43 protein-coding genes are annotated in these 57671 nt (G+C 74.4%); 14 read left to right on the top strand and 29 right to left on the bottom strand.

Going from position 1 to position 57671, the window contains the following annotated elements:
- The first annotated feature begins 53 nt into the window (after positions 1-53).
- Both IE329_RS30335 and IE329_RS30330 read left to right on the top strand, forming a co-directional pair.
- A complete protein-coding gene (locus tag IE329_RS30335; protein WP_190214204.1) occupies positions 54-1310 on the top strand; it encodes an MFS transporter in 1257 nt (418 codons plus the stop codon).
- Between the two features lie 103 nt (positions 1311-1413).
- On the top strand, positions 1414-2730 hold the full coding sequence (locus tag IE329_RS30330; RefSeq protein ID WP_190214203.1) for a D-arabinono-1,4-lactone oxidase: 1317 nt from the start codon (positions 1414-1416) through the stop codon (positions 2728-2730).
- A gap of 10 nt (positions 2731-2740) precedes the next feature.
- On the opposite strand, the gene IE329_RS30325 is transcribed toward IE329_RS30330, so the two are convergent.
- A complete protein-coding gene (locus IE329_RS30325) occupies positions 2741-3559 on the bottom strand; it encodes a hypothetical protein (protein ID WP_190214202.1) in 819 nt (272 codons plus the stop codon).
- Between the two features lie 514 nt (positions 3560-4073).
- Between IE329_RS30325 and sepH the strand changes: the two genes are divergently transcribed.
- Positions 4074-5150: a septation protein SepH gene (sepH, locus tag IE329_RS30320; RefSeq protein WP_190214201.1), complete on the top strand. Its 1077-nt coding sequence runs from the start codon at positions 4074-4076 to the stop codon at positions 5148-5150.
- A gap of 82 nt (positions 5151-5232) precedes the next feature.
- Here sepH and IE329_RS30315 read toward each other — a convergent pair whose 3' ends face one another.
- A complete protein-coding gene (locus tag IE329_RS30315) occupies positions 5233-6084 on the bottom strand; it encodes a sulfurtransferase (RefSeq protein WP_190214200.1) in 852 nt (283 codons plus the stop codon).
- A gap of 178 nt (positions 6085-6262) precedes the next feature.
- Between IE329_RS30315 and IE329_RS30310 the strand changes: the two genes are divergently transcribed.
- Positions 6263-7081 carry a VOC family protein gene (locus IE329_RS30310; protein ID WP_190214199.1) on the top strand — a complete coding sequence of 273 codons (819 nt, stop codon included), beginning with the start codon at positions 6263-6265 and terminating at the stop codon, positions 7079-7081.
- A 44-nt stretch (positions 7082-7125) separates the two neighbouring features.
- On the opposite strand, the gene IE329_RS30305 is transcribed toward IE329_RS30310, so the two are convergent.
- The 4 genes from IE329_RS30305 to IE329_RS30290 form a co-directional block, all read right to left on the bottom strand.
- Complete coding sequence (locus tag IE329_RS30305; protein ID WP_073924878.1) at positions 7126-7779, bottom strand: thymidine kinase; 654 nt, start codon at positions 7777-7779, stop codon at positions 7126-7128.
- A gap of 45 nt (positions 7780-7824) precedes the next feature.
- Positions 7825-9012 carry an alkaline phosphatase family protein gene (locus IE329_RS30300; RefSeq protein ID WP_190214198.1) on the bottom strand — a complete coding sequence of 396 codons (1188 nt, stop codon included), beginning with the start codon at positions 9010-9012 and terminating at the stop codon, positions 7825-7827.
- A gap of 40 nt (positions 9013-9052) precedes the next feature.
- Entirely contained in the window at positions 9053-9646 is a 594-nt protein-coding gene (locus tag IE329_RS30295; RefSeq protein WP_190214197.1) for a DUF5998 family protein, read from the bottom strand.
- Between the two features lie 94 nt (positions 9647-9740).
- Positions 9741-12545: a bifunctional acetate--CoA ligase family protein/GNAT family N-acetyltransferase gene (locus tag IE329_RS30290; RefSeq protein WP_190214196.1), complete on the bottom strand. Its 2805-nt coding sequence runs from the start codon at positions 12543-12545 to the stop codon at positions 9741-9743.
- A gap of 284 nt (positions 12546-12829) precedes the next feature.
- Between IE329_RS30290 and IE329_RS30285 the strand changes: the two genes are divergently transcribed.
- The gene (locus IE329_RS30285) at positions 12830-13108 is read left to right on the top strand and encodes an HPr family phosphocarrier protein (RefSeq protein WP_190214195.1); all 279 of its coding nucleotides are present in this window, start codon (positions 12830-12832) and stop codon (positions 13106-13108) included.
- Between the two features lie 157 nt (positions 13109-13265).
- Here IE329_RS30285 and IE329_RS30280 read toward each other — a convergent pair whose 3' ends face one another.
- From IE329_RS30280 to IE329_RS30270, 3 genes are all read right to left on the bottom strand, one after another.
- Positions 13266-14477: an RtcB family protein gene (locus IE329_RS30280; RefSeq protein ID WP_190214194.1), complete on the bottom strand. Its 1212-nt coding sequence runs from the start codon at positions 14475-14477 to the stop codon at positions 13266-13268.
- A gap of 362 nt (positions 14478-14839) precedes the next feature.
- On the bottom strand, positions 14840-16207 hold the full coding sequence (locus IE329_RS30275; protein ID WP_373311344.1) for a M16 family metallopeptidase: 1368 nt from the start codon (positions 16205-16207) through the stop codon (positions 14840-14842).
- Between the two features lie 20 nt (positions 16208-16227).
- Positions 16228-17589, bottom strand: a complete 1362-nt coding sequence (locus IE329_RS30270; RefSeq protein ID WP_190214192.1) for a M16 family metallopeptidase — start codon at positions 17587-17589, stop codon at positions 16228-16230.
- Positions 17590-18024: 435 nt separating this feature from the next.
- Between IE329_RS30270 and IE329_RS30265 the strand changes: the two genes are divergently transcribed.
- Positions 18025-20475, top strand: a complete 2451-nt coding sequence (locus tag IE329_RS30265) for a DNA gyrase/topoisomerase IV subunit A (RefSeq protein ID WP_190214191.1) — start codon at positions 18025-18027, stop codon at positions 20473-20475.
- Positions 20476-20616: 141 nt separating this feature from the next.
- Positions 20617-21519 (top strand): sucrase ferredoxin, encoded by a 903-nt coding sequence (locus tag IE329_RS30260; protein ID WP_190214190.1) that lies wholly within the window; start codon positions 20617-20619, stop codon positions 21517-21519.
- A gap of 185 nt (positions 21520-21704) precedes the next feature.
- Here the strand turns inward: IE329_RS30260 and IE329_RS30255 are convergent, their stop codons facing one another.
- The 3 genes from IE329_RS30255 to IE329_RS30245 form a co-directional block, all read right to left on the bottom strand.
- Positions 21705-22766 (bottom strand): ABC transporter substrate-binding protein, encoded by a 1062-nt coding sequence (locus IE329_RS30255; RefSeq protein ID WP_190214189.1) that lies wholly within the window; start codon positions 22764-22766, stop codon positions 21705-21707.
- 72 nt (positions 22767-22838) lie between these two features.
- Positions 22839-23720 (bottom strand): ABC transporter permease, encoded by an 882-nt coding sequence (locus IE329_RS30250; RefSeq protein ID WP_190214188.1) that lies wholly within the window; start codon positions 23718-23720, stop codon positions 22839-22841.
- The gene (locus tag IE329_RS30245) at positions 23710-24585 is read right to left on the bottom strand and encodes an ABC transporter ATP-binding protein (protein ID WP_229927888.1); all 876 of its coding nucleotides are present in this window, start codon (positions 24583-24585) and stop codon (positions 23710-23712) included. Before IE329_RS30245 ends, IE329_RS30250 begins: the two co-directional genes overlap by 11 nt.
- Positions 24586-24909: 324 nt before the next feature.
- On the opposite strand from IE329_RS30245, the gene IE329_RS30240 reads away from it, so the two are divergent.
- On the top strand, positions 24910-26559 hold the full coding sequence (locus IE329_RS30240; RefSeq protein ID WP_190214187.1) for a sensor histidine kinase: 1650 nt from the start codon (positions 24910-24912) through the stop codon (positions 26557-26559).
- Positions 26556-27248 carry a response regulator gene (locus IE329_RS30235; protein WP_190214186.1) on the top strand — a complete coding sequence of 231 codons (693 nt, stop codon included), beginning with the start codon at positions 26556-26558 and terminating at the stop codon, positions 27246-27248. The genes IE329_RS30240 and IE329_RS30235 overlap by 4 nt, the downstream gene beginning before the upstream one ends.
- 66 nt (positions 27249-27314) lie before the next feature.
- Here the strand turns inward: IE329_RS30235 and IE329_RS30230 are convergent, their stop codons facing one another.
- From IE329_RS30230 to IE329_RS30205, 6 genes are all read right to left on the bottom strand, one after another.
- Complete coding sequence (locus tag IE329_RS30230) at positions 27315-28949, bottom strand: solute symporter family protein (protein WP_190214214.1); 1635 nt, start codon at positions 28947-28949, stop codon at positions 27315-27317.
- Positions 28950-28984: 35 nt separating this feature from the next.
- A complete protein-coding gene (locus tag IE329_RS30225) occupies positions 28985-29425 on the bottom strand; it encodes a DUF485 domain-containing protein (RefSeq protein WP_229927887.1) in 441 nt (146 codons plus the stop codon).
- Between the two features lie 378 nt (positions 29426-29803).
- A complete protein-coding gene (locus IE329_RS30220; protein ID WP_190214185.1) occupies positions 29804-30565 on the bottom strand; it encodes a response regulator transcription factor in 762 nt (253 codons plus the stop codon).
- Positions 30562-31728, bottom strand: coding sequence for a sensor histidine kinase (locus tag IE329_RS30215; RefSeq protein ID WP_190214184.1), 1167 nt, complete (start codon positions 31726-31728; stop codon positions 30562-30564). Before IE329_RS30215 ends, IE329_RS30220 begins: the two co-directional genes overlap by 4 nt.
- Positions 31729-31837: 109 nt before the next feature.
- Positions 31838-32323, bottom strand: a complete 486-nt coding sequence (locus tag IE329_RS30210; protein ID WP_190214183.1) for a CcdC protein domain-containing protein — start codon at positions 32321-32323, stop codon at positions 31838-31840.
- A 198-nt stretch (positions 32324-32521) separates the two neighbouring features.
- Positions 32522-34633: a DNA gyrase/topoisomerase IV subunit B gene (locus IE329_RS30205; protein WP_190214182.1), complete on the bottom strand. Its 2112-nt coding sequence runs from the start codon at positions 34631-34633 to the stop codon at positions 32522-32524.
- A 624-nt stretch (positions 34634-35257) separates the two neighbouring features.
- On the opposite strand from IE329_RS30205, the gene IE329_RS30200 reads away from it, so the two are divergent.
- A complete protein-coding gene (locus IE329_RS30200; protein WP_073924858.1) occupies positions 35258-35491 on the top strand; it encodes a DUF7455 domain-containing protein in 234 nt (77 codons plus the stop codon).
- A 294-nt stretch (positions 35492-35785) separates the two neighbouring features.
- Here IE329_RS30200 and IE329_RS30195 read toward each other — a convergent pair whose 3' ends face one another.
- From IE329_RS30195 to IE329_RS30165, 7 genes are all read right to left on the bottom strand, one after another.
- Positions 35786-36700 carry a S1 family peptidase gene (locus tag IE329_RS30195; protein ID WP_229927886.1) on the bottom strand — a complete coding sequence of 305 codons (915 nt, stop codon included), beginning with the start codon at positions 36698-36700 and terminating at the stop codon, positions 35786-35788.
- A gap of 246 nt (positions 36701-36946) precedes the next feature.
- On the bottom strand, positions 36947-38557 hold the full coding sequence (locus tag IE329_RS30190) for an RNA polymerase sigma factor (RefSeq protein WP_190214181.1): 1611 nt from the start codon (positions 38555-38557) through the stop codon (positions 36947-36949).
- A 518-nt stretch (positions 38558-39075) separates the two neighbouring features.
- Positions 39076-40008: a FadR/GntR family transcriptional regulator gene (locus IE329_RS30185; protein WP_308438416.1), complete on the bottom strand. Its 933-nt coding sequence runs from the start codon at positions 40006-40008 to the stop codon at positions 39076-39078.
- A 143-nt stretch (positions 40009-40151) separates the two neighbouring features.
- Positions 40152-40967: a hypothetical protein gene (locus IE329_RS30180; protein ID WP_190214179.1), complete on the bottom strand. Its 816-nt coding sequence runs from the start codon at positions 40965-40967 to the stop codon at positions 40152-40154.
- Positions 40964-42625, bottom strand: coding sequence for an ATP-binding cassette domain-containing protein (locus tag IE329_RS30175; protein ID WP_190214178.1), 1662 nt, complete (start codon positions 42623-42625; stop codon positions 40964-40966). The genes IE329_RS30180 and IE329_RS30175 overlap by 4 nt, the downstream gene beginning before the upstream one ends.
- Before the next feature lie 329 nt (positions 42626-42954).
- A complete protein-coding gene (locus IE329_RS30170; RefSeq protein WP_190214177.1) occupies positions 42955-43698 on the bottom strand; it encodes an NUDIX hydrolase in 744 nt (247 codons plus the stop codon).
- 210 nt (positions 43699-43908) lie between these two features.
- Positions 43909-46011 (bottom strand): amylo-alpha-1,6-glucosidase, encoded by a 2103-nt coding sequence (locus tag IE329_RS30165; protein ID WP_308438415.1) that lies wholly within the window; start codon positions 46009-46011, stop codon positions 43909-43911.
- A 781-nt stretch (positions 46012-46792) separates the two neighbouring features.
- Between IE329_RS30165 and IE329_RS30160 the strand changes: the two genes are divergently transcribed.
- The gene (locus IE329_RS30160) at positions 46793-48106 is read left to right on the top strand and encodes an alpha/beta fold hydrolase (RefSeq protein WP_190214175.1); all 1314 of its coding nucleotides are present in this window, start codon (positions 46793-46795) and stop codon (positions 48104-48106) included.
- A 169-nt stretch (positions 48107-48275) separates the two neighbouring features.
- Here the strand turns inward: IE329_RS30160 and IE329_RS30155 are convergent, their stop codons facing one another.
- Complete coding sequence (locus IE329_RS30155; protein WP_190214174.1) at positions 48276-49754, bottom strand: DUF4192 domain-containing protein; 1479 nt, start codon at positions 49752-49754, stop codon at positions 48276-48278.
- Positions 49755-49983: 229 nt separating this feature from the next.
- Between IE329_RS30155 and IE329_RS30150 the strand changes: the two genes are divergently transcribed.
- Together IE329_RS30150 and IE329_RS30145 are read left to right on the top strand one after the other, a co-directional pair.
- A complete protein-coding gene (locus IE329_RS30150) occupies positions 49984-52302 on the top strand; it encodes a RecQ family ATP-dependent DNA helicase (protein ID WP_229927885.1) in 2319 nt (772 codons plus the stop codon).
- Positions 52303-52742: 440 nt separating this feature from the next.
- Positions 52743-53390, top strand: a complete 648-nt coding sequence (locus IE329_RS30145; RefSeq protein ID WP_190214173.1) for a hypothetical protein — start codon at positions 52743-52745, stop codon at positions 53388-53390.
- Between the two features lie 87 nt (positions 53391-53477).
- Here the strand turns inward: IE329_RS30145 and IE329_RS30140 are convergent, their stop codons facing one another.
- From IE329_RS30140 to IE329_RS30130, 3 genes are all read right to left on the bottom strand, one after another.
- On the bottom strand, positions 53478-53945 hold the full coding sequence (locus IE329_RS30140; RefSeq protein ID WP_308438414.1) for a hypothetical protein: 468 nt from the start codon (positions 53943-53945) through the stop codon (positions 53478-53480).
- Between the two features lie 336 nt (positions 53946-54281).
- Positions 54282-54965: a ribonuclease HII gene (locus tag IE329_RS30135; protein ID WP_190214171.1), complete on the bottom strand. Its 684-nt coding sequence runs from the start codon at positions 54963-54965 to the stop codon at positions 54282-54284.
- 200 nt (positions 54966-55165) lie between these two features.
- Positions 55166-55852 carry a TetR/AcrR family transcriptional regulator gene (locus IE329_RS30130; protein ID WP_190214170.1) on the bottom strand — a complete coding sequence of 229 codons (687 nt, stop codon included), beginning with the start codon at positions 55850-55852 and terminating at the stop codon, positions 55166-55168.
- A gap of 240 nt (positions 55853-56092) precedes the next feature.
- Between IE329_RS30130 and IE329_RS30125 the strand changes: the two genes are divergently transcribed.
- The gene (locus IE329_RS30125) at positions 56093-57607 is read left to right on the top strand and encodes an MFS transporter (RefSeq protein WP_373311343.1); all 1515 of its coding nucleotides are present in this window, start codon (positions 56093-56095) and stop codon (positions 57605-57607) included.
- Positions 57608-57671 lie beyond the last annotated feature (64 nt).

The following is a 57671-nucleotide window of genomic DNA, read 5'->3' as shown; positions in this document are numbered from 1 at the left end:
AAGGTACGTAAGCTGTGTTTGCCAGCCATGTTCCTTACCCCCGCGGAGACCCCGTGCTGTCCAGCTACCGCCAGATCTTCGCCGCCCCCGGCAGTCTGGCCTTCTCCTCGACCGGCTTCGTCGCCCGGTTGCCGATCTCCATGACCGGCATCGGCATCGTCACGATGCTGGCGGAACTGCGTGGCTCCTGGGGGCTGGCCGGCGCCGTCTCGGCGGTGCTGGCCCTGGCGGCGGCGGTGGCCGGCCCGCAGGTCTCCCGGCTGGTGGACCGCTACGGGCAGCGCCGGGTGGCCCTGCCCGCGACCGCGGTCACCCTCGCCGCCGCGACCGGGCTGCTGCTCTCCGCCCGCCTCGGCGCACCGGACTGGACGCTCTTCGTCTGGGCCGCCGCCATGGGCGGCATGCCCAGCACCGGCGCGATGGTCCGCGCCCGCTGGGCCCACCTGTACCGCGACGAGGGCCCCAAGCTGCACACCGCCTACTCCCTGGAGGCGGTGGTGGACGAGATCTGCTTCATCGTCGGCCCGATCCTCTCCATCGGCCTGGCCACCACCGTCTTCCCGGAGGCGGGCGTCCTGCTGGCCGCGGTGTTCCTGGCGGTGGGCATCGCCCTGTTCACCGCGCAGCGCGGCACCGAGCCGCCGCTGCACCCGGAGGCGCACCACGGCGGCGGCTCGGCGATCCGCAACTCGGGGCTCCAGGTGCTGGTGCTGACCTTCGTCGCGACCGGGGCGATCTTCGGCTCGGTGGAGGTGGTCACCGTGGCCTTCGCGAAGGCGCAGGGCCACGTCACCTCCTCCAGCCTGGTGCTCGCCGTCTACGCGCTCGGCTCCTGCCTGGCCGGCGTGGTCTTCGGGACGCTGAAGCTCAAGGGGTCGATGGCACGCCGGTTCATCCTGGGGGTCGCCGTGATGGCGGTCAGCATGGTGCCGCTGGTGATCGTGGGGCAGACGGTGAGCGGCACCCCGGGGATGCTGGCCATCGGCGGCGCGCTGTTCGTCGCCGGCACCTCCATCTCGCCGACCCTGATCACCGCGATGGCCCTGGTCGAGAAGCTGGTGCCGGCCGCCCAGCTCACCGAGGGGATGACCTGGACCACCACCGGGCTCGCCCTGGGCGTCGCGCTCGGCTCCTCCGCGGCCGGCTGGGCGGTGGACGCCGCCGGCGCCCCCGCCGGGTACTGGGTGCCGGTGGCGGCCGCCGCCTTCGGCGCGCTGACGGCGCTGGCGGGCCTCGGCCGGCTGCACGCCGGACTGCCGGCCGAGGGCAGCGGCGAAGGGGCCCCGCAGACCGTAGACCTGGGGCGTTGAACTGACTACGCTCCCTACCCACGGGTAGCGGTCTGGAGTCCGGCTCGCCGCGCGACCCCGGACACCGCCGACACCGTTCGGCCACGGAGCAGGAGGCAGCGCAATGCCCCAGGCCATCACCGCCGGCCGCTGGACCAACTGGGCCGGCAACCAGAGTGCCCGGCCCGCCGAGGTGGCCACGCCCGCCTCGGCGGCCGAACTGGGCGAGCTGGTCCGGCGGGCCGCCGAGGCCGGCCGCACGGTCAAGGCCGTCGGGTCCGGGCACTCCTTCACCGCGATAGCCTCGGCCGGCGACGGCCTGCTGGTCCGCCCGGACGCGCTCACCGCCGTCCGCGAGCTGGACCGCGAGGCCGGCACCGTCACCGTCGAGTCCGGCCTGCCGCTCTCCCGGCTGAACCGGCTGCTGGAGGCCGCGGGCCTGTCGCTGGCCAACATGGGCGACATCGAGGTGCAGACCGTGGCCGGCGCCACCAGCACCGGCACCCACGGCACCGGCCGCGAGTCCGGCTCGCTGGCCGCCCAGATCCGCGCGCTGGAGATCGTCCTCGCCGACGGCAGCGTGCAGCACTGCTCACCGACCGAGAACCCCGAGCTGTTCCAGGGCGCCCGGCTGGGCCTCGGCGCGCTCGGCGTGATCAGCGCGATCACCTTCGGCGTGGAGCCGGCCTTCCTGCTGACCGCGCACGAGCAGCCGATGCGCTTCGACGAGGTGATCGGCCGGCTGGACGACCTGACGGCGGTCAACGAGCACTTCGAGTTCTACTGGTTCCCGCACACCGACCGCTGCTCCACCAAGCGCAACAACCGCAGCCAGGGGCCGGCCGCCCCGCTGCCCCGCTTCAAGGCCTGGCTGGACGACGAGTTCCTCTCCAACACCGTCTGGGAGGGTGCCTGCCGGGTGGGGCGGCGCTTCCCCGGGACGGTCCCGTCGATCGCGGCCCTGGCCAGCCGGGCCTGGTCGGAGCGGACGTACACCGACACCGCCTACAAGGTGTTCACCAGCCCGCGCACCGTGCGCTTCGTCGAGATGGAGTACGCGGTGCCGCGCGAGGCGGCCGCCACCGTGCTGCGTGAGCTGAAGGCGCTGGTCGAGCGCTCGCAGTGGCGGATCAGCTTCCCCGTCGAGGTGCGGTTCGCACCCGCCGACGACCTCTGGCTGTCCACCGCGAGCGGGCGGGACAGCGTCTACATCGCCGTCCACCTCTACCGGGGCACCGCCGAGCAGGGCTACTTCACCGAGGTGGAGAAGCTGATGACCGCCCACCAGGGCCGTCCGCACTGGGGCAAGCTGCACACCCGGGACGCCGAGTACCTGGCCGGGGCCTACCCGCGCTTCGGCGACTTCACGGCACTGCGCGACAAGGTCGACCCGCAGCGGCTGTTCGGCAACGACTACCTGCGGCGGGTGCTCGGCGCCTGACCGCCCGCGCTCACGGGGTGGCCGGAGTCCCGCCGGGAGCCGTCGCGGCTCCGCCCGGGGCCGGGGCCGCGGGCTCGGGGGAGACCTGACCGGACGGGGAGGCCTGGCCCGACGGCGAGGAGCCGGCGTCCGGGGAGGAGCCGGCGGAGGGCCGGCCGGCGGGCCCGGACGGCTGCCCGGCCGAGGGCGAGGAGGACGGCTTCGCCGACGGTGCGGCGGACGGCGTGGAGGAGGCACCCGCGCCGGCGCCGGGGCTCGCGGCGGAGGAGGCGGATCCGGGGGACGGCGGGGAGGACGGCTTCGTCGACGGCGTGCCGTGCACCGAGCCGCCGAAGGACGTCCCCTGGCCGGTCCCGCCCTGGACGGTCGCCGACACCGGCTGGCCGGTCACCAGCTCGAAGGCGACGATCGGCACCATCGCCAGCAGGAAGACCAGCCCCGGCAGCACCAGCGCCGACCGCCAGGACCGCCGCGGGCGCGCCCGCAGGACCTTGGAGCTGTTCCAGTCCGAGGACGGCGCCGGCTCCCCCGCGTCGGCCGGCGGCCCGGCGGCCGGCGAGGGCGGGGCCGCGCCGGCCCCCGTGCCCCGGTCGGCCGCCACCCGCAGCTGGTCGCCGGTGCGGCGGAAGATGTGGTGGAACACGGCCGTGCTGGTGGTGGCCGCGACGCTGACCACCGCCGCGCCGATGACGGTGCCGGCCACCCCGAGTTCGGAGGCGAGCAACGCGCCCACCATGGTGGCGAGCGCGCTCGCGGCGACCTGAGCCATGCTCAGATCGATCCGCTTCCCGCCCTTCTCCGCCGCCCCGGCGGGCTTCTGCTCCGGCATCAACATCCCTCGGTCATTCGACTGCTCTTCGAACAAGTCATTCCATCTTGCCCAAAGAAGGACACAAGGGGCGAATGTCCGGTTCTTCGCGGTCGATATATGTGAAGATGATCACCGTGCGGTTGCCAACGGTCCGCCATTGAGGTGGCCACTCTTGAGATTCCCGTGAATCGCGGGAGACTTGAGCGGCGAGCCGCCCCGCTGGATGCCACGAATGGAGTACTGTTCGTGGAGCCTGAGCCTTCGGTCGACTTGTCGACTGCCCATCAACCGGCAGATCGTCCGACGATCACGGAGCAGGTACGCACGGCGGCGCCCGTCCCGGATCGTCGCGTCACTCCATGTGCGAGGACGGCCGGGACACCCAGGCGCGACGTCGACCGGTGACGTGGCAAAAAGGCAACCGTGCCACAGCGGCGTGCCCGGGCAGAAGCCCGACACGCCGGGGAACTCAGCAAGGTTGTGGCCAGCCGCCAGTGGGCAGGCCACACTCAGTACGGGAGCAGCGACGCAGGTGACGTCGGCAGGCACCACCCGGGAGGTAACCGTGCCCGAACTGCGCGTCGTGGCCGTCAGCAACGACGGCACACGGCTGGTGCTCAAGGCTGCCGACAGCACGGAGTACACCCTCCCCATCGACGAGCGGCTGCGCGCCGCCATCCGCGGGGACCGGCCGCGCCTCGGCCAGATCGAGATCGAGGTCGAGAGCCACCTCCGCCCCCGTGACATCCAGGCGCGGATACGAGCCGGTGCCTCCGCCGAGGAGGTCGCCCAGGCCGCCGGGATCTCCGTCGACCGGGTCCGCCGCTTCGAGGGCCCCGTGCTCGCCGAGCGTGCCTTCATGGCCGAGCGCGCCCGCAAGACCGCCATCCGCCGGCACGGCGAGTCCACCGGGCCCCAGCTCGGCGAGGCCGTCGCCGAACGGCTCGCCCTGCGCGGCGCCGAGAAGGACACCGAGCGCTGGGACTCCTGGCGCCGCGACGACGGCACCTGGGAGGTCATCCTCGGGTACCGCGCGGACGGCGAGGGCCGCACCGCCAGCTGGACGTACGACCCGCCGCGGCGGCTCGTGCAGCCCAACGACGACGAGGCCCGCGCGCTGATCGGCGAGAACGTCGAGCGCGAGGACGAGCAGGTCTTCCCGTTCATCCCGCGGATCGCCAGGCTGCCGCACGACCGGCCGCTGCGCCCGATGATCGACCGCCCCTCCGCGGACCGCATCATGTCGGCCCGTGAGGTGCGGGAGTCGCGGGAGGCCACGGCCGACGCACGGGACTCGCTGACCAGCCTGCTGGACGTGGTGCCCGCCTTCCGCGGCGACCTCGCGGTCGGCAGCCCGGCCCCGGTCGAACCCGCCGTGGCCGAGGTGGTCGAGGAGGCCGAGGAGCCGGCGGCGCCCGCGGCAGGCATCGGCGCGGGCTCCGCGTACGCCGACATCCTGATGCCGCGCGCGGTCGCCCCGCACCGCGAGCGGCTGGTCGGCACCACCGACCGGCAGGCCGAGGCGGACGGCGTCCGCCCCGGGCGGCGTGCCACCGTGCCCAGCTGGGACGAGATCGTCTTCGGCAGCCGGCGCAAGAAGCAGGAGTAGCAACAGCACCGAGCAGTACGGCCGGGGGGCCGCTCCCCCCGGGGAGCGGCCGCCCGCGCGCGTGCCGGGTGGTGACGGACGGTCAGCCCGGCTGGGCGCCGGTGGCGACGGGGCGCTGCGGGTCCCTGGACCACTCGCTCCACGAACCCGGGTAGAGCGTGGCCGACAGCCCCGCCACGTCCATGGCCAGGATCTGGTGGGCCGCCGTCACCCCCGAACCGCAGTAGACGGCCACCTCGCCGGTGCCCGCACCGAGCCCGCCGAACCGGGCCGCCAGCGCGGCGGCCGGCAGGAACCGCCCGTCCGCACCGACGTTCTCCGTGGTCGGCGCCGACACCGCGCCGGGGATGTGCCCGGCCTTGGCGTCGATCGGCTCCACCTCGCCGCGGTAGCGCTCGCCGGCGCGGGCGTCCAGCAGCAGTCCGGTCCGGGCGAAGGCGGCCGCGCCGTCCGCGTCCAGGGTCGGCAGCAGGCCGGGCACCGGCTTGAAGTCGCCCGCCTCCGCCGGCGGCAGTTCGCTGCTGAGCGGCAGGCCGGCGGCCTGCCACGCGGCCAGGCCGCCGTCCAGCACCCGCACGTCCGGGTGCCCGGCCCAGCGCAGCAGCCACCAGGCCCGGGCGGCGGACATCGCCGGCCCGGCGTCGTAGACCACCACCGCGCGTTCGGCGCTGACGCCCGCCCGGCCCAGCGCCGCGCCGAGCACCTCCGGATCGGGCAGCGGGTGCCGGCCGGCCGTACCGGGCGGGGCCGCCAGCTCGGCGTCCAGGTCGACGAAGTGCGCCCCGGGCAGGTGCCCGGCCTCGTACTCGCCGCGGCTGGACGTGCTGCCCAGCTGGAAGCGGATGTCGAGCAGCACCGGCGGCCGGGGGGAGGCGAGGGCTGTCTCCAGGTCGGTGACGGAGATCAGCGGGGAGTCCTGCGGAAAGCTGTCCATGGGCGACATTCTTGCGCAGGGCGGCCGGCCGCAAGCTCTTTGTCCCTTCTTTGCCCGTCTCCCCCGCGCGGCCGGGCGCCGCCGCCGCGCCGGTGGTGCGAGCATCGCCCCCTACGCGTGGACCTGCCGCGCCGACCACCCGCGTCGACCACCCGACGCCCCGTGAGGAGACCTGCCCATGCCCGCGGTGACACTCCGTCTGGCCCAGGGCTCACCCTGCTGGACGAGCCTGCTGACCGACGACCTGGAGGGCGCCCGGGCCTTCTACGGCCGACTGTTCGACTGGGAGTTCTCCCCCGGCCCGGACCGGCTCGGCCGGTACGTCCGGGCCCGGGCCGGCGGCGCCCTGGTGGCCGGCCTCGGGATGTCGCCCGGGGCGCCGGGCCACCCGGTCGGCTGGACCACCTACTTCGCGGTGGACCACGCGGACGAGGTCTCGCAGCGGGTGCGCGAGTGCGGCGGAACGGTCGCGGTCGGACCGGTGCAGGCCGGCCGGGCCGGGCGCCTCGCCATCGCCGCCGACCTGGCGGGCGCGGCCTTCGGGCTCTGGCAGGGCGAGGAGCACCTCGGCTGGGAGGCGGCCGGCGAGCCCGGCACCCCGGGCCGCACCGACCTGCTCACCTGCGAGCCGCCGGTGGCCGCCGCGTTCTACCGCTCGGTGCTCGCGGACGAGGTGCGCGCGGCGCAGGCCCCCGGCAGCGGGGTGCCGGACCCCGGCGAGGGGTACGAACTGCTGGCCGGCGGCCGGACGGTGGCCCGGATCCGGCGCGGCGAAGGTCCGGCCCCGGCCCGCTGGCGGACCTGCTTCACCGTCGCCGACACCGCCAGGACGGCCGCGCTGGCCGTCCGGCACGGCGGCCGGGTGGCCACCCCGCCCGCGCGGGGTGCGGCGGACGGCACCGGCCGGGGCGCCGCCGGGGAGGACGGCGCGGGCGGGCGGGTCGTGCACCTGGCCGACCCGCGCGGCGGGCTGTTCTCCGTGGTCGAGGCCGGCTGACCGGCAGCGACCGCGGGCGGGCTGCCGGCCGGCGCCCGAGGCCGTCAGGCCTGCTGCTCGAAGGGCAGCACGTCCGGGGAGAGCACCGAGGCGCGGGCGGTGGCCGCCGTCAGCCGGCGGCGGTGGTGGCGCCGGCAGAGCACCTCGTAGCCGATCTCGTCCTCGCTGACCGAGATGTCGCCGACGACCACCTGCGCGCCCTCGACCACCATCACGCCGCCGACCGTCCGGGCGTTGTGGGTGGCCCGGGCGCCGCACCAGCAGAGCGCCTCGACCTGGAGCACCTCCACCCGGTCGGCGAGTTCGATCAGGCGCTGCGAGCCGGGGAACAGCCGGGTGCGGAAGTCGGTGGTGATGCCGAAGGTGAAGACGTCGATGCCGAGCTCGTCGACCACCCGGGCCAGCTGGTCGACCTGCCCGGCCGCGTAGAAGTTGGCCTCGTCGCAGATCAGGTAGTCCACCCGGCCGCCGGCCGAGAGCAGCTGCACCACGTGGGCGTGGAAGTCGAAGGCGTCCGTCACCTCCACCGCGTCGGCCCGCAGCCCGAGCCGGCTGGAGATGGTGGAGGCACCGGCCCGGTCGTGCCGGGAGAAGATGATCCCCTGCCGTCCGCGCGCGGCGTGGTTGTGGTCCAGCTGGAGCGCGAGCGTCGACTTGCCGCAGTCCATCGTCCCCGAGAAGAACACCAGTTCAGCCATGGGTGGTGCAGAGGCCCTTCAGTTGAGGTGGGCGGTTCGAGGGGGTCAGCCGCGGACTTCGAGCAGCGGCACGTGCTGCTCGACCGGGGTCATCGACCCGTGCAGCCCGATCATCGTGGACTCGCCCGGCTCGCTGCGGGAGGCGATCACCGCCACGTCGTCCCGGGCCGCCGCGACCACGTCGCCGATCCGCTGGTAGACCCGGTCGTCCACGGTGGGCCCGAACCAGCCCGCCGCGATCGCCTGTTCCCGGGTGGCCACCCACATCCGGTCACCGAGCACCTCGCTCCAGACGGTGTGCACGTCGGCCGCCGCCCCCGGCACCGCGTAGACGTGCCGGGCCCGGCCCTCGCCGCCGAGCAGCGCGACGCCGGCGCTCAGCTCCCAGTCCTCGTCGAAGTCGATCCGGTCCTCGGGCGCGATGTCGATCATGCCGTGGTCGGCGGTGACGTACAGCACCGACCTCGGCGGGAGCTGCTCGGCCAGCCGCCGGGCGAGCCGGTCGACGGTGTTCAGCATCATCCGCCAGTCGTCCGAGTCGACCCCGAACCGGTGGCCGGCGCCGTCCAGCTCGCTCACGTACGTGTAGACCAGCGCCCGGTCGTGCTCGGCCAGCCAGCGCGCCGCCAGGTCCATCCGCTCCTCGCCGGTGGTCCGGCCGAGGAAGGTGCCGCCGGAGAGCGCCACCCTGGTCAGCGGGGTGGTCGAGAACAGCGGCGAGGAGACCTGGCAGGTCGCCACGCCCGCCGCCTGCACCTGCTCGAACACCGTCGGGTACGGCTGCCAGACCCGCGGCTCGGTCGGCGGCTGCCAGCGCAGCTGGTTCATCAGGTACCCGGCGCCCGGCACCGCCACCGTGTACCCCGCCAGGCCGTGCAGGCCCGGCGGCAGGCCGGTACCCACCGAGGCCAGCGAGGTCGCGGTGGTCGCCGGGAAGCCGGCCGTCAACGGGCGGCCGGTGTTCCCCAGCGAGCTGCCGGCCAGCGAACTGAGGAACGGCGCGTACTCGGGGTGGCGCAGCAGGAGTTCCCAGCCCAGCCCGTCGACCAGGAACACGCAGGCCCGGTCGGCCGGCGCGACCGGCAGGGTGGACGTGAAGCCGGCCACGCCGAGGCCGGCCGCGACCGAGGGCAGCAGATCGCTGAGCGACCCGCTGCCGTAGAGCGGCGCGGGGGCGTCGGCCGGGTCCAGGATCTCGAAGGAGTCGTAGCCGTCGGCGGGTGCGAGAGTCATCGTGAAGGTGTCTGTTTCCTGGGCTTTCCGGGAGCCGGGGTCAGGGCCGGCCGCTGCTGATCGTCGCCTCGGACAGCGCCCGGGCGAAGACCAGCGCCTGCGCGACCGTCTCCGGCCCGTCGCCGGCCTCGCTGACCCGCAGTGACAGGTCGTCAGCCGTCGCCGAGCCGGTGTAGCCGTGGTCAGCCTCGCAGTTCGGGTCCGAGCAGCCGGCCGGCTCCAGGTCCAGCCGCTGCACCGCGCCCCAGCCGATGGTCAGGACGACCTCGCGGGGCAGCGTGCCCGGGGTGTAGGTCTCCGGGTTGGAGACCATCCGGCTGAGCACGACCGAACCGATCCGGTCGAGCCGGACGCACTCCGTCGAGGTGGTCGCGTACGGCACCGGGCTGTTGGCGTCGCCGGACTGCTCGTCGGTGTGGCTCACCACGAAACGCGTCTGCGTGAGGACCAGCACGGTGACGTGCCGGCGCACCTCGTTGGCGTCGAAGGTGGTCTCCTGGTGCACCAGGTAGGAGCTGATCGGCTCGGAACCCACCGCGGACTCGACCGCCTCGGACACCAGGGCCGGGTAGTAGCCACTGCGCTCGATCGCCGAGCGCAGGTCCTGAGTGGTGGTGGTACCGGTCTTGGCCATAGCTCCATCCTGGCATGGTCCGCCGACGAAGCGGGCGGCACGACGCCGGGATCCCGGCGTACGGGCACCCCGGATGGGGCGCAACCAAGGAAGGTTACAGGCTGCTCATGGCGCGCGGGCCCAGATCACTGCGCACGGGCAGCGGCGCGATCCGCACCCGGGCCCCCAGGATCGCCAGTCCGTGCGGGGCCACGACCACCGGTTCGAGATCCACCGCGGCGACCTCCGGCAGGTCGTCCACCAGGCACGACACCCGCAGCAGCAGCTCCTCCAGGGCCGCGGTGTCCACCGGGTCCGAGCCCCGCCAGCCGAACAGCAGCGGAGCCGCCCGGACCTCCCGGATGAGACTCGCCACATCCTGGTCGGTGGCCGGCACCAGCCGGTGGGCGACGTCGCCCAGCAGCTCCGCCGGGGCCCCGGCCAGGCCGAAGGACAGGATGGTGCCCACCGCCGGGTCGACGGTGGCGCCGATCACGGTGTCCACCCCGCGCGGCGCGAGCCGCTGCACCACCAGCTGCGCCTGGGCGGCGCCGCCCAGCAGCGCGTCCAGCTCCCGGTGCGCCCGGCGCAGCCCGGGCTCCCCGGTGAGGTCCAGCCGGACGCTGCCGAGGTCGGGGCGGTGGCGCAGGTGCGGGGCGGTCGCCTTCAGCGCGACCGGGTAGCCGAGGACGGCGGCGGCCCGTACCGCGCTCTCCTCGTCCGGCGCCGGCAGCGTCGGGTGGACGTCGATGCCGTAGGCGGCGAGCAGCGCGTTCCCCTCGGCCTCCGCCAGGGTGATCCGGGCGCCGCCGGGCTGGAGCCGGGCCGCGGCGGCGGCCCGGGTGCCGAGGGCCGCCTCGACCAGCGTGCGGGCCGCGCCCTCGTCGATCCGGTCGAGTTCGGGGACCCGCGCGGTCTCCTCCGCCTCGGCCGTCCGGCGGCGCCAGTCGGCGTACCGGACGGCGTGCGCCAGCGCGTGCACGGCCCGCTCGGGCGCCGGGTAGGCCGGGATGCCGCCGTCCCGGAGCCGGCCGGTCAGATCGGTCAGGGCCAGGTGGGCGAGCAGCAGCGGCTTGCCCAACTCCTTTGCCCTGGATGCGGCTTCGAGGAGGGCCTCGGCGATCTCCGGATCGTCCGACCCGGGGTCGTCCGCGTGCAGCCGGCCGCCGGTGAAGGCGTGCGCGGCGGTGCCGATCGGCGGGATCGCCACCGCGATCACCGCGTCCACCGCCGGGTCGGCGAGCGCGGTGTCCAGCGCGATCCGGAAGTTCTCGCCGGTGGCGGCGGTGGTCAGGTCCACCGGCGTGCGCGGGCGCAGCCCGGCGCTGAGGCAGGCGTCGTGGGTGAGCAGGCCCATCGAGTCGGAGTTGCCGACCACGGCCACCCGGTCGCCGGGCGGCAGGGGCTGGCGGGCGAGCAGCTCGCCGGCGTCGAACAGCTCGGTGATGGTGTCCACCCGCAGCACCCCGGCCTGCTGGAACAGCGCGTCCACGGTGGCGTCGCGCAGGCCGCTGGCGGCCGGCTGGACGGCGTGGCCGGGCGGGAGGCTGCCGGTGTGCCGGGCGCCCTTGACCACCACCACGGGCTTGACGGTGGCCAGCCGGCGGGCGATCCGGGTGAACTTGCGGGGGTTGCCGAAGGACTCCAGGTAGAGCAGCACCACGTCGGTGGCCCGGTCCTCCTCCCAGTACTGGAGCAGGTCGTTGCCGGAGACGTCGGACCGGTTGCCGACCGAGGCGAAGGAGGAGACGCCCAGGCCGCGGCGGTGGGCGGCCTCCAGCAGGGCCACGCCGATCGCGCCGGACTGGCAGAAGATCCCGAAGCCGCCGCGCTCCGGCAGGACGGGCGCCAGTGAGGCGTTCAGCGGCTGGTCCGGGTCGGTGTTCACCAGGCCGAAGGCGTTCGGGCCGATCACCCGCATGCCCGCCGCCCGGGCCTGGCGGACCAGCGCCCGCTGGTGGTCGCGGCCGTCCGGGCCGGTCTCGGCGTACCCCGCGGTGACCACCACCAGGCCCTGCACCCCGTGCGCGCCGCAGTCCGCGACGACGGCCGGCACCGCGGCGGCCGGCACGGTGATCACCGCGAGGTCCACCGGCCCGGGGATCTCCAGCACCGAGCGGTGGACCGGCACCCCGTCCAGCTCGCCGCCCGGCGGGACGTTGCGGTTCACCGCGTACACCGGCCCGTGGAAACCCGCGAGGTCGCGCAGGACCGCCCGGCCGACCGTCTGCGGGTTGCGCGAGACCCCGACCACGGCGACCGAGCGCGGGGTGAGCAGCCGCTGCACCGACCGGGCCTCCGCCCGGTGCTCGCGGGCGCGCATCACGGCCAGCGAGGCGGCGGTGGGCTCCAGGTCGAACTCCAGGTGCACGACGCCGTCGGCGATGCTGCGGCGCTGGGTGTAGCCGGCGTCGGTGAAGACCTTGACCATCTTGCGGTTCTCCGGGAGCACCTCGGCGACGAACCGCCGGATGCCGCGCTCCTGCGCGACCGCGCCGATGTGCTCCAGCAGGGCGGAGGCGACGCCCCGGCCCTGGTGGGCGTCCTGCACCAGGAAGGCGACCTCGGCGTCGGTGCCGTCCTCGGAGGGGCGGCCGTTCTCGTCGATGCGGTCGTAGCGGACGGTCGCGATGAAGCGGTCGCGCACCACCACGGCCAGGCCCACCCGGTTGACGTAGTCGTGGTGGGTGAAGCGCCGGACGTCCTTGTCGGACAGCCGCGGGTAGGGCGCGAAGAAGCGGAAGTACTTCGACTGGTCGGACACCTGCTCGTAGAACTCGACCAGGCGCGCCGCGTCGGCGGTGGTGATCGGCCGGATCCGGGCGGTGCCGCCGTCCCGCAGCAGGACGTCGGCCTCCCAGTGCCGGGGGTAGCCCTGCTCGTCGGTCGGCTTCGCCTGCGGTGCCCGAGAGTCGTCCACGTTCGTCAGGTTATCGGGCGGCGGGCCGGATGGCGCCGGGCACGCGCCCACGGCACTGTGGAGGGGCGCCCACCGCCGCGGACGGTGACCGCCGAGGCCCTTCGGGCCGGGGCCGCGCACGTGGCCGGACCACCTCCGGGAGACCGGCCGGAAGGGCTCCGTGCCCGGTCAGACGCGTTCCGTGGTCGCGATCGGCGGCGAAGCAGTCCGGCACTCATGCGACACTGGTCTAGACAACATGGCCGTCTACGTAACATGGCCAGCAACACCGAAAGGCACGTCTCATGGCTGAGCGCCGCGTCACCATCGGTTGGGCCGAGGGCCTGCACGCCCGTCCCGCCTCCATCTTCGTCCGCGCCGTCACGGCCACGGGCGTGCCGATGACCATCGCCAAGCCCGACGGCAAGCCCGTCAACGCCGCGTCGATGCTCGGCCTGCTCGGCCTCGGCGCCGAGGGCGGCGAAGAGGTCGTCCTCGCCTCCGAGGCCGAAGGCGCCGACAGCGCCCTCGACCGCGTCGCCAAGCTCGTCCACGAAGGCCTCGACGAGCTGCCCGCGGCCTGAGCCGTCGCCTGCGCCGGAGGGGTGCGCCACAGCGGGACGGCGCACCCCTCCGGCGTACCGGCGCCCCCGGACGCCCGCCCGGCGCGGCGAACCCGTGCGGCCGGCGCGCGAAGGCGGGGCCCCGGCGCCGCCGCCGGAGCCCCGCCCTCCCCGGCGGTCAGCCCTTGACGCAGATGACCTGCTTCAGGTGGGCGACCACCTCGACCAGGTCCCTCTGCTGGGCGATGACCTTCTCGATCGGCTTGTAGGCACCCGGGATCTCGTCGACGACGCCGCTGTCCTTGCGGCACTCGACGCCCTTGGTCTGCTCGGCCAGGTCCTTCGTGGTGAACCGCTTCTTGGCCGCCGTCCGGCTCATCTTCCGGCCCGCTCCGTGCGAAGCCGAGTTGAAGGCCGCCTCGTTGCCCAGTCCGCGGACGATGTACGAACCGGTCCCCATCGAGCCGGGGATGATCCCGAAGTCGCCGGAGCCGGCCCGGATCGCGCCCTTGCGGGTGACGAGCAGGTCGACGCCGTCGTAGCGCTCCTCGGCCACGTAGTTGTGGTGGCAGCTGATCACCTGGTCGAAGCCGACCCTCGCCCGCGCGAACTCGCGGCGCACCACGTCCTGGAAGAGCGCCATCATCACCGCACGGTTCTTCTTGGCGTACTCCTGGGCCCAGAACAGGTCCTGCCGGTAGGCCTCCATCTGCGGGGTCTGCGCGATGAAGACCGCGAGGTCGCGGTCGACCAGCCCCTGGTTGTGCGGGAGCGAGCGGGCCACGCCCATGTGGTGCTCGGCCAGCTCCTTGCCGATGTTGCGCGATCCGGAGTGCAGCATCAGCCACACCGAACCGGACATGTCCACACATACTTCTATGAAGTGATTCCCGGCGCCCAGGGATCCCATCTGCTGCATCGCCCGCTCGCGCCGCCACTTCACCTCCGGCGCGACGGTGTCGAACCGCTCCCAGAAGTCGTCCCAGCCGGCCGCGCCGAGGCCGTGCAGCTTCTGCGGGTCCACCGGGTCGCTGTGGAGCCCACGGCCGACCGGGATGGCCTGCTCGATCTTGGACCGCAGCCGGGACAGGTCGTCCGGCAGGTCCTTCGCGGTGAGCGAGGTCTTCACCGCGCTCATCCCGCAGCCGATGTCGACGCCGACCGCCGCCGGGCACACGGCGCCGTTCATGGCGATCACCGAGCCGACCGTCGCGCCCTTGCCCAGGTGGACGTCCGGCATCACGGCGAGCCCGTGCAGCCACGGCAGCGTACTGATGTTGCGCAACTGCTGGATGGCCTGGCCCTCGACGGTGGCCGGGTCGGTCCACATCCGGATCGGGACGCGGGCTCCGGCGATCTCGTACGGGGCTGGTACTGCGGTCTGCGACATGACTGAACGACCTCCGGGGTCGACTGGATTCCATGCTAGTTCGGGGGGTGCCGCGCGAAGCTTCCGGCGTGGCTCGGGTACGTCCTGGACGCGGCGCTCAGGAGCTGCGGCGTCGGCGCGAGGCGGGACGGGGCAGTCTCGGGGAGCGCTGCGCGCCGGTGGGGCGCAGGGTGGGCTCGACCCGCATGGTGACCGCCTCCTTCCGTCGTCCTGGCACCTGCGCAGCACGTTCGGCTGCGGGATGTATCTACCCACGGGGGCGGTGGGCACGGCAAGGGAATTACCCGGCGCGGACGCGAAGGGGCCCGGCGGAGCGGGTGCTCCGCCGGGCCCCTGTCCCGTGCGCGCGGGAGGCCGGCCGGTCAGGAGGTGACGACGGTGACCTCGCCGATGCCGAGCTTCTTGACCGGGTCGGCGATCACGGCGGCGTCGCCGACCAGCACGGTGACCAGGCGGTCCGGCGGGAAGGCGGCGACCACGGCCTCGGTGGCGGCGGCCGTGCCGAGCTCGGCGAGCCGCCGGTAGACCTCGGACTGGTAGTCGTCCGGCAGGTACTGCTCGACCTGGTCCGCGAGGGTCCCGGCGACGGACCCGGCGGTCTCGTACTTGAGCGGGGCGACGCCCACCAGGAACTGGACGGCCTCCTCGCGCTCCGCGTCGGTGAGGCCCTCGGCGGCGAGCGTGCGCAGGATGGTCCAGGTGTCGGCCAGCGCCGGGGCGGTCGAGGCGGTGTCGACCGAGCCGCTGATGGCGAGCATCGCGCGGCCGGAGCCGTCGGCGGCGGAGCGCAGCGGCTGGGCGAAGGCCCGGACGCCGTAGGTGTAGCCCTTCTCCTCGCGCAGGACGCGGTCCAGGCGGGAGGTGAGGGTGCCGCCGAGGCAGTAGGTGCCGAGGATCTGGGCGGCCCAGGCGTCGTCGTGGCGGTCCGGTCCGATCCGGCCGATGAGCAGCTGGGTCTGGACGGAGCCGGGGCGGTCGACGATGATCACGCGGCCGGTGTCGTCGGCGGTGACGGGGGCGTGCACGCTCGCCGCGGCCGGGGTGCCGGTCCAGGTGCCGAGGGTGGTTTCGAGCAGCGCGGGCAGGTCGGTGCCGGTGAGGTCGCCGACGACCACGACGGTGGTGGTGGCGGGGCGGATGTGGGCGTCGTAGAACGCCTTCACGGCCGCCCGGTCGATGGCCTTGACGGTGTCGGCGGTGCCGCCGCGCGGGCGGGAGAGCCGGTCGGCGGCGTCGAAGAGGTCGGCGTAGAGGGCCTTGGCGGCGCGGCGCGCGGGGTTGGCCTGCTCGTGGACGATCTCGTCGAGGCGGTTGGCGACCAGCCGCTCGATCTCGTTCCCGGGCAGCGCGGGGGCGCGCAGGGCGTCCGCGAGCAGGGTGAGGCCGCGCTGCAGGCGGGAGGCCGGGACCTCCAGGGAGACCCGGATGTTCGGGTGGTCGGCGTGCGCGTCCAGGGTGGCGCCGGTGCGCTCCAGCTCGGCCGCGAACTCCTCGGCGGTGAGGGTGTCGGTGCCCTCGTTGAGGGCGCGGGCGAGGATGCCGGAGACGCCGTCCAGGCCCTCGGGTTCGGCCGCGAGCGGGGCGTCGAGGAGGACGTCGACGGCGACCAGCTGCTGGCCGGGGCGGTCGCAGTGCAGGACGGTGATGCCGTTGGCCAGGGTGGTGCGGTCCGGCCGGGGGAACGCCCACGGGCTGGGGGTGCCGGGCTCGGGCTGGGGGTGGAACGTCATGGCGGGGGTGGGGTCGGTGCTCATGCGGCCGTCTCCTCCTCGGTGTCGTCGGCGGCAGCGGTGTCGTCGGTGCCGTCGGTGGGCTCGTAGACGAGGACGGCGCGGTTGTCGGGGCGCAGGCGGGCCCCGGCGATCGCCTTGACCTCCTCGGCGGTGATGTCGAGGACCTTGGGGAGGGCGTCGTTCAGCAGCTTGGGGTCGCCGAACAGGACGGCGTAGCGGCAGAGTTCGTCGGCGCGGCCGGCCACGGTGGTCAGGCGGTCGAGCCATTCGCGCTCGATCTGGGCCTGGGCGCGCTCCAGTTCCTCGGCGGTGGGGCCCTCGGCGGCGAAGCGGGCGAGCTCCTCGTCCACGGCGCTCTCGATCTGGGCGATGGTCGCCTCGCCGGAGGTCTTCACGTCGAGCCAGCCGAGCGAGGGCGCGCCGGCCAGGCGCAGCAGGCCGAAGCCCGCGACGACGGCGGTGCGGTCGCGGCGGACGAGCCGGTTGTAGAGGCGGCTGGACTCGCCGCTGCCCAGGATGGTGAGGGCGAGGTCGGCGGCGTCGGCCTCGCGGGTGCCGTCGTGCGGGAGGCGGTAGGCGGCCATCAGGGCGCGGGAGGGGACGTCCTCCTCGACCAGTTCGCGGGTCTCGGCGCCGATGGTGTCGGGGAGGCTGCCGTCGCGCGGCGGCTGCTTGCCGTCGTGGGCGGGGATGGTGCCGAAGTACTTCTCGATCCAGGCGACGGTCTGCTCGGGGTCGATGTCGCCGACGACGGACAGGACGGCGTTGTTGGGCGCGTAGTAGGTGCGGAAGAACGCGCGGGCGTCCTCCAGCGTGGCGGCGTCCAGGTCGGCCATCGAGCCGATGGGGGTGTGGTGGTAGGGGTGGCCGTCGGGGAAGGACAGCGCGGTGAGCTTCTCGAACGCGGTGCCGTAGGGCACGTTGTCGTACCGCTGGCGGCGCTCGTTCTTGACGACGTCTCGCTGGTTCTCCATCGAGGTGTCGTCGAGCGCGGAGAGCAGCGAGCCCATCCGGTCGGCCTCCAGCCAGAGGGCGAGTTCGAGCTGGTGGGCCGGCATGGTCTCGAAGTAGTTGGTGCGTTCGAAACTGGTGGTGCCGTTGAGAGAGCCGCCGGCGCCCTGGACGAGCTCGAAGTGCCCGTTGTTGGAGACGTTGGCGGAGCCCTGGAACATCAGGTGCTCGAAGAGGTGGGCGAGACCCGTACGGCCCTTGACCTCGTGGCGGGAGCCGACGTCGTACCAGAGGCAGACGGCGGCCACCGGGGTGAGGTGGTCCTCGGAGAGCACCACGCGCAGGCCGTTGGCCAGGCGGTGTTCGGTGATGGCGATGGCAGCGCCACTGCCTCCGGTGGAGGCGGCTGCGGGGGCCGGGTTGGCCATGCGCTCGGGTCCTTCCCGTCGTCGAGGGTCGGGGGTTCGTTGAGTGATCCCCATTGTGGTGCAACGCGTGGAGGCCGTGGATGTGTCCGCGCGGACGGGGCGTTCGCCACGGGCGGAAGCGCCGTCGGGCGGGCGGGCCGGCCGCGGCCGGGGCGGCGGGAGATGCGCGCCGGTGGGTGGGGGGCGGCCCTTGGCGGGGTCTGTCGGCCGTAGGGTTCACAATGGGGGCGCTGAACGACTGGCCGACAGCCGCCCGGAGCACCGAAGGGTCCGCGGGCGCGGAGCGGTCCCCCGCAGTACGGACGCAGTCCGCCGAACGCCGGAGTACGGACGCCGTCCGTCGAGAACACAGAGCAGTCCAAGAGCACAGCGCCGCCCGGGCCCCTGGTCCGGGGCGGCAGACGAAGCCGACAGACGCAAGGGAGCCCCGCCGCGATGGCCCGCCGCAGTTCGCCTACCCCGCCGCCCGGAGATTTCGAGGAGCGGATCCTCGACGTCGATGTCGTGGACGAGATGCAGGGCTCCTTCCTGGAGTACGCCTACTCGGTGATCTACTCGCGTGCGCTGCCGGACGCGCGGGACGGTCTGAAGCCGGTGCACCGGCGGATCCTCTACCAGGCCAACGAGATGGGCCTGCGTCCGGACCGCGCGCACGTGAAGTGCGCCCGTGTGGTGGGCGAGGTGATGGGCCGGCTGCACCCGCACGGCGACGCGTCCATCTACGACTCGGTCGTGCGGATGGCGCAGCCGTTCTCGATGCGGCTGCCGCTGATCGACGGGCACGGGAACTTCGGTTCGCTGGGCAACGACGACCCGCCGGCCGCGATGCGGTACACCGAGTCGCGGCTGACGGCGGCCTCGATGGCGCTGGTGGAGTCGATCCACGAGGACACCGTCGACTTCGGGCCGAACTACGACGGCAGCGAGCAGGAGCCGTCGGTGCTGCCGGCGGCGTTCCCGAACCTGCTGGTGAACGGCACCTCGGGGATCGCGGTCGGGATGGCGACGAACATGCCGCCGCACAACCTGGCCGAGGTGGTGGCGGCGGCCCGGCATCTGATCAAGCATCCGACGGCGGACCTCGACACCCTGATGCGGTTCGTGCCGGGCCCGGACCTGCCGACGGGCGGGCGGATCGTCGGCCTGTCGGGGATCCGGGACGCGTACGAGAGCGGCCGCGGCACCTTCAAGATCCGGGCCACCACCACGGTGGAGAACGTCACGGCGCGCCGCAAGGGCATCGTGGTGACGGAGCTGCCGTACACGGTGGGGCCGGAGAAGGTGATCGCGAAGATCAAGGACCTGGTCAACGCGAAGAAGCTGCAGGGCATCGCGGACGTCAAGGACCTGACCGACCGCGAGCACGGGCTGCGGCTGGTGATCGAGGTGAAGAACGGCTTCGTGCCGGAGGCGCTGCTGGAGCAGCTCTACAAGCTGACGCCGATGGAGGAGACCTTCGGCATCAACAACGTGGCCCTGGTGGACGGTCAGCCGTTGACGCTGGGTCTGAAGGAGCTGCTGGAGGTCTACGTCGACCACCGCTTCGAGGTGGTCCGGCGGCGCAGCGACCTCCGGCGGCGCAAGCGCCAGGAGCGGCTGCACCTGGTCGAGGGCCTGCTGGTGGCCCTGCTGGACATCGACGAGGTCATCGCGATCATCCGGTCGAGCGACAACGCGACGCAGGCCAAGGAGCGGCTGATCGAGCGCTTCTCGCTGTCGGAGACGCAGACCTCGTACATCCTGGACACCCCGCTGCGGCGGCTGACCCGGTTCGACCGGGTGGAGCTGGAGACGGAGCAGGAGAAGCTGAACGCGGAGATCGCGGAGCTGACCGGGATCCTGGAGTCGGACAGCAAGCTGCGCAGCGTGGTGTCGGCGGAGCTGGGCGCGGTGTCGAAGCAGTTCGGGACCGAGCGGCGGACGGTGCTGCTGGAGGCCGGCTCGGTGCCGGCGGCGGCCCTGTCGGTGCCGCTGGAGGTGGCGGACGACCCGTGCCGGGTGCTGCTGTCGTCGACCGGGCTGCTGGCCCGGACCGCGGACGGGGAGCCGCTGGAGCCCGCGGAGTCGCGGGGCCGGCACGACGTGATCGTCTCGGCGGTGCCGGCCACGGCGCGGGCCGACGTCGGGGTGGTGACCTCGGCGGGCCGGGTGCTGCGCCTGCCGGTGATCGACCTGCCCGGGCTGCCGCCGACGCCTTCGCCGACGCTGGCGGGCGGGGCGCAGGTGTCGGAGTTCCTGCGGCTGGAGGCCGGCGAGCGGGCGATCGCGCTGACCACGCTGGACGAGTCCTCGCCGGGCCTGGCGCTGGGCACGGTGCAGGGTGTGGTGAAGCGGGTGGTGCCGGAGTGGCCGGCCAACAAGGACGAGTTCGAGGTGATCGCCCTCAAGGACGGTGACGAGCTGGTCGGCGCGGTGGAGCTGCGGACCGGCGAGGAGGACCTGGTCTTCATCACCTCGGACGCCCAGCTGCTGCGCTACCCGGCGGGGCAGGTCCGCCCGCAGGGCCGGCCGGCCGGCGGCATGGCCGGCGTGAAGCTGACGGACGGGGCTCGGGTGCTGTCGTTCACCGCGGTCGATCCGGCGGTGGACGCGGTGGTGGTCTCGGTCGCGGGCGCGTCGGGGACGCTCACCGGCGAGGCGCAGAGCAGCTGGAAGGTCACGCCGTTCGAGCAGTACCCGCGCAAGGGCCGGGCCACCGGCGGTGTGCGCTGCCAGCGGTTCCTGCGCGGCGAGGACGCGCTGGCGTTCGCCTGGGCCGGTGCGGCGCCGGCCCGGGCCGCGACGGAGAAGGGTGCGCCGGTGGAGCTGCCGGAGCGCGACCCGCGCCGGGACGGTTCGGGTGTGCCGGTGACCACGCCGATCGCGGCGGTGGCCGGGCCGGCGTAGCGGTTCGCGGGACGGACGGGAGGGGGTGCCGGTCGGCGCCCCCTCCCGGCGTTCGCGGGGCCCGTGCGGCCGGTCCGGCGGGGGCGCGGGCCGGGGGTGCCTGCCGGGTCGGCGCCCCCGGGCAAAGGTAGGCTCAGCTGAGTGAGCACCTGTGCGACGGCGTCGCTGGAACTGTCGGAGCCGCTGTCCGCCACGGCGGCGACCGCGACCACCTGGCTGCTGGTGGAACAGACCGGGCCCTGGGGTGCCAAGGCGCTGACCGAGAGCCACCTCGGCGCTCCGCTCGGGCGGGCGCTGGACGCGGCCTGCGAGGGGACGGGTGTGCGGGTGGCGCTGATCCGGCGGCCGGGGCGGCACGCGGACAGCCTGCCGGACGCCCGGCGGGAGGTGATCGTCGCGCACACGGTGCCGGGCCGCTCCTGGGTGCGGCGGGCCTCGGTGGCGGATCCGGCCGAGCTGCTGGCGCTGGACTTCGGCGGGCTCGGGGCCGGCGACCACCAGGGTTTCGGCGCCGAGCACGTGGGCGGGCCGCTGGCCCTGGTGTGCACCAACGGCCGGCGGGACCGCTGCTGCGCGCTGCTCGGGCGGCCGCTGGCGGCGGACCTGGCGGCGGCCGGGCACAGCGAGGTCTGGGAGGTCACGCATCTGGGCGGGCACCGCTTCTCCCCCACCATGCTGGTGCTGCCGTACGGCTACGCGTACGGGCGGCTGACGCCGGAGAGCGCCAAGGAGGTGCTGGCGGCGACGGCCGCGGGGCACATGGTGCCGGAGTGGTCGCGGGGCTGTTCGGGCTGGGACCGCCCGGGCCAGGCGGCCGAGCACGCGGTGCGGGAGCTGACCGGGGAGACCCGGGTGGACGTGCTGACGGCGGCCCAGCGGCCGGACGGCGAGGGCCGCTGGCTGGTCACGGTCCGGCACGCGGACGGCCGGGGCTGGGAGGCCGAGGTGACCCAGGGGGCCAGTGAGCCGCCGCGTCCGGAGAGCTGCGGCAAGGCCGCGGCGAGGCCGGCCCGGATGGACGTGACGGCGCTGCGGCAGCTCTGACGGCCGGCTGCCGGGCCGCTACCGGTGCCGGTGCCGAGGCGGCACCCGTGGCACGGCGGCGGCCCCGCACCCGCTGTCCGGGAGGTGCGGGGCCGCGCCCCGGCGGCGCGACGAGGGGGGGCGGCCTGGCGGCCGCGTCGCGCCCCGGGTGCCGGCGGGCCCCGGTGCGGGGCCCGCCGGGCGGGTCAGCCGGCCGCGGCCTTGCTGACGAACTCGGTGGTGTAGGTCTTGGCGAGGTCGATCGAGGACTCCTTGCCCTGGACGTCCGGGTGGAAGGCGGCGAGCACCGCGAGCACCGTCTTCGGACCGTCCGCGGGCATCACCCCGTCCGTGGTGAACATCGGCAGGGTGGCCTTGATCGCGGCCGCGTACTGGTCCGCGCCGCCCTGGCCGTAGTCGGCCGGCATCTTGGCGGCGATCTCCTCGGGCGAGTGGTTGGACATCCACTTCAGCGTCTTCACGAACGCGTTGGCGAGCTTCTGGGTGGTGTCCTTGTTCTTCTCGACCCAGTCGGTGTTCATGTAGAGCGAGGACGAGGGGTAGAGGCCGCCGAGCGCGGCCCGGGAGCCCTCGGGGGTGCGCATGTCGTACAGCACCTTGCCGAGGTCCTTGGCGAGGATGTTGGCCACGGTCGGGTCGGTGGTCATGCCGGCGTCGATGCTGCCCTGCTGGAGGGCGGCGATGAAGGTCTGGCCGGCGCCGACCGCGATCGGGCTGAACTCGCTGACCGGGACACCGTTCTTGACGGCCAGGTACTTGGTGAGGAAGTCGGTGGAGGAGCCGAGGCTGGTGACGCCGAGCTTCTTGCCCTTGAAGTCGGCGCCGGACTTCACGGCGTCCGCCTGCTTGCTGGAGACCACCTCGACCTCGCCGGGCGCCTGCGAGAACTGGACCACCGATTCGACGGACTTGCCCTTGGCCTGGAGGTCGATGGTGTGGTCGTAGAAGCCGACCGCGCCCTGGACGTCCCCGGCCAGCAGGGCGGTGGTGGCGTTGACGCCGGCGGGCTCGCTCATCAGCTCGACGTTGACGCCGGCCTCGGCGAAGTACCCGAGGCGCTGGGTGAGCATGGCGGGCAGGTAGATGACCTTGTCCAGGCCGCCGACCATGATCTTGACCTTGGGCCCGTCGACGGACTGGCCGGCCGGTGCGGCGCCGCTGTGCGAGGTGGAGGCGGCGTCGTTGGCACAGGCGGTGAGGGAGGCGAGCAGCGCGGCGGCGACGACGGCTACGGCGGTTCTGCGCATGAGGTGGGGGCCTCTTTCTGCTTCTGCGGGCGGGGCGGACGAGACGCGGGGGGGGTGGGGGCGGGGGCTGGGTCAGCGGCCGTCGCCGGCGTCGGCCGGCTTCCAGCGGAACAGCCGTTTCTCGGCGAAGGTCAGCACGCCCTCGGTGAGCAGGGCGACCACCGCCAGGATCGTCATGGCGGCGTACACACCGGCGGCGTTGAAGGTGCCCTGGGCGGCGGCGACCAGCAGGCCGAGACCCTTGGTGGCGCCGATGTACTCGCCGACGATGGCGCCGATCAGCGCGAAGCCGAAGCTGACGTGCAGGCTGGTGAAGATCCAGGTGGTGGCGGCGGGGATGACCACCTGGAGGGTGACCCTGCGGTTGTCGGCGCCCAGGATCCGGGCGTTCGCGACCAGGTTGCGGTCCACCTCGCGGGCGCCCTGGAAGGCGTTGAAGAAGACCGGGAAGAAGACCAGGACGACGGCCGAGGCCACCTTGGAGGCCGGGCCGAGGCCGAACCAGATCAGGAAGATCGGCGCGAGGACGATCCGGGGGATCGCGTTGAGCACCTTGATGTACGGACCGAGGACGTCCGCCAGGAACCGGATCCGGCCGAGCGCGATGCCCAGCAGCACCCCGCCGACGACACCGATGACCCAGCCGGTCAGGGCCTCGTACAGGGTGTAGGCGATCTGCTCGCCGAGCGAGCCCTGGGCGGTGCCGTGGGTGATCCACTGCCAGATCTGGCTCCAGATCCGGGACGGCTGGGAGAAGTTGAACGGGTCGACGACCTCGGTCCGGGCGCAGACCTCCCAGAGCCCCAGGAAGAGCGCCAGCACCAGCACCCGGGCCCCGAGGACGGTGAACCTCCGGTGGCGGGCGGCCCGTTCGCGGGCCTCGGTGCGGGTGGCCGGCGGCGCGGGGGCGGGGGCGGCGGGCGCCGCGGTGTCCAACGTACTGTCAAGCGGCATTGCCCGCTCCTCTCTCCCTGGTGATGCGGACCTCTTCGCCGAGGGACGCCCAGATTTCGCGGTAGATCTCGATGAACCGGGGCTCCAGCCGGACCGCCTCGACCGTGCGGGGCCGCGGCAGGTCGACGGTGAAGACCTCCTTGACGGTGGCGGGGCCGGCCGTCATGACGACCACCCGGTCGGCCAGCGCGATCGCCTCGTCCAGGTCGTGGGTGACGAAGACGACCGAGGAGCCGGTGCCCGCCCACAGGTCGAGCAGCTGGTCCGACATCAGCGCCCGGGTCTGCACGTCCAGCGCCGAGAACGGCTCGTCCATCAGCAGGATCTTCGGGTCGTTGACGAAGGTCTGGGCGAGCGCCACGCGCTTGCGCATGCCGCCGGACAGCTGGTGCGGGTAGCGGTCCTCGAAGGCGGCCAGGCCCACCCGGGCCAGCCAGTCGCGGGCCCGCTCGCGGGCCTCGGCGACGGGCACCCCGCGGAAGCGCGGGCCGGCCATCACGTTCGACAGGACGGTGCGCCAGGGGAAGACCGCGTCCTGCTGGAACACGAACCCGACCTGGTCGCTGATCCCGGCGACCGGCCGGCCCTGCACCCGCACCTCGCCCTCGGTCGGCTCCTCCAGGCCGCTGACCAGTGTCAACGTGGTGGACTTGCCGCAGCCGGTGGGGCCGACCACGGCCACGAACTCACCCTGGGCGACCGTGAGGTCCAGGTCGCGGACGGCGGTGTGCAGGGCCCCCGAGGGCGTCCTGAACCGCTTGGTCGCGTTGGTCAGCTCGATCGCCGGGACGGCGGCGGACGACGCCGCGGGCCGCTCCGGGGTGCTGGTACCCCCTCCGGTGACCGGCTTGCCTTGCTCGCTCATGAGACCTCCGAGGTCCGGCTCCGTCGCCGGGGTTCTGTGCTGTGCTCCGGAGGTTAGGAGTGGCGTACGCCACGGCGGGAGCCTTGTCGGCGTACTGCGGCTTCCGCGCGTTGAGGGGTGTTCTGCTCGTTTTGCTTCCGCTACAACTGCGGGGGCGCGGGCTGACAGAAACACGGCCGAAACGTAGGGTGTGCCGACCCGCCGCCACGACCGCACCGGCCGGGACCGGCGGACCGGCACCGTTACCTGTACCGCCGGGCCGGCATCACCATCCGCACCACCCATCGGCACCGCCATCGAACCGGCACCGGAGAGGAGCACCCGTTGAAGCGCCCGCACTGGCCCCGCCGGGTCTTCGCCCAGCTGCTGCTGAGCCAGACCGTGGTGACCGTCGGCGTCACCGCCGTCACCGCCGGGCTGTTCCTCGCCCCGGTCAGTTCGGAGCTCGATCGCGACGCGATGCAGCGGGCCCTGTCCATCGCCCAGTCCACCGCCGCCGACGAGAACATCGCACTGGCCGCCCAGGACCGGGACTCCGCCGCCGCCCAGCGCGACGCCGAGCAGATCCGGCTGGCCACCGGCGCCAGCTTCGTGGTGATCACCGATCTGGACGGCATCCGGCTCTCGCACACCGACCCCGCGCGGATCGGCCAGCGGGTCAGCACCGACCCCGAGCCCGCGCTGAGCGGGCGCAGCGTCACCGCGATCCAGCAGGGCACGCTGGGCCGCACCGCGCGCGGCAAGGTGCCGCTGCGGCTGGCCGACGGCCGGATCGTCGGCGAGGTGTCGGTGGGGATCAGCGACGACTCGATCCGCCGCCGGATGCTGGGCATGGTGCCGGGCATCCTGCTCTGCGCCGGTGCCGGCCTCGCCGCCGGCCTGGCCGCCACCCTGCTGCTGGCCCGCCGGCTCAAGCGGCGGACCCACAACATCGCGCTGGCCGACATCTCGGCGCTGCTGGTCGAACGCGAGGCGATGCTGCACGGCATCCGCGAGGGCATGGTGGCGCTCGACCGGCGCGGCCGGATCCGGCTGGCCAACGACGAGGCCTTCCGGCTGCTGGCGCTGCCCGCCGACTGCGTCGGGCGGCCGGTCGACGAGGTGCTGCCGCCCGGCCGGCTCGCCGACGTGCTGGCCGGCCGGACCGAGGGCGCCGACCTGCCGGCCGTGCTGGGCGACCGGGTGCTGGTGGTGAACCGCACCACCACGGAGCAGGACGGCGCGGTGGTGACCCTGCGGGACCGTACCGAGCTGGAGTCCCTGGTCCGCGAGCTGGACACCACCCGCACCCTCACCGAGGCCCTGCGGGCCCAGGACCACGAGCACGCCAACCGGATGCACACCCTGCTCGGCCTGCTGGAGCTCGGCCTGCACGAGCAGGCGGTGGCGTTCATCTCGGAGCAGTCCGGTTCGCACGCCGCGGTCGCCGCGAAGATCGCCGAGCAGGTGCAGGACCCGCACGTGGCCGCCCTGCTGGCCGGCAAGGCCGCGGTGGCCGCCGAGCGCGGCGTGCGGCTGGCGGTCACCGCCGGCAGCCATCTGCCGGACGCCGCCCTGGACCCGCGGGCGCTGGTTACCGTGCTGGGCAACCTGATCGACAACGCCGTCGACTCGCTCGGCGCGCCGGGCTCGCCGGCCGGCGGGACGGTCGAGATCACCGCGCTCGCCGCGGGCTCGACCCTGCTGCTGGGGGTCGAGGACAACGGGCCCGGCGTGCCCGCCGAGCTGCGGACCCGGATCTTCGACGAGGGCTGGACCAGCAAGGAGGCCCCCGCGCACCGCCCGCGCGGCCTCGGCCTCGCGATGGTGCGCCGCCTGGTCGAACGGGCCGGCGGGCGGATCGCGGTCGACCGCGGCCCGCTCGGCGGCGCCCGCTTCACCGTCGAACTGCCCGAGGCCCTGCACCCCGAGGCCCTGCACCCCGCGGCCCTCGCGGAGGCAGCCGTGGAACCAGCCCTGGAGGGAGCGCCGTGATCGACGTCCTGGTGGTGGACGACGACTTCCGGGTCGCCGACGTGCACGCCGCCTACGCGGCCAAGGTGCCCGGGTTCCGGGTGGTCGGCACGGCGCACAGCGCCGGCGAGGCGCTGGCCGCGCTGGAGCGCCGGCCGGTGGACCTGCTGCTGCTCGACCACCACCTGCCCGACCGCACCGGTCTCGAACTGGTCCTCAGCATGCGCGAGCGGCAGATCGGCTGCGACGTCATGATGGTCACCGCCGCCCGCGACGTCTCGACCGTGCACGCCGCCATGCAGCACGGCGCCCTGCAGTACCTGGTCAAGCCGTTCACCTTCGCCGGGCTGCGCGAGAAGCTCGTCGCCTACGCCGACCTGCGGCACGCGCTGGCCGGGCCGGCCGCCCGGGAGGCCTGCCAGGACGAGGTCGACCGGATGTTCGCCACCCTGCGCAGCGCCGCCTCCCCGATGGCGACGCTGCCGAAGGGGCACTCGGCGCCGACCACCGACCTGGTGCTCGGCGAGCTGCGCCGGGCCGGGCGCCCGCTCTCCGCCCAGGAGGTCGCGGACGCCACCGGCCTGAGCCGCTCCACCGCCCAGCGCTACCTCAAGCAGCTGGAGCGCGACAGCCGGCTGCGGCTGAGCCTGCGCTACGGCGACACCGGCCGGCCCGAGCACCGGTACGTGCTGCCCGCCGAACGCCGCTGAGGCCGGGGCCGACCGCACCGGGTGCGGCGGGTGCACCGGGTGCTCCGGAGGGCGGCCCCGGCCCGGTCAGGCCGCCCCGGTGCCGGTCAGGGCCCTGACCTCCAGCTCCGCGTACCGGTCCGGGTCCGGCAGCTCCCTGGAGGTGAGCGTGCCGAGCCAGCCGGCCAGGAAGCCCAGCGGGATGGAGACCAGACCGGGGTTCTCCAGCGGGAACCAGTGGAAGTCCAGACCGGGGAAGACCGCCGTCCGGCTGCCCGAGACCACCGGGGAGAAGATCACCAGCAGCACTGCGGGGACGAGCCCCCCGTACACCGACCAGATGGCTCCCCGGGTGGTGAACCGCCGCCAGAACAGGCTGAACAGCAGCACCGGCAGGTTGGCCGAGGCCGCGACGGCGAAGGCCAGGCCGACCAGGAAGGCCACGTTCAGCTGCTGGGCGAACAGGCTCAGCGCGATCGCCAGCGCCCCGATCACCACCGCCGCCATCCGGGCCACCAGCACCTCCTGGTGCTCGGTCACCTGGCCGCCGGCGTCCGCCCGGCGCCAGACCCGGGCGTACAGGTCGTGCGCGAAGGCCGCCGAGGAGGCCAGGGTCAGCCCCGCGACCACGGCCAGGATGGTGGCGAAGGCGATGGCGGAGATCAGCGCGAAGAGGATGATCCCCAAGGTGCTGCCCTCACCGCCGCCGAGGTTGAGCGCCAGCAGCGGGACGGCGGTGTTGCCCGCCGGGTTCGCCGCCCGCACGGCCGGCGAGCCGATCAGGGCGGTGGCGCCCAGGCCCAGCACGATCGCCATCAGGTAGAAGGCGCCGACCAGTCCGATCGCCCACATCGTGGAGCGCCGGGCGGCCCGGGCGGTGGGCACGGTGTAGAAGCGCGACAGGATGTGCGGCAGCCCCGCGGTGCCGAGCACCAGGGCCAGCCCCAGGCTGAAGAAGTCCAGCCGGCTGGTCAGGCCCGTCCCGTACTTGAGGCCGGGCTCCAGGTACCGCTGCCCGGCGCCGCTGCGCTCGGCGGCGGTCCGCATCAGGCCGGCCAGGTCACCGTGGAAGCGGACCAGCACCAGCACGGTGAGCAGCACGGACCCGGCGATCAGCAGGAAGGCCTTGACGATCTGGATCCAGGTGGTGGCCCGCATCCCGCCGACCGTCACGTAGACGATCATCAGCGCGCCGACCCCGACGATCGTCCAGGTCTTCGCCTGTCCGCTGTCCGTGCCCAGCAGCAGCGCCACCAGGCTGCCCGCGCCGACCATCTGCGCGACCAGGTACAGCAGGGTGACCACGATGCTGGCGCTGCCGGCCGCCGCCCGCACCTGGCGGTGGCGCATCCGCAGCGCCAGCACGTCCGCCAGGGTGTAGCGGCCGGCGTTGCGGACCAGTTCGGCGACCAGCATCAGCACCACCAGCCAGGCCACCAGGAAGCCGATGCTGTACAGCACGCCGTCGTACCCGTAGAGCGCGATCAGCCCGGCGACGCCGAGGAAGGAGGCGGCCGAGAGGTAGTCGCCGGAGAGCGCGAAGCCGTTCTGCAGCGGGCTGAAGTCCCGGCCGCCAGCGAAGAAGTCCTCGGCGGCCTGGCCGCGCCGGCCGGCCCAGAGCGTGATCGCCAGGGTGACCAGCACGACCACCGCGAACAGGGCGACGGCGAGGCCGTGGTGCTCCCCCGTGGAAGCGGCCGACGGCGGGGCGGCCGCTCCCACGGCGGAGCCGGCGGTGGCGAGGGCGGTGGCGGCGCTCACCGGAGCTGGTCCTGGGTGTTCCAGCGGAGTTCGAGGGCGGCCCGGTCGCGCCGGGTGCGGGCGTTCCGGGCGTACAGCCAGGTCAGCAGGAAGGTGGAGGCGAACTGGAGCAGGCCGAGCACCCAGGCCACGTTGAGCGGCCCGGCCACCGGGCTGCGCATCAGGGCGGGAGCGGCCGCCTGGGCGCCCACGTAGAGCAGGTACCAGCCCAGGAAGGCGCCCACGGCGGGGAAGACGAAGGCCCGGTAGCTCCGCCGGATCTCCTGGAACGCCGCGCTCTCCTGGACGGCGCGGTAGACCTCGGCCCGGTCGACGGGAGCGGCCGGTGCCTCGGGCGCGGGAGGGACCGGGACGGTCCTGAGCGCCTGGGCGGCCGGGGCCGGCGGGGCGGCGGGCACGGCGGGTGCGGGCACCGCGGACACGGGTGCCGCGGGCACGGCCGGCGGCACCGTCACCGGCTGCCCGGGCGGTGGCGCCACCGGCCGGGCGGGCTGGGCAGGTGGGGCGGTCTGGGCGGGCTGCCGCGTCGTCCGGCGGGACTTCGGAACAGCACGGGCCGGCCCGGCGGGCCGTGCGGCCCACCAGTCGAACCGCTCCCCCTGGTCGGGACTGCTCGTGTGCTGTTGTGGCACTGCTGCTCCTGGGCCCGGCGCACCTCTGACCGGACCATGATGGTCGCGCTCTCGCGCCGGGCCATGCCCGTTTGCAGATACGTTCACTCAATGAGGTGAGGATTCAGCCCGGAAGGCCTAGACCGGTCAGCCGGCGGATGACACTCCCTCACCACCGGTTTCCCGGCGCACGGTTCGGCCGGCTCAGGCCGGCGGCCGGGCGATCCCGTGCCGGAAGGCGTAGGTGACGGCCTGGGCCCGGTCGCGGACGGCGGTCTTGGCGAAGAGGTTGTTGATGTGGGTCTTCACCGTGGCCGGGCTGACGAACAGCCGTCCGGCGATCTCGCTGTTGGACAGCCCCTCCGCGATCAGGGCCAGCACCTCGGCCTCCCGGGTGGTCAGCCCGTCCGGCAGGGCGGCGGGGAGCGCGTGCGGCCGCCGCTCCGGCGCCCGCTCCGGTGCGAGCTCCTCGGCCGTGCTCGCCGACAGCCTTTCCAGCAGCCGCCGTTGGATCTGCGGCGAGAGCCCGGCCGCGCCCGACCGCACGTCGGCGACGGCCCGCGCGATCTCCTCGCCGCCGGCGTCCTTGGTGAGGTAGCCGCGGGCCCCGGCCTGCAGCGCGGGGAAGAGCGACTCGTCGTCCGCGTAGGTGGTCAGGATCACCACTTCGGTGCCGGGGTGCTCGGCGCGGATCCGCCGGGTGGCCTCGACGCCGTCGCAGCGCGGCATCCGAAGGTCCATCAGGACGACGTCGGGCTCGTGCCTCGCGACCAGCCGGACGGCCTCCTCGCCGTCGGCGGCGGCTCCCACCACCTCGATGCCCGGCAGCAGCCCCAGCAGCATCACGATCCCCTCGCGCACCACCGTCTGGTCGTCCGCCACCAGCACCCGGGTCGGCCGCCCGGCCGGCCCGCTGCCGTCGGCCGTCCCGTCCCCGCCACCGCGGCCGAAGGCGTCGTCCGTCATCCCGGCATCCGCAGCAGCACGCGCCATCCTCCCTCGTCGGGGCCCGCCAGCAGGGTGCCGCCGAGCAGTTCGGCGCGTTCGCGCATCCCCAGCAGACCGTACCCGCTGCCGCTCTCCGCCAGCCCGGCGACCGGCTCGGCGCGCGCCGTCCTGGACGCCGTGTTGCGGACCTCCAGCTCCACCACGTCCTCCAGGTAGCGCAGTTCGAGGGTGCACCGGGCACCGGGCGCGTGCTTGCGGGCGTTGGTGAGCGCCTCCTGCGCCGTACGGCGCACCGCCAGGCCGGCCTCCGCGGCGAGCGGCCGGGGCGTGCCCGTGACGGTGAGGCCGGCGCGTTCCCCCTCGGCCAGCCCCACCAGGTACTCGCCGACCGGCGTGAACTCCCCGCGCAGCGCGGAGAGCGCCTGCCGGGTCTCGGCCAGCCCGTCCTGGGCCATCCGCCGGGCGGCCACCACCCGCTCCCGCACCCGGGCCCGGTCGGCACCGCCGTCCAGCATCAACCGGGCCGCCTCCAGGTGCACGAGCTGCGCGGAGAGGCTGTGCGCCAGCACGTCGTGGATCTCCCGGGCGATCCTGGCCCGCTCGGCGAGCGCGGCGCTCTCCGCCTCGGCCGCCCGGGCCGCGCGCTCCTGCCTGAGCAGCCGGACCGCGGCGCCCCGGGCCTCGCCGTCCAGTCGCAGCAGGTAGCCGAACAGCGCCAGGCCGCCGACCGTGGCCGCGACGGCCGCCCAGCCGTCCCCGCTGGCCAGGGCGTAGGAGCCGAGGCTCAGCGCCGTCACCGGCAGGGCAGCGGCCAGCGGCAGCCGGATCAGAGCGGTCAGCCCGAGACCGCACCAGAGGAAGTTCGCCAGCAGGTGGGCGTGCCCGAGGTCGGCCGCCCAGGCCGTGGCCAGGAGGGTCGCCACCAGGGCCAGCGAGGACCGCAGCCACTGCTCGCGGCCGGCCCGCAGGAAGGCGGCGGCCTGGGCGAGCGCCGCGACCAGGCCGAGGGCGGCGGCGGCCACCCCCCACCCGTGCTGGTCGCCCGGGGCGAAGGTGCCCCAGACCAGCACCCCGGCCAGGACCGCCCGGCCGATCAGCGAGAGCGCCCTGCGGGCGGGCGTCGACGGCTCCCCGGCCGGCCCTTCGCGGGCCGGCCAGCGGGTCCAGGTCTCCGGGCGCAACGGCCGGCCTTCCTGTTCGGGTGCCGGACCGGTCCTCCCGGTTCGCGGCTCGGGCGAGGCCCCGGCGGGCGCGGGGCCGGGGCGGGACGCGGGCCCGCGTGATGTGCCGTCAGCCCGGCGTCGGGACGCCCTGGACGGGCTCCAGGTCACGCGCCCTCCAGTTCACCACGGCGCCCCTGACCAGCAGCAGGACGGCGAGGCTGAGCAGCAGCGCGTTGGTGCTCTGGTGGATGTGCAGGGCGGCCGCGAGGCCGAACAGGCCCAGCCGGGCGGCGATCATGCCGCCCCAGGCGGCCGCGGTGGCCTTGGTGCCGCGCACCCAGACGCCGCCGTCGGGCTCCCGGCTGATCCGGACCGTCCAGCCCCAGACCGTGCCCATCGCCGCCACCAGCAGCAGCGAGCCAGCCAGCAGGGCGATCGCCCCGGCCCGGTGGGCCGGGTCCAGCAGGTCCGGGTCACGCACGGCGATCACCGCCAGGACCGCGGGCACCACCCAGAAGCGGCGCTCGGTGTCGATCCGCTGCGGGCGCAGCTGGCGGCGGACCACCAGGGCCAGCACCGCGATGATCACGAGGATGTTGACGAGGCCGCTCATCGGTCGCTCCGTAGCCGCTCGGGGGAGGTCTGCTGACCTCTCCGACGCTACGGAGCGGGCGGCCCGGGGGGATCGGAGCCGGGGTTGAAACGCGGCGCGGGGCTCTCCACCCGGGGGTGGAGAGCCCCGCGCCGTGCGGGTGCCGCTAAGGTCCGGCCGGCGGGGCCGGTGACCGGGACACCCGGCGGAGCCGCCGGCTCAGGCGTCGATGCGGGAGCGGTCCAGGGTGGCCGCGGAGTCCACGATGAACTCCTTGCGCGGGGCGACGTCGTTGCCCATCAGCAGGTCGAAGATCCGCTCCGCCTGCTCCAGGTCGCCGAGGTTGATCCGGCGCAGGGTGCGGTGGCGCGGGTCCATGGTGGTCTCGGCCAGCTGGTCGGCGTCCATCTCACCGAGGCCCTTGTACCGCTGGACCGGGTCCTTCCAGCGCTGCCCCTTGCGCTGGAACTCCAGCAGGGTGCTGCGCAGTTCGGCGTCGGAGTAGGTGTAGTGGTACTTCTCCTGCCCGCGCTTGGGGTTGGTGAGCTCGATCCGGTGCAGCGGCGGGACGGCCGCGAAGACCCGGCCCTGCTCGACCATCGGCCGCATGTAGCGCTGAAAGAGCGTCAGCAGCAGGCAGCGGATGTGCGAACCGTCGACGTCGGCGTCGGCCATGAAGATGACCCGGCCGTAGCGGGCCTGGTCGATCTCGAAGGTGCGCCCCGAGCCCGCTCCTATGACCTGGATGATGGCGGCGCACTCGGCGTTCTTGAGCATGTCCGAGACCGAGGCCTTCTGGACGTTCAGGATCTTGCCGCGGATCGGCAGCAGGGCCTGGAACTCGGAGTTGCGGGCCAGCTTCGCGGTGCCGAGGGCGGAGTCGCCCTCGACGATGAAGAGTTCGCTGCGCTCGACGTCGTCGCTGCGGCAGTCGGCCAGCTTCGCGGGGAGCGAGGAGGTCTCCAGCGCGGTCTTGCGGCGCTGGGCCTCCTTGTGCTGCCGGGCCGCCACCCGGGTGCGGGCGGCCGCGACGACCTTCTCCAGGACGGCGCGGGCCTGGAGCTTCTCGTCCTTCTTGGCGGAGGTCAGGAAGTTCTTGAGCTCCTTGGCCACCACCGCCGCGACGATCCGGTTGGCCGCCGAGGTGCCGAGCACCTCCTTGGTCTGCCCCTCGAACTGCGGCTCGGCCAGCCGGACCGTCACCACCGCGGTGAGTCCCTCGGTGGCGTCGTCCTTGGTGACGTCGTCCTCCGCCACCCGCAGCAGCTTCGCCGAACGCAGCGCCTCGTTGACCGTCTTGGCCAGCGAGCGCTCGAAGCCGGTGACGTGGGTGCCGCCCTTGGGGGTGGCGATGATGTTCACGAAGGAGCGCAGGGTGGTGTCGTAGCCGGCGCCCCAGCGCAGCGCGATGTCCACCCCGAGCGTCCGGGTGACCTCGGTGGGGGTCATGTGGCCGAGCTCGTCCAGGACGGGGACGGTCTCCTTGAAGGTGCCCTCGCCGTGCAGCCGCAGGACGTCGCAGACCGGCTTGTCGGGGGCGAGGAACTCGCAGAACTCGCTGATGCCGCCGTCGTAGCGGAAGGTCGACTCCTCGACCTTCTCGCTCTCCGTCAAACGCTCGTCACGCACCACGATGGTGAGGCCCGGGACGAGGAAGGCGGTCTGCCGGGCCCGGCTGTGCAGGCCTTCGAGGGAGAGCTTCGCCTCCCGGAGGAAGATCTGCCGGTCCGCCCAGTAGCGGATCCGGGTGCCGGTGCGGCCCTTGGGGACCTTGCGGGCCTTGGTCAGGCCGTTGGCGGGCTCGAACGGCGCGTCCGGGCTGAGCTCGGTGAAGATGCCGGGGGTGCCCCGGCGGAAGCTGATCGCGTGGGTGTGCCCGCCGCGGTCCACCTCGACGTCCAGCCGGGCCGACAGGGCGTTGACCACCGAGGCGCCGACGCCGTGCAGGCCGCCGGAGGCCGCGTAGGAGCCGCCGCCGAACTTGCCGCCGGCGTGCAGCTTGGTCATCACGACCTCGACCCCGGACAGGCCGGTCTTGGGCTCCACGTCGACGGGGATGCCGCGACCGTTGTCGCGGACCTCCACCGAGGAGTCGTCGTGCAGGACGACCTCGATCCGGTCGCAGTGGCCGCCGAGGGCCTCGTCGACCGAGTTGTCGATGATCTCCCACAGGCAGTGCATCAGACCGCGGCTGTCCGTCGACCCGATGTACATGCCGGGGCGCTTGCGGACGGCCTCCAGGCCCTCCAGGACGAGCAGATGCCGAGCGGTGTAGTTGGACCCGTCGTCCCCTGACAGCAGGGCGGCCGACGCGTTCTTCCCGGCGCTCATGCCCGTGCCCCGATGCCCTCGGCAGGCCCCTGCCGCACCGCACACCTGTTGCTGGTTCGCTCGCTCCGCTCGCTCACGCGGTGCTCTCCTCGGTGAAGTTCTGTCTCGTCGGTCACATCCGGGCCCGGCCAGTGCATCACACCGGACCGACAGCCGTTCCACTCCGTGTGCGCTCCCCTTCGCTCGGTACGCACACGCCCCGCTCGGGGCCTCTGCACGCCGGGCCCGGTCCGCGCAGCCTGTACGCGCTGCGCGAACACGACTTCCGGTGAATACGGAGCAGCGGAGTGCCATCTCCTCCCGGAATCAGCGGTCCTGGCGGACCGTGGGGACGAGCGCAGGCTCTGGAACTGCCGAGATGCAGGCTACCGGTGGCCGGGACGGGGCTTATGCTCCAACCCAGCAGAGGATTATGCTACGCGGACCTCGACCCCCGGTCCGATCGGGCGTTCGACCCGCGGGCGGATCCTGGGAACCGGTACGCATGAACCACCGGCCCCCGGGGCACGTCCTCATCAACACAAGCAGAATCCTCAAAGAAGAAAAGCCACGAGCGGGAACGTTTTCGGCCTGGTTGGATGTTGACCCTGGTACGACAGCTCGTCGAGCTAGAGAAGAGGCGACGTGACTACTGTTCTGACACCTGCGAGCCCGCTGACCGCGGCAGACCGCTGCGACCGCTGCGGCGCCCAGGCATACCTGCGCGTCGTACTCGCGAGCGGCGGAGAGCTGCTCTTCTGCGCCCACCACGGGCGGAAGTTCGAGCCTGAGCTCAAGAAGATCGCCGTCGAGATACAGGACGAGAGCGGTCGTCTCACGACCACGGCAACCGCCACGGCTTCCGACGACGAGCGCTGACCCCGGCGCTCCACCGACGAACCCGCATCGGACCGCACCGGCCGACCAGCCGGAGGAGCCGGACGACAGACCCCAGCCAGGGGCCGGTCGTCCGGCTTTCGCGTTCCCCGATTCCACGGATCGGCGACCCCGAGTGATCCGGCGACTACGTTCTGACGCCACGTTCTGACACTCCGTCGGGCGCGGGTCACTCCGCGTTCCGACCGGGACCGGCGCCGTGCGCCGCCCGCGGCGGGCCGGCCCCCCGCGACGTCGCGCCCCGGTCGCGCGCGACCACCCGGTGCGACCGTGCGGTCACAGCCGGCCGCGCACCGCGTCCGCCACCGCACCGATCCGGGTGTAGACGCCCGGATGGGCCGCCTCGGCACAGCCGGTGCCCCAGGACACCAGGCCCGCCAGCCGCCCGGCGACCACCAGCGGACCGCCGCTGTCGCCCTGGCAGGCGTCCCGGCCCCCTTCGGGCTCCCCCGCGCACACCATGCCGCGGGCGTCGAAGTGCCCGTCCGGCCCGCCCGGATAGGCATGGGCACAGGTCTCGTCCGCGACGATCGGCACCTCCACGCCACGGAGCGTGGACGAGTAGTGACCGTCCCCGACCGTGTCGCCCCACCCGTAGACCTGAGCCCGGGTGCCGACGGCGTACGGATCGGTCTCGCCCTGGCCCACCAGGTCGATCACCGGCCGGTCGGTCTGCGGTGCGGCGAGGGTGAGCACCGCGACGTCGTTCATGTTGGCGACGAAGGAGTAGTCGGGGTGGAGCCAGACGTTCTCCACCTCCACCTCCCGGCCCGCCGAGCCCCGCAGGTCGTCCCGCCCGACCAGGACCCGTAGCCCCGGGCGGTCGACCCGGCGGCCCTTGATCTCGTCGTAGAAGCAGTGCGCGGCCGTCACCACCTTGGTCGGGGTGACCAGGGCGCCGCCGCAGAACTGGCCCGAGCGGCCGGCGCCGAACTGCTGCCGGCTGGAGAGCGCCACCACCCAGGGGTGCTCCCCGGTCACCGTCGCCGTCCCGCCGACGATCCGGCGGTGCGGTTCGGCCGAGGCGGGCTGACCAGCGGCGACCAGCGGCGCCGGCAGGGCGACCAGCAGTGCCAGCAGGGCCGACCGCCGACGCCGGCGCGGGCGCGCGCCCGCCGGGTCGGCCGGCACCGTGCCCTCCGGTGCGGTGGTGTCCGGCTGGGCGTCCCGCGTGTCCGGGTTGGGCAGCACCGTGTCTCCAGGTTGAATCGGCGGCAGGCAACCGGCACAGCGTAGTCGACCGGGCACGTTGAGCTACCGCCACGCGGACGCAAGGCACCCGGACGAGCGACAGTGGGTGGCGCGGGGCTGACGCCAAGGAGCCCGGGCCGACGCGAACAGGTCCGGGCCGACGCGAAGAGGCCCGGAGCGGAGTGCTCCGGGCCTCTCGGCGGCGGCTGGTGCGGGACCGGTCGGCGGTCCCGTCCGGGCCGGCTGCTAGTCCAGGTAGTCGCGCAGCACCTGGGAGCGCGACGGGTGGCGCAGCTTCGACATGGTCTTGGACTCGATCTGGCGGATCCGCTCACGGGTGACCCCGTAGACCTTGCCGATCTCGTCCAGCGTCTTCGGCTGGCCGTCGGTGAGGCCGAAGCGCATCGAGACCACGCCGGCCTCACGCTCGGAGAGGGTGTCGAGCACCGAGTGCAGCTGCTCCTGGAGCAGGGTGAACGAGACCGCGTCGGCCGGGACGACCGCCTCGGAGTCCTCGATCAGGTCACCGAACTCGCTGTCGCCGTCCTCGCCGAGCGGGGTGTGCAGCGAAATGGGCTCGCGGCCGTACTTCTGGACCTCGATGACCTTCTCGGGGGTCATGTCGAGTTCCTTGGCCAGCTCCTCCGGGGTGGGCTCGCGGCCCAGGTCCTGGAGCATCTGGCGCTGGACGCGGGCCAGCTTGTTGATGACCTCGACCATGTGCACCGGGATGCGGATGGTGCGGGCCTGGTCGGCCATCGCGCGGGTGATCGCCTGCCGGATCCACCAGGTGGCGTACGTGGAGAACTTGTAGCCCTTGGTGTAGTCGAACTTCTCGACCGCGCGGATCAGACCGAGGTTGCCCTCCTGGATCAGGTCCAGGAACAGCATGCCGCGGCCGGTGTAGCGCTTGGCCAGCGAGACCACCAGGCGGAGGTTGGCCTCCAGCAGGTGGTTCTTGGCGCGGCGGCCGTCCTCGGCGATGATCTCCAGCTCGCGCTTGAGCTTGGGGGCCAGCTTGTCGGCGGCGCTCAGCTTGTCCTCGGCGAAGAGGCCGGCCTCGATCCGCTTGGCGAGCTCGACCTCCTGCTCGGCGTTGAGCAGCGGGACCTTGCCGATCTGCTTGAGGTAGTCCTTGACCGGGTCGGCGGTGGCGCCGGCGACGGCGACCTGCTGGGCCGGCGCGTCGTCCTCGTCGTCGTCGGAGAGCACGAAGCCCTGCGACTCCTCCTCGGGCTCCGCCTCCTCGCCCTTGGCGCCGGGCGCCGCGTCCTCGACCAGCTCCTCCTCGCCGAGCAGCTCCTCGTCGCCCTTGCCGCCCTTGGCGGCGGTCTTCTTGGCGGCGGTCTTCTTGGCGGGCGCGGCGGCCTTCTTCGCCACGGCCTTCTTGACCGGCGCGGCGGCCTTCTTGGCCACGGCGGCCTTCGGCTCGTCGGCGGCGGCGGCCACGAGCGGGCCGTCCGTCTGCGGGGCCGCGACGGCGACCGGGACGGGCGGGGCCACGGGGGCGCCGGGCGCGATGCGCACCGGGGGCTTGGTGGGGGCGGACGGGGTCCGGGTGGTGACCGCCTTGGTCGCGGTGCGCTTGGTGGTGCTCTTGGCCGCGACACTCTTGCGCTTGGCGGCGGCCGGCTCGGCCGCGCTGACCATGAGGTCCACGCCCTCCTCAATCAGCACCTGATTGAGGCTGCGCATGACGTTCTTCCACTTGGTGACCGGGATCTGGTCCGCCTCGAAAGCCTGACGCACGTCGTCACCGGCGATCTGCCCCTGGGCCTTGCCCCGCTCGATGAGCGCCAGCAGAGCCGCGGACTCGGCGATCTCGGGGGGGAGCGAACGGGATGTGCTGGCCGACACGAACAACCTCTCGGACGATGAGTGGACTCGAACCCGTACCGGGCCGCCCGAGCGGGCGGGGAAGGATCACGCGTGACAGCACGCGGCGTCGATTCCGACCGACTCGGGCTTGAGGACTGGGTTTGCAGGACGGCAGCAGCGCCGCAGACCAACACAGCATTCTGACATGGTGGTGGTATTCCGGAGCTGCTTCCGCTCCGTACACATCGCTGCCACCCGTCAAGTGTTACGCATGCCGTTGGTGGCGCGGGTCACACCCTCCGGGTTCCGGGGTCCGATGCCCGTCCCGGCCGCCTCCCACCTGCGGTTCCTCTCTTTCGATCCCGTCCGGCGGGATCGCTCCCGGGCGCCCTCCCGGGGCTGCGCGCGGCGGGCCCGGCCCGCTGTGCCGGGCGGTCGGCCCCGGTGACGGACAGGGCCCGCCAGCCGCTCCTGCGAGGCGGCCGGCGGGCCGGGGGGCCGCGTCCTGATGTCGTTCCTCGGGGTCGCCGGCCGGACCTCGGCCGGACGGACGGCGCTCAGTGCTCCCGCGGCGCGGGGACCGAGGGCTCGATCTCGGGGTGGACGGTGAGCAGGGCCCGGGTCGCGGCCTCACCGGCGGTGCCGTCGCCGGTACCGAGCGCGTCCACCAGGCGGATGTGCAGGCTGACCGAGGACTCCGACGGGCGCTCGCACGAGGTGGCCGGCCCGCCGGAGACCTGCAGGGCGCAGGAGACGATCCCGGAGAGGTGCTCCAGCATCCGGTTCCCGGCCATCTGCAGGACCAGCGCGTGCAGCTCGGCGTCGGCGCGGGTGAAGGTGACCTGGTCCGCCTGGGCGGTGGCGTGGGCCATGATCTCGGTCAGCTCGACCAGCCGCTGCTGGACGTCCTCCCGGCCGTGGCCGGCGGCCAGCCGGGCCGCCAGCGGCTCGATCGCCCAGCGCAGCTCGAACAGCTCGCGGCGCTGCTCGTCGCGCTGCGGGCCGAAGGCGCGCCACTCGATGATGTCGGGGTCGAGCAGGTTCCAGTCGGCGACCGGGCGGACCCTGGTCCCGACGTTGGGCCGGGCGCTCACCAGTCCCTTCGCCTCCAGCACGCGCAGCGACTCGCGCACGACGGTGCGGGAGACCTCGAAGCGCTGGCCGATCTCCTCGGGGACGAGGGGGCGGTCGGCGCCGAGGTCGCCGGAGACGATCATCTGGCCGAGCTGCTGGACGAGCTGGCCGTGCAGGCCGCGGCCACGGCTGCTGGTGGTCTTGCGGCCGACCCGGACGAGGTCGGAGTCGACGCCCTCCCAGCGGGGCACGGGCGGGGTCGGCCGGTCGGCATAGGAGAAGCGGTCCAGCTCACCGGGGCCGGAGGCGGCGCCGTCGGCGGGGCGGGCGGCGGTCATGGTGGGGTGCGCAAGGGTACTCACAGGTCCTTTGTCGGCGATCGGCGGGCCCAGCTTGAGAATTCTCGTGAAAAGCACACGAAAGGGTGATCGCCCGTGACTGGATAATTGACTTCTTATCAGGAGGAACCGCCCATTACGGTCGGCGGCTGACTGATTGTCATGCCAATGATTCACGGGTGTTCGAGCACCGTCGGCCCGGTGGCTGCGGGGCGTCACCCTCAGAGCGCGCGGCGCCGCAGCTGCGCCACCAGGCACACGAGCACCAGCAGCACCGCCGGCGAGGCCAGCACCGCGAGCAGGGCCGGATCGGCGAGATCGAGCGGGCCTCCGACGGCCGGGCCGGAGCCGGCCCGCACCCAGTCGAAGCCGTACTGCAGGGGCAGCACCTCGTCCGCGGCGTCCGCACGGGCCGTCCCGGTCTGCCGCAGGAAGAGCGCCAGGCCCGCCTCCAGCAGTACGGGCAGGGCGCAGAGCAGCAGGATCCCGGCGGACGCGCTCCGGGTGAGCGAGGCCGTCAGCACCCCGGCGCCGCCGGCCGCCACCGCGAGGACGGCGAACACCGCGAGGGCCACCGGCAGCCGGCCGCCCCCCGTGAGGGCACCCCGGGCGAAGACCTGGGAGGCGTCCACGGCGGGCCCCAGCGCCAGCCGGGTCACCACCGCGTCGACCAGCACCGTCACCACGGCGAGCAGCGCCGACAGCGCGCCGACCACGACCACCTTGCCGAACAGCAGCCGGACCCGCCGCAGGTACCCGACCTGGGAGGCGGCCAGCCCGGGATGGCGCACCTCGTGCCCGTAGGAGAGGGCGCCCAGCACCCCGGCACCGATGGCGGCGATGGGGAGCGGCAGCAACGGGACGGCGGCGGTCACCGACCGGACGGCGGCGGCGACCGTCAGCGGGCCGGACGACACCTGGCGGGCCAGCAGGGCGGCCACCGCGGCATCGCACAGCAGGACGGTGGCGAGGACGATCCAGGTCGAGCGCAGGCCGCTCAGCCGGCGTGCCTCATAGGCCAGTACGCGCACGGTCACTCGCTCCGGTGGTCGGGCCCGACGACGGGCGCGGGGGTGGCGGGGTCGCTCGGCCGGGCGTGGGCGCCGGCTCCGGAGAGGGCACTCGCACCGGAGGCCGTCCCGGTGGAAACCGTTCCGGTGGCAGCCGCACCGACGGCGGCCGTGCCCGCGGTTCCGGCGGCGGACGCGGTCGTGGTCGCGGTCGCCGACGTGGTCGCCGACGCGGTCGCGGTCGCGAGGTTGGTGCCGACCGCGCCGGCGAAGGCCGCGCGAAGGGCGTACCCGGGCTCGGGGGCCTGCCGCCCCTGGGGGACCTGCTGGGCGGGCGACAGCGGTGCCGACAGGGACGGCGCCAGGGACGGCGGCAGCGGGGACGGCGGGAGGGAGGAGGGGACGGAGCCCGGCGGAGCCTGCATCACCGGCAGGGCCTGGGTGGGCGACAGGGGCTCCAGCGGTGCGAGGTGTTGAGTTTCGGTCAGGAGCACGTCCGGTACGCGGGATTGAGTACCCAGCGGAGCCTGCGGGGCCTGCACGGCCTGCGCGACCGGTACGACCGGCGCGGCGGGTGCGGCGGGTGCCGTCAGCACGGCCTGCCGGGCCCGGGCCGGCTCCGGCGACTGTGCAGCATGCGGGATCGGCGCCGCGGGCGGGCTCGCGACGGGCTGCGGGCCCGGGGTGCCGTGCGGGCCGGGGGCGGCCTGCGGGCCCGGGACGGTCGGGGCGGGCTGCGACCCGTCGGAGGCGGTGCGGGCCTTGTGGAGCTGCACCTGGCCCGAGCGGCCCGAGGAGGCAGGCAGCACGGCCCGCGGCGCCGGCTGCTCGACCACCCGTTCGGCCAGCTCGTGCAACAGGATTCCGTGCCGGTAGGCGAGTTCGCCGATCTCCGTCCGGCCGATCCCGGACACCGCCAGGCCCACCGCGCCGTCCCGGCGGACCAGGGCCCCCTGGCCGAGCAGCAGATCCGCGAGCCGGGCCATCTGCGGGCCCCGGACGGACACCTCGGGGCGCAGCCGGGTGCGGCGGAAGTCGGCGACCGGCTGGTCCGCGACCAGCCTGCCCTGCTCCAGGGTGGCCACGCGGTCGGCCAGTTGCGCGGCCTCCTGCGGGGTGCGGGTGGTCACCAGGACGGTGCCGCCGGCGACGGCGAACGAGCGCAGGAAGGAGTGGAACCACTCGATGTTGCGGGGCGAAAGACCCTCGGTCGGCGCGTCGAGCACCAACGTGCCCGGGGCCCCGAGGAGCGCGCCGGCGAGGATCAGCCGGCGGTTCATGCCCGGCGAGAAGACGCGCAGCCGGTGGCCGGCGACGGCGGCGAGGCGGGTCTGTTCCAGCAGTTCGTCCGCGCGGCCGGTCGGCACGCCCGCGGCGGCCGCCAGCATCCGCAGATGGCCCCGGGCGGTCCGGCCCGGGTGGCCGGCCATCCCCCCGACGGTCGGCAGGACGACCCCGACCTCGCGCTCCGGCCGGCGCAGGCCGCGGTAGGTGCGGCCGCCGAAGAGGGTGACGCCCTGGCCGCGTTCGAGATCGAGCATCAGTCGCAACGCGGTGCTCTTGCCGGACTCCTCGGGCCCGAGCAGGGCGGTGACCAGGCCCGGGCGGACGTCGAGGGTGAGGTCGAGCAGAGCCGGTGGCCGGCCGCGGCGGTAGACCTTGGTCAGTCCGGTGATCTGGATCATCGCTGGCTGCTCCCATTTACCCTCGGCCGGCCGGGTCCACGGCACGGACCTCCCCGGACGTCCCCGCGCCAGCACACTAGGTGCCACAGGTGGAGAATTCGGGCATTACGGAAGCGGCGCCGGGCACAAGTCCGCACACCTCACCCGATCAGGGGAAAATCCGACCTCGGGCCTCCCCCGGACGCAACGGGTCCGACCGCCCGGGCAGGCTTCGGCGGCCGCCGACGGGCGGGCCCGGCGGAGGAGTTCGGGTCAGGCTGCGGGTAAGGACGGCGAATCAGGACTCCGGGCCAGGACTCCGGGCCAGGACTGCGGGTCAGGACTGCGGGTCAGGACTCCGGTCGCAGCATTGGCGGGTTGAGGTCGGTGGCGCCGCCGGCGGTGAACAGCTGCGCGGGGCGGCCGCCCTGACGGGTCGTCGTGCCGCCGGAGGGCAGCAGGAAGCCCGGTGTGCCGGTGACCTTGCGGTGGAAGTTGCGCGGGTCCAGGGAGACGCCCCAGACGGCCTCGTAGACCCGGCGCAGCTCGCCGACGGTGAACTCCGCCGAACAGAAGGCCGTCGCCAGCGAGGAGTACTCGATCTTGGACCGGGCGCGCTCGACCCCGTCGGCCAGGATCAGCCCGTGGTCGAAGGCCAGCGGTACGCCGTCCGCGGGGTTGCCGCCGAGCAGCTCCGCCACCGGTGCCCAGCGCGCGCTGCTGGCGTCCCCGCCCGGGCGGGGGGTCGGCAGGTCCGGTGCGAGGACCAGGTAGGCGACGCTGACCACCCGCATCCGGGGGTCGCGCTGGGGGTGTCCGTACGTCGCGAGCTGCTCCAGGTGGGCCCCGACCGAGCCGTGCTCGGGGGCGGAGTGGGCCCGCAGGCCGGTCTCCTCGGCCAGCTCCCGGGAGGCCGCCTCGGCGAGGCCTTCGTCGAGGCGCACAAAGCCGCCGGGCAGCGCCCAGTACCCCTGGAAGGGCGGCTCGCCCCGTCGCACCAGCAGGGCACAGAGCGCGTGGTCCCGCACCGTCAGCACCACCAGGTCGACCGTGACAGCGAACGGGGGGAAGGCCGACGGGTCATAACGCGACATGGCGACGATCATAGTCGTCTCTCTGACGATAAGCACAGGCCCTCGCGTCCGTGACGTCGGCGACTCCGGGGCACGGACGTCCGGGCGCCCCGGCCCGGGCGCCCGGGCCGGGCCGGGCCCGGTGCCTGTCCGGGTCCGGTGCCTGTCCGGGTCCGGGGCCGGGTCCGGGTCCGGGGCCGGGTCCGGGTCCGGGTCCGGGGCCGTCCGGACTCAGCGGGCGCCGAGCTGGAGGTCGGCCGACGCCTCCTCCACGACCGCGACGCCGATCCGGCTCACCCGGACCGAGAACGGCTCCCCCGCGACCCGCAGGCCGGTGAGCTGGAGCTCGCCCAGAGGCGCCGTGCTGGCCGGCCTGACCAGCACCCGGCCGGCCGGGACGTCGGGGCGGACGCCGGCCAGGGTGAGCACGGCATGGACCGCCCCGGCCGCGGAGACCGCCGCCGGGCGGCAGGCCGCCGGATGCGGCACCGGCGGGCAGCCGGGGATCCGCTGCTCGCCCGCGTACATCTCCGGGAGCCTTCCCTCCAGGAAGGCGGAGGCGCCGAGCAGGCCTTCGAGCAGCGCGCCGGCCTCCCGTTCGAAGCCGGCCTCGGCCATCCCCCCGACGGCGAGCGCCGTTTCGTGGACCCGTACCGCCCCGCTCCGGTGCCCCAGCGGGTTGAAGCGTGCCGACTTGGCGCTGAGCGTGCGCAGCCCCCAGCCGCAGTCCAGCTCGGGTGCGGCGAGGCGCTGGGCCACCATCCGGGTCTGCTCGCGGTCGAGCAGGCCCTCGTGCCGGCCGCCGTCCGAGGAGAGCCCGAGGTCCAGCAGGTGGACCAGGGAGGACGCCACCGCGGGCACCGGGCGGCCGCCGACGGCCAGTGCGGCGGCCGGGCGGCCGCCGGAGAGGTCGTCGATCCAGAACTTCTCGCGGAACCGTGACCGCAGGGCGGCCGCCCAGTCCCGCCACTCCTCGGCCCCGGGCCGGCCGAACGCCTCCAGCAGCTCCGCACCGTGCAGGGCGGCCCGCACGGCCTGGGCCTGCACCTCGCTCCGGGCCGGCGGCGGGTTCGCCGAGCGGTCCTCCACCGGGCGGCTGAGGTCCGTGACGAAGCCGTCGACGAGACCGGCCCGCAGCGTGCCGAGCGCCCGCTCGGCCGCCGGGAGCAGCTCGGCCACCTCCTGCCGGGGCAGGCCCCAGCGCCAGGCCTCGGCCAGCAGCGTGACGAACAGCAGGGTGGCCTCGGTCGCCGTGCAGGAGGGCGGGAGTTCGGGGCCGGCGTGCCGCAGGGCGCCGGGCAGCAGGCCCTCGGGGCGCTGGCCGGGCCCCCCGGCGGGCTGCTGGCGGCGGGCCAGCGCCCGGAGGGTGCCGGCCGCGAGACGGGTACCGAGCGGCAGGGTCAGCCGGGCCGCCCAGAGCGCGTCGGCAGGTGCGAGGCCGAACCGCCAGGGCGCGCCGGAGGCGGCGTACAGGTCGGTGGGGCGGTCGGGGTCGGCGAGCAGCAGCCGGCCCAGCGCGTCCAGGGACCGCGGGACGAGCAGCTCGACGCGGGGGTCGTCGCAGCGCACCTCGGCCTCGGACCACGGCAGTGGCACGCCCGTCCCCCGGCCGCCCGGCGGCCGCGGGCCCGGGCCGGAGGCCTCCAGCTCGGTGCGGAGCTCGACGGACCACCTCGCCCCCGGCTGGATCTCCAGGTCCCAGCGCAGGACGCCGGCCCCGGCCAGCACGGCGTGCGGGGAGGGCTTGGCCGTCACGGTCGCGCTGTGCGTCTGGCCGGCCCAGCGGAGCCCGGCGGACTGGACCTGGCTGGGGAGGTCCGGCGAGCGCAGGCCGGCGGCGATCTCGGTCATCGGGCCCAGGTCGGTGCCCATCGCCAGCTCCAGCGGGAGCCGGGCCGGACGGCTGCCGGAGTTGCGGACCGTGACGGTCTCGACCCCGTCGGCGTGCCGCAGCCGCTCGACGGTCAGGGCCGGGTCTGGGTCCGGGTCGCCGGGGAGGCGCACCGCGCCGAGGAAGCGGGCCTCGGCGGCCGAGGTGAGGGTGCCCTGGAGCGGCAGCGGCTCGATGCCGCCGAGCCGCAGTTCCAGGCGGGCCAGGACACGGACGCCGGAGCGGTAGAAGCCGTGCAGGCCGTGGCCGCGCAGTTGGCCGTCCGGGCCGGAGGCCGCCATCGCGGGTGCGTTGACGCAGACCACCGCGTGGTGGGCGGCGGGGGGCTGCGGGCGTGCCGGGCCCGGGGCCTGCCGGGGCGCCTGGTCGGGCCGGCCGGCGGGTCTCGGTGCGCCGGCCACGCTCTCGGCCGGCGCGGCCTGGGGTGGCCTCGTGGCGGTCACCGGACTCTCCTCCCCTCGGCGGTCCGCCGGCTGTGACCGGGCGGCCGCGAGCGTGTTCGATCGCGAACTGGTGCTTCCGGCGCCGACGGGCTGGTGCTCCGCCGGGCGGCCGGACTGTTTCCGTCGGACTGCTGGACGGCCTTGCTGCATGGCATGGCTGGGTGGCACCGGCGTGGGCCGGCCCGTGCTCCGGCGCCGCGGTGGGCCGGCCCTGCTCCGTACCGGCACCTCGCTGTGCCGGACCGCTCCGTGGTGCGGGCGGCCGGTACCTGGCGGCGCTCCCGCCTCGCCGCCCTGTGCTGCCTTGCCGAACCGATTTGCCGGGCCGGCCGGCCGGGGCCGTCGGTCCGCCCCGGTCGGGCCGGTGACTCGCCGTCGAGTCTCCCGGCCGTGTCCGGACGTTTCCCGCTGCCCGCCCCTGCTGCCCGGTGTTGCCTCGTCGGACCGGCCGTACCCCGCCCCGGTGCCGACATTCCCCAGGATGAACGCCGTGGACCCTCAACAGGTCACGCCATCGGTGCGCCGCGGTGGTCGTCCGGTGCGCTCCGGTGGTGCTGTCCGGTCGCGGAACCGTGGCCCGTCGGGTGGGGCCACGCGTCCGCGGGACGGACGGGACCAGGTGGCCCCGGCCCTGCCCCGGCTGCCCCGAGCCGATGTGGTGCGGCCGCGGAACCGGTGCCCGGCCGCCGCCAGGATACGGTGCGGGGGTCCTGCCCTCCGCACCGGCAACTCCGTGGGCGGTGGGCATGACAGCTGTGACCAGCACATACCGAGGAGTTGTATGTCCACCGCCAGCCGGCTGCCCGGGATCGTCACGACCGACCACGTCTTCCACCTGCCGCTCGACCACGCCGTCCCCCAGGGCGAGCGGATCGAGGTGTATGCCCGGGAGGTGGTCGCGGCCGGCCGCGAGTCCGACGACCTGCCCTGGCTGCTCTTCCTCCAGGGCGGCCCCGGTGGCAAGGCCGCGCGGCCGCTCGGCCGTGACGGCTGGCTGGTCCGGGCCCTCGACGACTTCCGGGTGCTGCTGCTGGACCAGCGGGGGACCGGCCGCTCCACGCCGGCCACCCGGCAGACCCTGGCCCGCCGGGGCGGGCCGCAGGCGCAGGCCGACTACCTGGCGTCCTTCCGGGCGGACTCGATCGTCCGGGACGCCGAGCTGATCCGCCGTCTGCTGCTGGGCGAGGACCGGCGCTGGAGCCTGCTGGGGCAGAGCTTCGGCGGCTTCTGCGCCCTCACCTACCTCTCGCTCGCCCCGGAGGGCCTGCGTGAGGTCTTCATCACCGGCGGCCTGGCCGGCCTGCGCAGTTCCGCCGACGACGTGTACCGCTCGGCCTACCCCCGGGTGGCCGGGAAGAACGAGGCGCACTACGCCCGCTACCCCGGGGACGTCGCGGCCGTCCGGCGGATCGCCGCCCACCTGGCCGACTCCCCCGCCCTCCTGCCGGACGGCGCGCTGCTCACCGTCGAGGCCTTCCAGGCCCTGGGCATGATCCTCGGCACGGGAACGGGCTCGCACGCCCTGCACTACCTGCTGGAGGAGGCCTGGGTGGAGGGGCCGGCCGGCCCCGAACTCTCGGACACCTTCCTGGCCGAGGCGCAGGCCAAGCTCTCCTTCGCGCAGAACCCGCTCTACGCGGCGCTGCACGAGTCGATCTACGGCCAGCGCTCGGTGGACACGGCGGGGACGGCCTGGGCGGCCGAGCGGGTCCGCAAGGAGTTCCCCGGCTTCGACGCCCGGGCGGCGCTGGACTCCGGGGCGCCGGTGCTCCTCACCGGCGAGATGATCTATCCCTGGATGTTCGAGACGGACCCCGCCCTGCGCCCGCTCGCGGAGACGGCCCAGCTGCTCGCCGAGCGCACCGACTGGCCCGACCTCTACAGCCCGGAGCGGCTGGCCGCCAACGAGGTGCCGGTGGCCGCCGCCGTCTACCACGACGACATGTACGTGGACACCGCCGACTCCCTGGCGACCGCGCGCGCGGTCCGCGGCCTGCAGCCGTGGATCACCAACGAGTGGGAGCACGACGGCCTGCGGGTGAGCGGCGGCAAGGTGCTGGACCGCCTGATCGGGATGACGCGCGGCGAGGTCTGACCGCCCGGCCCGCCGGGCCCGGCTCCGGGTGCCTCCGGGCCCCGGAGCCGCCCCGGCGCGGTCCGGCGGCCGGTGGGCCGGTCGCGGCCGCCGACGGGCAGGCCACGGACCCGTCCGCGATCCGCGATCCGTCCGCGCCCTCCGCGGGGCCACCCCGGCCGGGCGCACGTCACGACCTCGCCGCAGTGCCACGGGCCCCGCACCGGTGCCCGGCGCCGCCCCACGCCCGGAGGCCGCTCCCGGGGCCGGGCAGGGCCTCGGTGGCCCTGCGCCGCCGCCGGACCGCCGCCCTGGTGCGGGCCGACAGCCGCCGACCCGGGAGCAGGGGAACGGGGAGCAGCGGGCCCGGGAGCAGCGGGCCCGGCGCTTCCGGCCGCCCGGCCCGCACCGACCGGCCCGGCACCGGCCCCGGCTCCCGGCCTTCGTCGGGCCCGGGTGGGGCCCCCTCCTCGTCGTACGGCGTCTGCGGTGCCGTGAGCGGCCCCGGCAGCGTTCGGCGCCCCGTCCGCGGGCGCCGCTCCCCCGCGCCGGAGCCGCTCCGGGGCGTCCGGTTCACGGCTGCGGCCCTCCGGGCCCGTTCGGCCCGTACGCCCTCCAGGAGCAGCTCCGGGGCGAGGCCGCCGTTGAGGGACTCGTGGAGCAACTGGGCCAGCAGGTAGTCCGGGTCGAGCCGGAGCACCAGGCCCAGCACCACCCGGGCGGTCGCGAGGTCGCCGGCCAGCCAGGACGTCCAGGCGAGCAGCGTCAGCGGAGCCGCCGCGTAGCCGTCGAAGGGGATCACGCAGCGCCGGGCCAGGAACCGCCAGAGCCGCTGGGCCGCCCCGAGCTCGGCGGATTCTGCGTACTCGGCGGCGCGGTCGCGCAGGAGCTTGTCCTGGAGACCGAGCAGCAGCAGGGCCGTCCGCCGCTCGTCGACCTCCCGGGCGCCCGCCAGGAACTCCGCCATCACCTCGTCGAGGAGCTCCCCGGCGCGCTCGCGGGCCGCCTCGCCGCCGGTGAGCGGCCGGTGGCGCAGCGCCTGCTCGATCGCCAGCCGCTGGGGCCCCGCGGCGGGCTCGCCCAGCGGTGCCAGACCGGCCGCGATCGCCTTGCGGCTGCCGCGCGGGGCGAGGCCGGCGAAGGTGGCCGCGGCGACCACCGGGCCGGGGCCGCGGGCCTGCTGGACGGGATTGCCCGAGGGTTCGCAGCAGCCCTCCCGCCGGCACAGGAAGGACCACCAGCGGCCGCCGGAGACGCACAGCGACTCCTTGACGCCCACGCCCTTCGCCTCGAAGGCCGTCCGCAGGGCCTCCGCCAGGGGTCCGAGCGTCCCGAGGACGGGCCGGGCCTCGCCCTCCTCGGGATCGCGGCACAGGTAGAGCAGCACCTGCTCGGGCCGGTGGTCGCGCTGTTCGGAGAGCCGGACGAGCAGCGCCGCCGTCTCCGCCGCCGCCCGCGGCCAGTCCGCCGGCGCTTCCGGGATGTCGACCCGGATCACCCCGCCCTGTTGCAGGTCGGCGCCCTGCAGGCCGACGGCGACGATGCTGTCGTCGGGGAAGAACCCCAACAGGTAGGGGAGCAGTTCGGCCATGTCGGCGGGGCCGCGCATCCTGACGGGCAGGTGGCCGGGGATCGGGTCCGGGTGCGGTGTGCCGTGTTCTTCGTTCATGGACGGAAGAATGGCGCGCGGATTGTCAGCCGCCCGGATTTCGTCATTGCCTGTGGATAAACCCCGCCTGTGGATATCCAGCCACCCGTCCGGAGCACATGAAAATCACTCGCACGAGCGGGATTTGACGTCAGGTCAGTTTAGCCGGAAGGCCGGTGCGGTGAAAGCCGGGACGGTCCGTGGACCAGGCCGTTCGCGGTTTGTCGGCCCCGCACTGTTACATGGACGCATGGATCAGCCCGAGACCCACTCCAGCCAGCAGGCCGACACCTCCGCCGCCCTCCCCGGCGGCACCGACGCGGGCCACGACGGCCCCGGCGACGCGGGCGCCACCGGCTCCCCCGCACCCGGCGGGCCGGCCGGGGCCCGGTCCGGCGCCACGCCGGCCGAGCGGGCCGAGGTCCGGGGCCGGGCCGAGCAGGTCCTGCGCGAGCTGGCCGGGCCGGCCGCGACGCTGCGGGAGGACCAGTGGCTGGCGATCGAGGCGCTGGTGGTCGACCACCGGCGCGCGCTGGTCGTCCAGCGCACCGGCTGGGGCAAGTCCGCGGTCTACTTCATCGCCACCGCGCTGCTGCGCGGCCGTGGTGCGGGCCCCACGGTGATCGTCTCGCCGCTGCTCGCCCTGATGCGCAACCAGGTGGACTCGGCCGCCCGGGCCGGCATCAAGGCCCGCACCATCAACTCGGCCAACACCGAGGAGTGGGACGAGATCCAGGCCGAGGTGGCGGCCGGGGCGGTGGACATCCTGCTGGTCAGCCCCGAGCGGCTGAACAACCCCGACTTCCGCGACCAGGTACTGCCGAAACTGGCCGCCTCCACCGGCCTGCTGGTGGTCGACGAGGCGCACTGCATCTCCGACTGGGGGCACGACTTCCGCCCGGACTACCGCCGGCTGCGCACCATGCTCGCCGACCTCTCGCCGGGCGTGCCGGTGCTGGCCACCACCGCGACGGCCAACGCCCGGGTCACCGCCGACGTCGCGGAGCAGCTCGGTACCGGCACCACGGACGAGCTCGCGCTGGTGCTGCGCGGCCCGCTCGACCGGGAGAGCCTCTCGCTCGGGGTGCTGTCCCTGCCCGACCCCGCGCACCGACTCGCCTGGCTGGCCGACCACCTCGACCGGCTGCCCGGCTCCGGCATCGTCTACACCCTCACGGTGGCCGCCGCCGACGAGGTGACCGCCTTCTTGCGCGAGCGCGGCTTCGCGGTGGCCTCGTACTCGGGACGTACCGAGGACGCCGAGCGCCGCAGCGCCGAGGCGGACCTGCTGGCCAACCGGGTCAAGGCACTGGTCGCGACCTCGGCACTGGGCATGGGCTTCGACAAGCCCGACCTCGGTTTCGTGGTGCACCTGGGGTCGCCCGGATCCCCGATCGCGTACTACCAGCAGGTCGGCCGCGCGGGCCGCGGAGTGGACCGCGCGGAGGTGCTGCTGCTCCCCGGGCGTGAGGACGAGGCGATCTGGCGGTACTTCGCCTCGTTGGCCTTCCCTCCGGAGGAGCAGGTCCGCCGCACCATCGACGCCCTGGCCGAGGCCGGGCGGCCGCTGTCCACCGCCGCCCTGGAGCCGCGGGTCGACCTGCGGCGGGCCCGGCTGGAGACCATGCTCAAGGTGCTGGACGTGGACGGCGCCGTCCGCCGGGTCAAGGGCGGCTGGACGGCCACCGGCCAGGCCTGGGCCTACGACACGGCCCGGTACGCCAAGGTCGCGGCGTCCCGCGAGGCCGAGCAGCGGGCGATGCGGGAGTACGCCTCGACCTCCGCCTGCCGGATGGAGTTCCTGCGCCGCCAGCTGGACGACGAGCAGGCCGTGCCCTGCGGCCGGTGCGACAACTGCGCGGGGCCCCGGCACAGCGCCGACGTCTCCGCAGCGGCGCTGGACGCCGCCCGCGCGGCGCTGGGCCGCCCGGGGGTGACCTTCGAGCCGCGCCGGCTCTGGCCGACCGGGATGGACGCGCTCGGGGTACCGCTCAAGGGCCGGATCCCGGCCGGCGAGCAGGCCGAGACCGGGCGCGCGCTCGGCCGGCTCTCGGACATCGGCTGGGGCAACCGGCTGCGCGCGATGCTGGCCGACCAGACCCCGGACTCGCCGGTGCCGGACGACGCGGTGAACGCCTTGGTCTCCGTGCTCGCCGACTGGGCCCGCGGCCCCGGCGGCTGGGCCGGTCCCGCCACGTCCGAGGGCGGCCGGCTCGACCGGCCGGTCGGCGTGGTCACCATGGCCTCGTCGGGCCGGCCGCAGCTCGTCGGCAGCCTCGGCGCGCAGATCGCCTCGATCGGCCGGCTGCCGCTGCTCGGCCGGATCGAGTACGCCGCCGGCCACGCGCCGCAGGGCGGGCGGAGCAACAGCGCGCAGCGGCTGCACTCGCTGGCCGGGGCGCTGGTGCTGTCGCCCGGGCTGGCGGAGGCGCTCGCCGAGGCCTCCGGGCCGGTGCTGCTGATCGACGACCTGGTCGATTCGGGCTGGACGGTCACCGTGGCGGCCCGGCTGCTGCGCCGGGCCGGGGCGAGCGCCGTCCTGCCGCTGGTGCTGGCCGTCCAGGGGTGACGGCGGCCGGCCCGGCCCGGGGCCGGGGCCGGGGCCGGGGCCGGCGGTCCGGCTCCGGTGCGGCAACCCGAACGGGTCACCGGCGGTTTACCCGGCGGAGAGCGGAGAGCGGCCTGACGGAGCAGACGCCGGAGGCCGGTGGGACGCGCGGGTCACCGGATACGGCAGAGGCGGCACGGTTCCCGCCACCGGCGGCGGAGCCGCGCCGCAGATCTCCCGTCACCCCCCGGGCGGGAGCCGCGACCTCAGCCGAATGGCCCTATGGCCCCGGTGGAATATATCCGGCAGAACGTCGGCTTTCGGGCGGCGTTCGTCATTTCATCGTTGCCGCTCCGGCCCTTTTACCGAGAGAATTGGAGCGTACCCAAATGCCTGGTCCGACGGACCGGCCTTCGGCGTACGCGCGCACCCGCACACCCGCCGGGGCAGGAAGGAGGATCGTGATCAACGGTATCGACCGAGGTCGGAATCCCTTCACCCGGAGTGCGGACGGCAGACGCAGTCTGGATCCGGAGAGCTGGGCCGCGGTCGGAGCGCCGCTGCTGCGCGACCCGCGCGAGTTCGTGACCGAGCTGCACCAGCGCCACCTGCCCCAGCCCGGCAGCGTGGTGATCAGCGTGCTGGACGCGCTGCACCACGTCGCCGCGTCCGCCTCCTTCACGCCCCGGCCGCACGTCAGCGACGGCTGGCAGCACCGCAACGCGCTGCTCGCCCAGCTGCGCCAGGTGATCCCGCACGACCTCCGGCGGGCCGCCCCGACCCGGACCGCCGTGCTGCTGCACTGCCGGGAGGGCGTGGCCGGGTGGACGGAACAGGACGGGGCCTGGATGTGGGCGCTGCGGGACGCCGCGGCCCTGCACGGCCTGCGCTGCGGCTCGTACATCACGCTGACGCCGTCCGGGTGGCAGACCCTGGGCGAGGGCCGCGGCGGGCGCAGCCCGCACTCGGGCTCCTGGGCCGACGGCCCGGTGCACACCGTCACGGAGCTGCCGTCCCGCTCCGCCCGCGAGGAGCGGACGCCCGGGCGCTCCTGGGGGCAGCCCGAGGCGCCCGCCGTCGAACCGGCCAGACGCACGGCCGCCCGCTGAGGTCCGGGGACCTCAGCGGGCGTGGCCGGCCCGGGCGGGCCGGCGGCGGCAGCGGACGCCGGGCGACGATGCCCGGCGGTGGGACGGTCAGGCCAGGGCCGGCCGGCTCTCCGGAGCGTCCGGGGCGCCCACCAGCCCGGCCTCCCCGCACACCACCAGCAGGGCGCCGGCGCGGCCGAGGGCCTGCTGGAACGCGAGCCCGGCCCGGTCGGCCGAGGTGTCGTTGACCACCAGCACCACGACCTCGCGGCCGGCCGGCCGGTTCAGCGCCGCGTCGGCGTAGAACACGTCGTCGCCCTCGGTGAGCTGCGCCCAGTAGCGGGCCTCGCCGAAGGAGAGTTCGTGCTGCTGCCACGGGTGCGGTTCGCCCACGGTGAGGACCAGGACGTCCCCGGGCCGGCGGCCGGACTCCAGCAGGTGGTCCACGGTGTCGTCGGCGCGCTCCAGGGCGTCGCCCGCGGGGGCGGCGACGAACTGGACCGCGGGTGCGGGACGGCGGGCGGCCGGCCCGGGCCTGGGACCGCGGCCGGGACGGGCCGGCGGTCCGGGCTTCACGGCCCGGGGCGGTGCCGGTCGCGGCGGACCGGGTCGGGGCCCCGGCACGGCGGGCACGGCGGCCGCGGTCCGGGAGTTGGCGGGGTTGACGGCAGGGGACGCGCTGCCGGCGGCAGGCGTACGGGGGGCTTGTGCGTCCGACTCGCGGGGGAAGGGAACGCCGGGGCCCGGGATGCTCTCGTGAATCTCCGGCTCCTCGGGGAAGACAGGCATACCCGGATATCTATCAAATGCCGCTCGAACGCGCACGGGCGCCCCACCCCTTGAACACCGGAGGACCACGGGACCGGGCCGCCCGGGCGGACGCCGCCGCCCGCGCGCGGGGCGCAGGGGCCGTCAGAAGCCCAGCGTGAGCTGCTCGTCCGCGCCGGCCAGGGTCCGTTCGACCTTCAGGTGGCGCCACTTGGGCAGCGCGTCGAGGTAGGACCAGGAGAGCCGGTGGTGCTCGGTCGGGCCGAACTCCTCCAGCGCGGCCCGGTGGACCGGCGACGGGTACCCGGCGTTGTCGGCGAAGCCGTACTCGGGGTGGCTCTCGCCGATCTCGGCCATCAGGGCGTCCCGGTGGACCTTGGCGAGCACCGAGGCCGCCGAGACACAGATGCAGGACTGGTCCCCCTTGATCACCGTCCGCACCCGCCAGGGGCCGCCGAGGTAGTCGTGCTTCCCGTCGAGGATCACCGCGTCGGGGCGCACCGGCAGTGCCTCCAGCGCCCGGACGGCCGCCAGCCGCAGGGCCGCCGTCATGCCGAGTTCGTCGCATTCCCGGGCCGAGGCGTGGCCGAGCGCGTAGGCGGTGACCCAGTCCGCGAGCAGCGGGGCCAGCGCGTCCCGGCGGCGCTCGGTGAGCAGCTTGGAGTCGGTGAGGCCCTCCGGCGGCTTGCGCAGTCCGGTGACCGCCGCGCCGACCGTGACCGGGCCCGCCCAGGACCCGCGCCCGACCTCGTCGAGGCCGACGACCACCTGGGCGCCGGCCCGGCGCAGCGAGCGCTCGACGGAGTGGGTCGGGGGAACGACAGGCATCGGGACATCCGTTTCGACGAGGAGTCCCTCCAGCCTACGGCGCGCGCCGGGCGGACCGGACCGCCCGGCGGCGGCCGGCGGAGACCGGCCGCCGCTCAGCACGAACACCCGCGCGGGCCGCGGCCGCGGCGGTGCGAACGCCCGGGCGGCCGGTGGCCGGGGCGGCCCGGAAAACCGGTGGAGGCGGCGGGCCCGGGCCCCTACCGTCGGACCATGGGCAGCAGCACCTCGTCGACGAGTTCGACGCCGAAGCCCTCGCCGAGCCGGCCGTCGCAGACCTTCACCCGGTACATCAGCATCGCGGGGGCGACGTCGGCGACCAGCGGGTTGGCCGCGCCGGGCCGGACGTCACCGCGGAGTTCGCCGCGACGCAGGATCGCGAGGGTGGCCGCCTTGGTCGGGTCGAAGACCCGCTCGACCACGAACTGCTTGAAGACCTGGGCCTGGTCGTGGTCCAGCTCGTTCATCAGCGCGTTCATCGCGCCGCCCGCGCGGGACTCCAGAGCCGTCCCGAACCGGTCGATGAGCAGCAGCAATTCGCTCCGGGCGGACCCGAGGTCGGGGATGTCGTCAGGGGGTGGGAGAGTGGAGCGCAGGGCGTCGAGCACGAGGTCGACCTTGGACGTCCATCGCCGGTAGAGCGCCGCCTTCCCGGTGCGTGCCGCGCCGGCGACGCCCTCCATCGTCAGTCGCGCGTACCCGCCGGAGGTGAGCTGGTCGAGGGTGGCCTCGAAGATCGCCCGCTCCAGCGCCTCGCCGCGCCTGCGGACCGGCCTGGCGAGCGCCTCCGCGACGCCGACCGCCACGCCGGCGACCAGCGCGCAACCGGACGACAGCGGCACGGCCGACGGGCCCGCCGCGTTCTGCAGTCGCTTCACCTGATCCATCGCCACCAACCTTAGAGAACGGTTGCGTTCACAAACACGCACCGGCTATCGTCCAGCTTAGTGAACGCTGCCGTTCCTTCATAGACCGCGACCACGGCCCGGCAAGCCGGTCCGGCCCACCCCCCGGCCCTGCGCCGGACCAGGCGCCGAACCATGCCCGGAACCATGCCCGGAACCACGGCAGACCTTCGCGGACCGCAGTCGAAAGCATACGAAGCAGTAGCCAGCAGGGGGCACATCTTGGCTATCTCCGACACACTCAGCAAGAACTCTCCGCCACTCGGCAAAAGCCGGGGCAAAGGCATCACCCTGACCGTGATCGCCGCGACCCAGCTGATGGTGGTGCTCGACGCCACGATCGTGAACATCGCGCTGCCGCAGATCCGGGACGTGCTGAAGTTCTCCACCACCGACCTGTCCTGGGTCATCAACGCGTACACCCTCACCTTCGGCGGGCTGCTGCTGCTCGGCGGCCGGGCGGGCGACATCCTCGGCCGCCGCCGGGTGTTCATCATCGGCACCCTGCTCTTCGGCTTCGCCTCGCTGCTCGGCGGATTCGCGCAGGACAGCGGCATGCTGCTGGCCGCGCGCGCCCTGCAGGGCATCGGCGGCGCGATCTGCTCGCCGACCGCCTTCGCGCTGATCGCCACCAACTTCGAGGAAGGGCCGGAACGCAACAAGGCGTTCGGCGTCTTCTCGGCGGTGGCCGGCTCCGGCGCCGCGATCGGCCTGCTGGCCGGCGGTCTGCTCACCGAGTACCTCGACTGGCGCTGGGTGTTCTTCGTCAACGTGCCGATCGCGGCCCTGATCGCGTTCGCCGCTCCGCGCTACATCGCCGAGTCCGAGCGCCAGACCGGCCGCTTCGACATCCCGGGTGCGCTGACCTCCACGGTCGGCCTGGTCGCCCTGGTCTACGGCTTCATCCGGGCGGCCTCCGACGGCTGGTCGGACCCGATCACCCTGGCCTCCTTCGCCCTGGGCCTGATCCTGGTCGCCGCGTTCGTGGTCATCGAGCGGACCACCGCTCAGCCGATCACCCCGCTGCACCTCTTCGCCGACCGCAACCGCACCGGCGGCCTGGTGATGATGCTCTGCCTGGCGGCCGCCATGTTCGGCATCTTCTTCTACATCACGCTGTTCGTTCAGGGCCCGCTGGGCTACAGCCCGCTGCGGGCGGGCGTCGCCTTCCTGCCGATCAGCGCGGCGATCATCGTCGCGGCGCAGATCGCCTCGACCTTCCAGGCGAAGCTCGGCCCCAAGCCGTTCATGGCCGGCGGCGCCGCGCTGGTGACCATCGGGCTCACCTGGCTGACCACCCTGAGCGCCGACAGCGGCTACGTCGACGGCGTGCTGATCCCGACCGTCATCTTCGGCTTCGGGATGGGCCTGATCTTCGTCCCGGTGATGCTGCTCGCCGTGGCGGGAGTCGCCGAGCAGGACACCGGCGCCGCCTCGGGCCTGCTCAACTCGATGCAGCAGATCGGCGGCTCGCTCGGCCTGTCGATCCTGACCACGGTGTTCGCGACGGCCGCCGCCGACAAGACGGCCGAGCTGATGGCCGCCGCGCCGAAGGACGCCGCGCCGACCAAGGAGCAGGCCGCGGCGATGGGCAACCAGGTGCTGGCGTACGGCATCTCGCAGGGCTTCATCGTGGGTGCCGTGCTCGCCGGGGTCGCCCTGCTGGTCGCGGTCTTCGTGATCAAGGCCAAGGCGAGCGACCTGCCCACCGGGGAAGCGCACGGCGCGATCCTCTGACGCACCACCACGGCGGTCCCCGGACCACCTGGACGACGGCGCCGGCCGGGCGGACGCCGCTCCC

Source organism: Kitasatospora indigofera, from assembly GCF_014655955.1.
Lineage (GTDB): Bacteria > Actinomycetota > Actinomycetes > Streptomycetales > Streptomycetaceae > Kitasatospora > Kitasatospora indigofera.
This window is presented reverse-complemented; position numbering and strand designations above follow the sequence as displayed.

Bases quoted from the DNA above. Each gene is read 5' to 3' on its own strand.
- IE329_RS30330 (WP_190214203.1), top strand. From the start codon at position 1,414: ATGCCCCAGGCCATCACCGCCGGCCGCTGGACCAACTGGGCCGGCAAC.
- IE329_RS30325 (WP_190214202.1), bottom strand. From the start codon at position 3,559: ATGCCGGAGCAGAAGCCCGCCGGGGCGGCGGAGAAGGGCGGGAAGCGG.
- IE329_RS30315 (WP_190214200.1), bottom strand. From the start codon at position 6,084: ATGGACAGCTTTCCGCAGGACTCCCCGCTGATCTCCGTCACCGACCTG.
- IE329_RS30310 (WP_190214199.1), top strand. From the start codon at position 6,263: ATGCCCGCGGTGACACTCCGTCTGGCCCAGGGCTCACCCTGCTGGACG.
- IE329_RS30305 (WP_073924878.1), bottom strand. From the start codon at position 7,779: ATGGCTGAACTGGTGTTCTTCTCGGGGACGATGGACTGCGGCAAGTCG.
- IE329_RS30300 (WP_190214198.1), bottom strand. From the start codon at position 9,012: ATGACTCTCGCACCCGCCGACGGCTACGACTCCTTCGAGATCCTGGAC.
- IE329_RS30295 (WP_190214197.1), bottom strand. From the start codon at position 9,646: ATGGCCAAGACCGGTACCACCACCACTCAGGACCTGCGCTCGGCGATC.
- IE329_RS30285 (WP_190214195.1), top strand. From the start codon at position 12,830: ATGGCTGAGCGCCGCGTCACCATCGGTTGGGCCGAGGGCCTGCACGCC.
- IE329_RS30280 (WP_190214194.1), bottom strand. From the start codon at position 14,477: ATGTCGCAGACCGCAGTACCAGCCCCGTACGAGATCGCCGGAGCCCGC.
- IE329_RS30275 (WP_373311344.1), bottom strand. From the start codon at position 16,207: ATGACGTTCCACCCCCAGCCCGAGCCCGGCACCCCCAGCCCGTGGGCG.
- IE329_RS30270 (WP_190214192.1), bottom strand. From the start codon at position 17,589: ATGGCCAACCCGGCCCCCGCAGCCGCCTCCACCGGAGGCAGTGGCGCT.
- IE329_RS30265 (WP_190214191.1), top strand. From the start codon at position 18,025: ATGGCCCGCCGCAGTTCGCCTACCCCGCCGCCCGGAGATTTCGAGGAG.
- IE329_RS30255 (WP_190214189.1), bottom strand. From the start codon at position 22,766: ATGCGCAGAACCGCCGTAGCCGTCGTCGCCGCCGCGCTGCTCGCCTCC.
- IE329_RS30250 (WP_190214188.1), bottom strand. From the start codon at position 23,720: ATGCCGCTTGACAGTACGTTGGACACCGCGGCGCCCGCCGCCCCCGCC.
- IE329_RS30245 (WP_229927888.1), bottom strand. From the start codon at position 24,585: ATGAGCGAGCAAGGCAAGCCGGTCACCGGAGGGGGTACCAGCACCCCG.
- IE329_RS30220 (WP_190214185.1), bottom strand. From the start codon at position 30,565: ATGACGGACGACGCCTTCGGCCGCGGTGGCGGGGACGGGACGGCCGAC.
- IE329_RS30210 (WP_190214183.1), bottom strand. From the start codon at position 32,323: ATGAGCGGCCTCGTCAACATCCTCGTGATCATCGCGGTGCTGGCCCTG.
- IE329_RS30205 (WP_190214182.1), bottom strand. From the start codon at position 34,633: ATGAGCGCCGGGAAGAACGCGTCGGCCGCCCTGCTGTCAGGGGACGAC.
- IE329_RS30175 (WP_190214178.1), bottom strand. From the start codon at position 42,625: ATGATCCAGATCACCGGACTGACCAAGGTCTACCGCCGCGGCCGGCCA.
- IE329_RS30170 (WP_190214177.1), bottom strand. From the start codon at position 43,698: ATGTCGCGTTATGACCCGTCGGCCTTCCCCCCGTTCGCTGTCACGGTC.
- IE329_RS30160 (WP_190214175.1), top strand. From the start codon at position 46,793: ATGTCCACCGCCAGCCGGCTGCCCGGGATCGTCACGACCGACCACGTC.
- IE329_RS30155 (WP_190214174.1), bottom strand. From the start codon at position 49,754: ATGAACGAAGAACACGGCACACCGCACCCGGACCCGATCCCCGGCCAC.
- IE329_RS30150 (WP_229927885.1), top strand. From the start codon at position 49,984: ATGGATCAGCCCGAGACCCACTCCAGCCAGCAGGCCGACACCTCCGCC.
- IE329_RS30135 (WP_190214171.1), bottom strand. From the start codon at position 54,965: ATGCCTGTCGTTCCCCCGACCCACTCCGTCGAGCGCTCGCTGCGCCGG.
- IE329_RS30130 (WP_190214170.1), bottom strand. From the start codon at position 55,852: ATGGATCAGGTGAAGCGACTGCAGAACGCGGCGGGCCCGTCGGCCGTG.